Here is a 57,671-nt window from a genome sequence, read left to right on the forward strand (position 1 = left end):
CACCCCCGGGGGGGGGGGGCCCCCCCCGCCAACCCTACCGAACCTCTACCGATGCTGATTACCCGACGTCTTTCCCTCATTGCTCTCGCCGCCGCCCTGGCCGGCTGCGCCACCACCGGCGCTCCCCTGTCCACCGCCACCGTCGGCGCCTACCGCGAGACCATCGCCCTGGACGGCAAGCTGTCGGTGAACTACATCAAGGACGGCCGCCAGGAATCGCTCACTGGCAACTTCAGCTGGGAACAGCGCCCCGGCCGCATCGACGTCAGCCTGGCTTCTCCACTGGGCCAGACCCTGGCCACCATCGCCGTGACGCCGGAAGGCGCGACGCTGACCCAGGCCGACCGCGCGCCGCGCACGGCCGCCGACATCGACAGCCTGACCCAGCAGACCCTGGGCTGGACCCTGCCGGTCTCGGGCCTGCGCGACTGGCTGCAAGGCTATGCGCTGGACGCCGACGGCAAGCGCTTCGCCGCCTCGCCGGCCAACAACAGCGTGGTGACCAAGGACGGCTGGCGCCTGCGCTTCGTGTCCTGGCAGGACGAGACCAGCGCCCAGCCGCTGCCGCGCCGCATCGACGCCGAGCGCAGCGCCGCCGACGACATCCAGGACCTGGCGATCCGCATCGTCATCACTCCGGCGGGCTGATCCATGCGTTCGCTGCACCATTGCCCGGCTCCGGCCAAGCTCAACTTGTTCCTGCACGTGGTCGGCCGCCGCGCCGATGGCTACCACCTGCTGCAAAGCGTGTTCCAGCTGATCGACCGCGCCGACACCCTGCATTTCGACCTGCGTGAGGACGAGCAGATCGTCCGCACCACCGAAGTGAAAGGCGTGCCCCAGGAGCAGGACCTGATCGTGCGCGCGCTGCGCCTGCTGCAGGCCGAGTACGTACGCCGCCACGGCCGCCTGCCGCCCGGCATCGAGGTCGCGGTCGAGAAGATCCTGCCGATGGGAGGAGGGCTGGGCGGCGGTTCGTCCGACGCCGCCACCGCGCTGATGGCGGCCAACCATTTGTGGCAGGCGGGCCTGAGCCGGCAGGAGCTGATGGACCTCGGCCTGCCGCTGGGCGCCGACATTCCCTTCTTCCTGTTCGGCGAGACGGCGTTCGCGGAAGGGGTGGGCGAAGCGCTGCAGGCGGTGCCGGGCCCCGACTGCTGGTACGTGGTGATCGAGCCGGGTGTGGCGGTGCCGACGCCGGCGATTTTTTCGGCGCCCGATTTGACAAGAAATACGGAGCCCGTCATAATAGCGGACTTTTCCAGCAGCTACGCCGATTCAGGCAGTCGGTTGAGCTTCGGAAAGAATGATTTGCAGGACGTGGCCATGCGCCTGTTCCCGCCGGTAGCAGAGGCGGTTGAATGGTTGAGCGGCTACGGCGATGCCAGGATGACTGGCTCAGGGGCGTGCGTATTCTGCGCGTTCTCCAGCGAAGCCGCTGCCGACCGGGTGTTGGCGGCCATGCCAGGAAAGTGGACGGCATGGAAGGCCAAGTCGCTGAAGAGTCACCCACTGATGAAATCGCTCTTGCAAAATCAGTGAGTTATAGAATAAAATCCTGCCTGTCGACGCGTTAGACGCTACAATGTAGATCGCAGCGACAAGCAGTAAAGTTCGTGTAGGGGAATCGCCAAGCTGGTTAAGGCACCGGATTTTGATTCCGGCATACCAAGGTTCGAATCCTTGTTCCCCTGCCAAAGTTTTCTTGGTCTGTCGATGCGAATGCGTCCAGCAAGGAAATCCCGGCGGCGACATCGCCCGCCACAAGCCTAATCAGCCGGACCTTCCGGCTGATTGTTTTTCCAGTATCAACCCTTCATCTCTTGGGACTCCCATGGCTTACGAAAACCTGATGGTTTTTACCGGCAATGCCAATCCGGCACTAGCAGAAGGGGTCGCAAAAAACCTCGGCATCCCTCTCGGCAAGGCCGTGGTCTCGAAGTTCTCTGACGGCGAAGTCATGGTCGAAATCAACGAGAACGTTCGTGGCAAGGACGTGTTCGTTCTGCAGTCGACCTGCGCTCCCACCAATGACAACCTGATGGAAATCATCCTGATGGTTGACGCGCTCAAGCGCGCATCGGCGGGCCGCATCACCGCCGCCATTCCCTATTTCGGCTATGCCCGCCAGGACCGCCGTCCGCGTTCGGCGCGTGTGGCGATCTCGGCCAAAGTCGTGGCCAACATGCTGGAAGAAGCCGGCGTCGAGCGCGTCCTGATCATGGACCTGCACGCCGACCAGATCCAGGGCTTCTTCGACATCCCGGTCGACAACATCTACGCTTCCCCGATCCTGCTGGGCGACCTGCAGAAGCGCAACTACGACGACCTGCTGGTCGTGTCGCCGGACGTTGGCGGCGTGGTGCGCGCCCGTGCGCTGGCGAAGCGCCTGGGCTGCGACCTGGCGATCATCGACAAGCGCCGCCCGAAGGCGAACGTGTCGGAAGTCATGAACATCATCGGTGAAGTCGAAGGCCGCAACTGCGTGATCATGGACGACATGGTCGACACCGCAGGCACGCTGTGCAAGGCTGCCGAAGTGCTGAAAGAGCGCGGCGCCAAGAAAGTGGTCGCTTACTGCACGCACCCGGTGCTGTCGGGCCCGGCGATCGAGCGTATCTCGAACTCGCCGCTGGACGAACTGGTTGTCACCGACACCATCCCGCTGAGCGCCGCCGGCGCCGCCTGCACCAAGATCCGCCAGCTCACCAGCGCACCACTGCTGGCCGAGACCTTCAAGCGGATCGTGAAAGGCGACTCGGTGATCTCGCTGTTCGTCGACTAAGCACTACCCGCTGGATTTTCGCGGCGCGCCTGGCTCAAAAGCCGGCGCGCCGTTGACGTATAAAAGATTCACAGTATTTCTTGAGTGCGCAGTATCGGCGCTCATTTCTTGGCTGTCCCTGGTCGCGGGGATGGCCGCCACTCTGGGCAACCGGGCCGGGGAAGGTTCTCCGGCATGCGGGGCCCGTTTATTTTTGGAGTTTCACATGAAAGTAGTCGCATTCAACCGCACTCAGCAGGGGACCGGAGCGAGCCGCCGCCTGCGCAACGCTGGCCAGACCCCAGGCATCATCTACGGTGGCGCCGACGCCCCGCAACTGATCGCCCTGGACGGCAACGCGTTGTACCACGCGCTCAAGAAAGAAGCTTTCCACGGTTCGATCCTGGACCTCGAAATCGAAGGCAAGACCCAGCAAGTCCTGCTGCGCGACTTCCAGATGCACGCATACAAGCAACTGGTCCTGCACGCTGACTTCCAGCGCGTCGACGCTTCGAAGCCGATCCACACCAAGGTCACCCTGCACTTCGTCAACGCCGAGATCTCGCCGGCCGTCAAGCTGAACAGCGCTGTCATCTCGCACGTTCTGAACGAGCTGGACGTCGCCTGCCTGCCGGGCAAGCTGCCTGAGTTCATCGAAGTCGACCTGAGCAAGCTGGAAGCTGGCCAGTCGGTCCACGTGAGCGACCTGACCCTGCCGGAAGGCGTGACCGCGGTCACCCACGGCCAGGACCTGACCATCGCCACCTCGACCATCCCGCGTGGCGCGGCATCGGCTGAAGCCGCTGCTGAGTAAGCATCTTTCCCGCGCCGCGCAAGCGGCGCGCCGGAACAAAACCCGCCGCGGCTTGCCCGGCGGGTTTTTTATTGGCGGAGTTTTGTAGGGTGGGCGGCTACACCCGGTAATGGGATTGACCTGGGACTTCGACGCCGCCCACGCGTCCAACAAGCGGATGAGCAGACGCGCGGGCTGCATGAGCGTTGGTTGAACGCGTGGGCGGCGCCAACGGACGGGCCGCTCGACTCTCCGGGTGGAGCCGCCCACCCTACGAAAGGCATGTCCCCGGCTTTTTCAGCGATAAACCTGTTTTCCCCAGATTGGTAGGGTGGGCGGCTACACCCGGCAATGGAGTTGGCCCGGGACTTCGACGCCGCCCACGCGTCCAACAAGCGGATGAGCAGACGCGCGGGCTGCATGAGCGTTGCTTGAACGCGTGGGCGGCGCTAACGGACGGGCTGATCGACTCTCCGAGTGGAGCCGCCCACCCTACGAAAGGCGTGCCCCCGGCTTTTTCAGCGATAATCCTGTTTTTCCCAGAATCAAAGTAGACAGCATGTCCATCCGCCTGATCGTCGGCCTCGGCAACCCCGGCCCCGAATACGAACAAACCCGCCACAACGCCGGCTTCTGGCTGGTCGACAACCTGGCCAACTCGCTGCCGGGCTGCCGTCTGCAGCGTGAAGCGCGCTTCAACGCCATGGTCGCCAAGACCCGTATCGCCGGCAATGAAGTGTGGCTGCTCGAGCCCCTGACCTACATGAACCGCTCCGGCCAGTCGGTCGGCGCCCTGGCGCGCTTCTACAAGATCAATCCGGACGAAATCCTGGTCGTGCACGACGAGCTCGACATGCTGCCCGGCGTCGCCAAGCTCAAGAAAGGCGGTTCCTCCGGCGGCCACAACGGCCTGAAGGACATCACGTCCGCCCTCGGCACCCAGGATTACTGGCGCCTGCGCATCGGCATCGGCCACCCGCGCAGTCTCAACCTGCAGCAGGGCGTGGCCGACTTCGTGCTGCACCGCCCGCGCCGCGAAGAACAGATCTTGATCGAGGAATCGATCGACAAGAGCCTGCGTATCATCCCGCTCGCCTGCGAAGGCAAGCTCGACGTGGCAACCATGCAGCTGCACACCAACTAGCGGTCTGCGGCGGGTTTCACATCCTGGGCGTAGTAGTAGTCGCGCACCGCCGTGTAACCCGCATGGGCGCCGAAGCCGAAGGCGGCGGCCCACACGAGTACGATCGCGGACGCTGTCATGAACACCCCATTGGGGTCCGTGGTGAAAAATTTCATGGGTGACTACCGATCAAAAAATGCGCCGTCCTTGCGGCGCCTGTCGGCTCCAGTGTACGAAGCCTCTTGCGCTCGTAGCAAGCTGACGGTTCTGCTAGGAATAGCCTCAGCTTTTCTCGATCACCACCTGCGTCCGCAGGTCGCGCATGATTCTTTCCAGCGCCGGCCGCATGCGCCGGTAGTCGTCCGGCGAGCAGGTGGCCTGCGTGTGCCGGAACTGCAGGCGGCGCGTCACCAGGACCGTATTGCCGCGCCGCGCATAGCGTGAGCGGTAGGCAAAATTCCCATCCTCGACCACCAGCGGACGCGGCAGCGCCAGCACCCGCGCGCGCGGCGGCAGGCGGAACTGCAGCTCATCCTCGGCGTCGATGGCCGGGCAGACGAAGTCCTGCCGGCGCTCCGGTTCCTGGATGAAGCCGGACACCGCATCGCCCAGCCCGCCCCAGAAGTTATACGTGGTCGCCAGGCCGACCGGCCCCGGGAAGTGGGCGAAGGCCCCGCTGCTGCCCGAGAACGAGAGCGTATAGTCGTCGCTCGCGCCGTCGGTGTCGCCCGGCTCGAACACGCCCGCTCCCTGCTGCCCCAATCCCTGCAGCATGCGTTCGACGAAGCGCTCGCGCTCGGCCTGCGGGGTGGTGCGCACCACGCGCCGGTAGGGCTCGGCCGAGGCGCCGCTGCTGGTGCGCGTGGCCTTGAAGCGGCTACTGCCGTCGGCCAGGATGTCGAAGCGGGTGCTGGTGCGGCTGCGCGAGGGCTGCCAGCTGGGCGTCATGGCGAAGGCGCCGCTATTGCTCAGCAGGACAGGCTTGCCCAGCAGGGAAGGCGGCAGGAAGCCGCCCGCCACCGATTCGGCGGTCGGGTCCAGGAACAGCTGCAGGGCGGGGACGTAGACGATGGCATGGTTCAGCACGCCCAAAGTGGGCACGTCGGGCAGGCGATAGGCGTCGCCGTTGTTGACCAGCCCGGCCGTCGCCTCGATGCCGCTGGCGCGCAGCAGCGCTTCGAGCAGGGCGGCGTGGTCCTTGCAATCGCCGTAGCGGTTGATCAGGACGCTGGACGCCTCATGCGGCACTACCCCGCCCGGGCCCAGGTAGACACCGACATAGCGGATGTTCCGGCGCACCCAGTCCGACAGCGCCACGGCGCGCGCCTGCGGGTCGGCGATGCCGCGCGTGACCGAGGCGGCCAGGGCGGCGATATTGGTATTGGGGAGGGCCTTGGCGGCGGCGCGTACATGATAGGCGCGCGCGAAGGCCGCATAGTCAGGGAAGGTGGACACCGCCAGGCGTTTGCCGTAGTCCAGGTAGCTGACCGAATCGAGCTCGATGCGGGCGTTCTCGCCGTCCACGTAGCGCCACTGGTAGCGCCGCCGTCCGGGCGGGCTCGCATCCGGCAGCGGCGCGAAGCCGGCGGCGTCGGCATAGAGCGTCATCCCTGGCGGCATGTCGTAGATCAGGCGGTAGTCGCGGTGGGGGTAGAAGCGCGCCGAGGACAGGTCTTCGAACTGGCCGGGGAAGAGCGGGGTGTGGCGCCGCAGCACATAGCGCACCGCCACCCGGTCGCCCGGCTGCACGTCGGGAAACACGATGATCTTCAGGCGCGTGTCCTGGAACATCGGCGCTTCGACGCTCGCGCTTTCCTGCTGGTCGCGGATCTGGTGCGGCTGCACCGCCAGGCGGCGGCCGTCGGCCTTTTCGGTATGAGCCTCGATCGACACGACTTCGTCGAGCGACTGGTTGTAGCCGATGTAGTACTGCGCATGATCGTGCACCGCCTCGCGCGCCGCCAGGGTCTTGACCTGCTCGACCGTGAGCAGGTAGCTGCCGTCCGGCTCGACCACGAAATGCTGGACGTAGCGCTCGACGATGACCGAATGATCGGTGCCGGTGTCGCGCCCCTGGGCCGGATGGATGGGCAGGAGCAGCCATAGCAGGCACGACAGGACGACGAGGCGGAAGGGCATGGACGATCTCCGGGCACGCGACCGATCCATGTTACGTAGAGACCACAAGCGATGTTTGAGCCGGCGCAAGCATTCCCGGGTGCGGCCCGCCTTCTGCGATAATTTCGTCCATGAAGTCGCTTACCTTCCACGCCGGGCCGCTCGCGCTCGCGCACATCCGCGCGCAGGGCTTGCGCGCCCAGGACATCGCCATCGTGCCCGCCGCGGCGGGCGGTCCGAAAGGCCTGATCTTCCAGTCGCTCGATCAATGGATGTTCGGCGAATGGTTCCCCGGCGCCCCGCGCGAGCGCACCCTGATCGGCTCCTCGATCGGCGCCTGGCGCATGGCCGCCGCCTGCCAGAAGGACCCGGTCAAGGCTTTCGCGCGCCTGGGCGAGCTGTACGCCGGCCAGCGCTATACCAGCAAGAAGCCGAGCCAGCAGGAGATCGACCAGGTGGTGCAGGGCCTGCTCGGCGAATTCGTGTGTGGGCATGAGGACGACATCGTCAACCACCCGCACCACCGCCTGCACCTGCTGACCGTGCGCGGGCTGCGCTCGCTGGCCGCGCCGGCGCACCGCTATGCCGAGCTGCGCGGCTTCGCCTCGGCGGCGCTGCACAACATCGGCTCGCGCGCCTGGCTGGGCCGGCTGATGGAGCGCGTGGTGATCGGCGACCGGCGTTCCAGCGCCCCCTGGCTGCGCGAGCGCTTCGACGCCTTCACCACCCATTTCTCTACCTTGAGCCGCGAGAACCTGGCTTCCGGCCTGCTGGCCTCGGGCACTCTGCCGCTCATCATGAAGCCGGTGACCGCCATCGCCGCGCTGCCGCCCGGCCATTATTGGGACGGCGGCGTCATTGACTACCACCTGGCGCTGCCGTATGCGCGCGCCGCCGGGGAAGGGCGCAGCGACATCGTGCTCTATCCGCACTTCACGCCGCACATCGTGCCGGGCTGGCTCGACAAGGGCCTGCCGTGGCGCAGGGCCGCGCGTGGCGCGAACCGCGGCTGGCTGGACAACGTCGTGATCGTCGCTCCATCCGAGGCATTCCTGAAGACCCTCCCGCGCGGCAAGCTGCCGGACCGGAACGATTTTTCATTTTACGGCCTCGACCACGATGCGCGCATCCGCAACTGGCAGCGCGCCATCGGCGAAGGGGAAAGGCTGCGCGACGAGCTGGCGGCTTTCGCCGAACGGCCCGACTTGGCGCGCATCCAGCCGATCTGACCCGATAGGAATTGCTAACCATGACCCTTCCCGTGAACTTCGTACCTGCGCAAGCGGGACATCGCGATGCGATGGCGGCCCTGTTTCGCGAAGTATGCCGCGCCGGCGATGCGCTGCCGTTTACCGAAGACACCCCGGACAGCGCCTTCGACGCGATGTGGCTGGCGACCAGCGTGCAGGCCCATGTGGTCTTGTTCGAGGGCGAGGTCGTCGGCATGTTCAAACTCAATGCCAATCTCCCAGGGCGGGCCTCGCACGTCGGCAGCGCGACCTATCTGGTGCGGCCCGACATGCAGGGAAAAGGCATCGGCGGCGCAATGCTGCGCGAATCGATCCGGCTGGCCGGCGCCGCCGGTTTCCGTTCGATACAGTTCAATTTTGTCGTTTCGACAAACCGGCCTGCGGTCGCGCTCTACGAGAAGCATGGGTTCGTCGTAGCGGGAGCCTTGCGGGAAGCCTTTCTGCATCGGGAGCTGGGCTATGTCGACGCCTACGTCATGACGCGTCCCATTGAGCAGTCCGGTCCCTAGGGGATCGTCTGGAGAGAGGTCGATTACCGGAGTTCCCAGAACCAGACTTCGCGGGAGCTCCAGTAGCAGCCAGTCATCGAGCCGTCCAACTCGTTCCCGCAGCGCGTGTACAGGCCCCAGCGGTCTTTCGCGACGATGGCAATGTGCCCTTGTGGATTAAGGTCCCCATAAATGCTGAAAAACGAAATGATGCCTCGGCGTGGTCCGACCTTGTCTTCGGCCTCTTTGCCGCTGCCGAATTTCTCGGGCTGACCGAGCTTGCGCACTAACCAGTTGCTCAGTGTGCGCTGCCTGGTTTCGATGGCGCGGCCCTTGTATTTTCCGGCTTTGATCGGCCATGCCCCGGGATTCGGATAGCCGGCGCCGAGCAGGGCCAGGCTGAGCCGGATGGCGCACGTGTTCCGGAAATTCGGATCAGACGCGTTTTCCGGATAGCCGATCCATTGGTACAACTCATCGGGGGGCACGTTGGTGGTATCGGGGAAGTGCATCCTGAGGGTGGCGTACGGAACTTTCATGGTTTCCTCCGCTGGTTGGCAGGGCAAGGCCAGGTCTTGCGCCATACTTCAATGACCAGATCGGCCGCATTGCGCTCGAGCTGGTGGGCTGGCATCCGCTGCAGGCTGTGCGTTGCGGCGCTGATGAGCGTGTCCGGCTTTGGCTTGTGCCGGCTCCAGCACCATTCCTTGCCTTCGCTTGCATCGTGCAAAGCGTGCAAGTAGCCTTGGACAAACTCGCCGTTCAGCATGTCGCGGTATTCGGCGGCCATTGCGCTACTGGGGAAAGGGCTTTCCGGTGTCCACGCCAGCTCGGCGGGATTGACGTTACCCATGAGCTTGACGAGCCGTTCGCCCGTCATCCATGGATTGGTGGATGCCTCTTGTGCCTGGCTCGGCATTGCGCCTGCTGCCAAGATGAGAAACAGCGTAGAAGGTGAAAGGCATAGTCTCGGCATCATGGCTCCGCAGGCATGTCAGCAAGTGAGATTGTTCAGCAAGGGCATTGCGGACTCCTTGGCAGAAAGCAAGGAAACGGCCGGCATGCCTGATCTCTTGTCCCACCTCCATGATGAGCCAACCCAGGGCAGGCCTTCGGTTCCACTGCGGTATCAAGATGTCATGCTGTGGCCCGAACTGTTGTGTCGCGCGGTCGGTTTTTGGGCAATACACCCCGTCCAGAGGTACAATGTGAGGTTTGAGGGCGGCCTTGTGACCGCCTGCGTCTACAGAGAGAAAGAATTCCCATGAGCCTCAAATGCGGCATCGTCGGCTTGCCCAACGTCGGCAAGTCCACCCTGTTCAATGCGCTGACCAAGGCCGGCATCCCGGCTGAAAACTACCCGTTCTGCACCATCGAGCCGAACGTGGGCGTGGTCGAGGTGCCGGATCCGCGCATGCAGGCGCTGGCCGACATCGTCAAGCCGGAACGCATCGTGCCGGCCATCGTCGAATTCGTCGACATCGCCGGCCTGGTGGCCGGTGCGTCGAAAGGCGAGGGCCTGGGTAACCAGTTCCTGTCGCATATCCGCGAGACCGACGCCATCGTCAACGTGGTGCGCTGCTTCGAGGACGACAACGTGATCCACGTGGCCGGCAAGGTCAGCCCGATCGACGACATCGAAGTCATCCAGACCGAACTGGCACTGGCCGACCTGGGCGCCGTCGAGAAGGCGATCCACCGCGAAAACAAGAAGGCGCGCTCGGGCGACAAGGACGCGGCCAAGCTGGTCGCCATCTGCGAACGCCTGCTGCCGCACCTGAACGAAGGCCAGCCGGTGCGCACCATGGGCCTGGACGCCGACGAGATGGCCATGATCAAGCAGCTGTTCCTGATCACGGCCAAGCCGGCGATGTACGTGGCCAATGTCTCCGATACCGGCTTTACCAACAACCCGATGCTGGACCAGCTGACCGCCTTCGCGCAGAAGCAGAACGCGCCGATCGTCGCGATCAGCGCCGCCATCGAATCGGAAATCGCCGACCTCGACGACACCGACAAGGCCGCCTTCCTGTCCGACATGGGCATGGAAGAACCGGGCCTCGACCGCCTGATCCGCGCCGCCTACAAGCTGCTCGGCCTGCAGACCTATTTCACGGCGGGCGTGAAGGAAGTGCGCGCCTGGACCGTGAAAGTCGGCGCCACCGCCCCGCAGGCGGCCGGCGTGATCCACACCGACTTCGAACGCGGCTTCATCCGCGCCCAGACGATCGCCTACGAAGACTACATCGCCCTGAAGGGCGAGGCCGGCGCCAAGGAAGCGGGCAAGATGCGCGCCGAAGGCAAGGAATACATCGTCAAGGATGGGGATGTGTTGAACTTCCTGTTCAACGTCTGATGGGTGGAAGTGTTTTCCTGAAACATCAGGAAAGACACTGAAATCCAAAAAACCTCAATAAAGCCGCGCACTTACGCGGCTTTATTGTTTCTTGTTGTTGCTAGAAGTTTCGTGGGTAGCCATCTTCGTATTGAGTATGAAGGTGAGTATGTTTCTTTTTGGCATGGAGGATATGTGAGTACAATGGCGATGTGCCCATTACAAAGTGCTCACCATGCTGACTGATTCTCACTGCCGCCATGCCAAACCCAAGCTCAAGCTCTACCGTCTTAGCGATTATCGGGGCCTATGCCTTGAGGTGAAGCCCAGCGGGGTAAAGGCATGGCGCTTCCGGTTCACGTTGAACGGTAAAGCCAGCATGTTTGCCCTTGGTGACTACCCAACCGTTACTTTGGCTGAAGCACGCGAGCGTTGCGAAGCTGCACGCCAGCTTGTAAAGCAAGGCGTCAATCCTGCCCAGCAACGACAGCTGGACCGTGTCAAGCAAGCCAGCGACGCCGAAATCACCTTCGCCCTGGTGGCGCGTGAATGGCTGCAGACGAAGGACTGGGAGGACGTCACTAAGAACCGTCGACTTGACATGCTGGAGCGAGTCGTATTTCCTGCGATTGGCAAACTGCCTATCCGCGCTATTACTCCCGTCCACGTGCTCGAAATTCTTCAAAGCACAGTGAAGCGTGGCGCCCCAACCGTGGCCGCCGAAGCTCGTCGCACCATGTCGGCCGTTTTCGAGTTTGCCGTAGCTACGCTGCGCGCAGACAGTGATCCGGTCTGGCCCGTGCGCAAGGCCATTCCCTCGAACAAGACCCAGCACAAGACGGCGCTCACTACCGATCAGATCGGCAAGCTGTTGAACGACTTCAACAATCACCGCTGCACCTTTCAGATCAACTATTGTATGCAGCTGATGTGGTGGACACTTGCGCGCCCGAGCGAGGTGGCCGAAGCTGAGTGGGCGGAGATCGATTTGGACCGCGCCTTGTGGCGCATCTCAGCTGAGCGTATGAAGGCACGCAAGGAGCACCTGGTGCCTTTGCCGCAGCAAGCCGTCGAGATGCTTAGCGGCTTGAAAGCCCTTACCGGGCAGCGCAAGCATCTGTTCCCCGGTCGTGACAACCGCAACACCCCGATGTCTGTTGCATCACTGCGGCAAGCGTTAAAGGTGCTCGGCTGGGCCGGGAATTACAGCCCACACGCCACTCGTACTACAGGCAGCACCCGCCTCAACGAGATGGGATACCGGCCGGATGCCATCGAAGCCCAGCTGGCGCATTCCGACCAGAACAATGTACGACGCGCCTACAACCACGCTACCTATTTTGAAGAGCGACAGGTGATGATGCAGGACTGGGCGGATCACCTCGATAAATGGAGAGCCGCCCATGAGCAGGGCTAAGATGAGATCGCTCATACGCAAAGACATCGCGCTCGCCCCTCTGGCGGCTGTGATCGCGCGTCATTTTCCCCGGGTGGGCACGCAGGAGGGTCGCGAGATGTCCGAAGGATGCCTTGCCTTCACTCAAGCCGCAGCAGCATTGGCGGCACAGTATGCGACGCTGCGACAGCAAGCCCACGAAAGCGAATCAAGGCGGCAGCGCTATGAAGCGATCGCTCTCACAGCGCAACAACTCCGCTTTGCCTTGGAGGGGCTTACCGAGAGCGATCTGGACACGCTGGCGGCCCAGCAAGACCTTGCCCATCAAGCCTATGTGAACGAGCTGGATGAACATCGAAGCTACGACCTCGGCATCCAGCATGAGGTTTCTGGCGAGCCCTACGGCCCCAGGTCCGCGAACCACATGCAGCAGTGGCAAGACCTGCGCTGGCTGGAGCAGGGGGCTAAGCGGCTGTGCTCACCACGCAAGCGCGGGCGTCCCGAAAACATCGCCGAGCGATGGGCAGCGCGCCAGTTCGTGTTCCTGTGCCACAAGCACGGGTGGTCGCCAGTGCGCGTGGCTCACAGCGGCACGGAGAAGCAGCAGAGTGATCCACAGTCCTCTGACGCCGTGATGTGCTTGGCCGCCATCTTTGTCGCCGGGGGCGAGCACGAAGTACGTGCTAAAAGCGCCGCGCTGTCAGCCCTGAAACCACTGCGCGACAAGTTCACCTATGTCGAATGGACTGCAGGATCATTCGACCATCCGTACCTCGACCCAGAGCCGAACGAATACACGGTCAGCTTGAAGGAGCTGACAGCAGATCGCCACCACGGCATTGGACAGTTGCCCGACTTTGCGCCCGAGAACGAGTAGTTCATCGGCCAAGAATTCTGGCAGATTGGTGTCATTTAATGCCCGTGCATCATTACTCCCCGACGCGCAACATCTCTGGTGTTTTCACAATGTTTCGAGGAGTATTACATGCTGCGCGTTATGCGAATTCAGGACGTTTGCGACAAAATCGCACTCAGCCGCACCTCCCTCTGGCGGCTGTGCAAGAGCGCCGACTTCCCCCAGCCTATCCAGTTAGGCGGCCGCGTGGCCGGCTTTCTGGAGCACGAGATCGACGCCTGGTTGGAGCACCAAGCTGCTCAGCGCGGCAAGATTCAGGAGGTGAAGTAAGATGGGCCGACAAAGAACCGTCAACGACCACGGCTTCTGGCACAGCCCGCTGCTTCAGCAGTGCACGACAGAAGACAAAACCGCGCTCCTGTATCTGCTAACCAGCCCAGTGTCGAATGTGATTGGCGCCTATCCTCTAGTACCTCGCATTGCAGCCGCCGAAGTCGGCTGGTCGAAGGACCAGTGGCTGCAGGTCGTAGAGCGCTTGCGTGCGGAAGACCTCGTCTGGTTTGACCCCGAACGCATGTTCGTGTGGGTTCGCATTTGGTGGTTTCACAACTTGGCCAGTCAGACTATGGGTCCGAAGCTACGTGCCCGCACCATGGAGAACATTCGGCGGTTGCCGGAGCCCTGGCTGGCCCCGTTTTTGGCCGACTACAAAGCACGCTTGAACGAGGAGCAGCGGGAGCTGCTGAACACCTTGCTGGCCGGCGAATTCTCGGAAAATGACGCATCCGTACCTCATGGATACCGTATCGATGCCTCATCCAACTTTTCCCAGCATAACAATAACGCCAACGCTAAACCCAACTCTAACGTAACGCCAACCCTAGAAGCCCAGGCACAGGTGCCTGTGGATAAGTCGGGCATTCCGCCAGAGAGCCACGCGCAGGTAGAGGCAGCCATTGCTAATGCACAGCGCAAGGGCATTGTTAAGGCAGACACGCAGGCGATCATCACGGCGGTGGCCAAGCAGTATCAGGCTGGCCGTCCTCCCAGAGATGCTGGGGCTTATGCCTACTCGGTCGCGCAAAACTTGGTCGGAGTTAAGACCGAGCCCTCTCTACCGGCCCCGGCTTCAGCGGCAGAGCTGGAAACGTGGGCCGGCCTCTGTTTCTGCTGGCCCGCCGATAACCCGAGCAGCTTCATTCGCGTCGAAGAGGCTGGGTTTTGCGAGCAGGTTACCCTGGAGAGCGGCAAGCCCAGGCATGGATATGTACCGCTCGGCCGCAGCAAGCTGCTCGATGTCCTCCGGGAAGGACGGCTGCGTCAGGTACCGGCTGCTGTCTTTGAAGACTTGGTCAAAGGCGCGCGACCATGAACACCGATGCTGAATGCCTGAACGCGATGGCCCGTGAATGCGTCGCCATGCTGCCAGCTACGATGTCTCACGAGCCTTCTAAAGCGCGATCCCCCCGCACCGAGGCAGAGTACCAGCGCATGGCTCATGTGCTTCTGCAGCGCGCGCAGACCCTCCCCGGCGGATTGGTAGCAGCGGTGCAAGACACTGGAAGCGCGAGAACTTTCTACAAGCGGATGAGCGCCTTGAAGTTTCATTGCCGCCTCCTTGTGACCCAGCACCTTGAAGGGCTGTCCGCTGCGCAGAACTTGGATTGGGAGCGATTGGAAGAGGTGCTGTCCCGCCTGCACGAACTGCTGTGTGCCTTGATCACGTTGAAGCAACAGGGCATGACCCAGCCGAGTCGAAAGCGCCGAAGCAAGCGTCAGGCGCTGCGGGGCCTGCCATCAACCTGGCGGGAGGAATTATGTGAGCGCGGTGCGCATGGCAAGTACTCCGATGCGCTGCTGATTTCGGCGCTGACCGGCGCTCGTCCGAGCGAGGTTGTGACGGGCATTAACACCCGGCTGCAGTACGACGAAAGCCTGGGCATGGAGACGGTCTGCGTTTACGTGACGGGCTCCAAAGTCACAGCGCACCAGGGCCAGCCGCATCGCTTTGTAGCGTACGCCGTGGATGACACCCATCCGCTGGTCGCCGTGCTAGTGAAGCGCCTCAGAGCGGCGACCAATACAGAACTGCAAATTCAAATTGGCAAAGCCGTGAACTTCACGGCAGAGCTCAAGCGCCTCGGGCACTGCCTTTGGCCTGAGCACGCTCACGCGATCACTGCCACCTGTTTCCGCCACCAATGGAGCGCGGATGTAAAGGCCACCGGTGATGTCGATGCTGCCAGCCGGGGCCTCGGACATCGCAGCGCCAAAACTCGGCGCTATTACGGTATAGCACATCAGGCGCGGGATGGGCACGCGCTGCGCCCGGTGCGCATCGAAGCAGATTTGCCCGTTAAGGTGCTCAGAACCTCGGCCCAACCTGCCATGCCTACGCCCCGTGCTCAGCTGGAATGAGGCAACTCCGCCCACCATTGGGGCAATGTCGCCTGCCATTACCCCATTTTGCCCTTAGCGCTGACCTGACACGGCCCCTTTGAGGTAGCGCATATGGTAAAACATTGCATTGCGTAAACGCATGCAAATGCAGTACATTTGCGTACCATCGTTGACGAGACATGCCATGTCACGCCTGAAGGACGAAACCCTTTCAATCCGTACCTCCGCCGAGATCAAGCAACTTTTGCGCTTAGCAGCTGATCGCGAGCGCCGCTCGGTGGCATCGATGATCGAAATCTTGGTGTTGGAGTACGCGCGAGTTCACGATTTGACGGCTAGGCCCGCTGAGCAACGACCGGGAGAGGACAGCGTATGAACAAGAAAGAACTGTCAGAGCGTGACATTTGCACCAAGTTCATAACACCAGCGCTTGAGCAAGCTGGCTGGGACATTACCGCTCAGGTACGAGAAGAGTTTCCACTCACTAAGGGACGCATCATCGTTCGTGGCAAGCTGCACACGCGTGCTAAGAACAAGCGTGCGGACTACGTCTTGTTTCACAAACCCAACATGCCAATCGCAGTTATTGAGGCAAAGGACAACAAACACTCGTTAGGCGATGGCATGCAACAGGGGCTGGGCTATGCGGAAATGCTGCAGGTGCCCTTTGTGTTCAGCAGTAATGGCGACGGTTTCCTATTTCACAACAAAATTGCCAAAGACGGTGTCATAGAGCGTGAGTTGGCCCTGAATGAGTTACCTGGACCGGATGTGCTTTGGCAATGGTGGGCCGAATACCTAGGGCTAAACACCGCGCAGAGTGAACTGGTCTCACAAGACTATTACAGCGACGGCAGCAATAAAACACCGCGTTATTACCAGCTACTTGCAATCAACAAGACGATTGAAGCCATCGCTCGCGGCCAAAACCGCCTGCTGCTGGTCATGGCCACCGGCACCGGCAAGACCTACACCGCTTTCCAGATTATCTGGCGTCTCTGGAGGTCAAAAGCCAAGAAACGAATCCTATTCCTGGCTGACCGAAATATCTTGGTCGATCAGACCATGACAAACGACTTCAAGCCCTTCGGCTCGGCCATGACCAAGATCCAGAAGCGGCAAGCCAACAAGTCGTATGAAATTTATCTTTCGCTATATCAGGCCGTCACCGGCACGGAAGAAGAGCGCAACATCTATAAGCAGTTCAGCCGTGACTTCTTTGATCTGATAGTCATCGATGAATGTCATCGCGGCAGCGCAGCAGCCGACTCGGCGTGGCGTGAAATTCTTGAATATTTTTCATCGGCCACACAGATCGGACTGACGGCGACACCGAAGGAAACCAAAGAAGTCTCCAACATCGACTATTTCGGCGAGCCGATTTACACCTATTCCCTTCGGCAGGGTATCGACGACGGCTTTCTGGCGCCGTACAAGGTAGTGCGCATCGATCTGGATAAAGACCTCTTCGGCTGGCGTCCCGATAAGGGCATGCTTGATAAGCACGGCAATGAGATCGAGGACCGTATCTACAACCAGCGAGATTTTGACAGAAACCTGGTTCTGGAGAAACGCACTGAACTGGTTGCAAAAAAAATCAGCGAGTTCCTGAAGCAGACCAATCGCTTCGATAAAACCATAGTGTTTTGCGACAACATTGATCATGCAGAGCGTATGAGGCAGGCATTGGTCAATGAGAACTCAGATCTCGTTGCTCAGAACAGCAAGTACGTGATGCGTATCACCGGCGATAACGAAGAAGGCAAAGGCGAGCTCGATAACTTCATTTTCCCGGAATCCAAGTACCCTGTCATTGCTACCACCTCAAAACTCATGACCACAGGCGTGGATGCCCAAACCTGCAAACTTATCGTCTTGGACCAGCGCATCCAATCCATGACGGAGTTCAAGCAGATCATCGGTCGCGGCACCCGTATCAACGAGGATTACGACAAGTATTATTTCACCATCATCGATTTCAAGAAGGCAACCGAACTGTTTGCTGACCCCGATTTCGACGGCGACCCGGTGCAGATCTATGAACCCAAGGGCGACGAATCACCAGTGCCTCCTGACAATGGCGGCGGCTCATCAGCCCAGAATGATTTTACTTATCCGCTGGCAGATGAATTGCCATGGTCGGGGGGAGCCGAACCGCGCCTCGGCGAGGAAGGAAGCACTATCCGCCGCTATATTGTCGCCAATGTAGAAGTCAAGGTAGCGTCTGAGCGCGTGCAGTATTTCGATGCTGCTGGTCGCTTGGTTACGGAATCCTTGAAAGACTACACACGAAAGGCGCTCGCCAGAGAATTCAGTTCACTCGATGATTTCTTGCGTCGCTGGAACGATGCAGAGAAAAAGCAAGCCATCATTGACGAGTTGGCCAACGAAGGCGTGCTCTTTGATGCGCTGGCTGAAGAAATCGGCCACAAGTCCGGCAAGGAATTTGACCCTTTCGATCTGGTCTGTCACGTAGCTTGGGATCAGCCGCCGCTCACCCGAAAAGAACGCGCCGAACAGGTCAAAAAGCGCGATTACTTCACCCGCTATGGCGAACAGGCGCAGCGTGTGCTGCAGGCCTTGCTGGACAAGTATGCGGATGAAGGCGTTGGTCCCATTGAAGAAACGCAGATCCTCACCATCGCGCCATTCACAAGTTTCGGCACTCCCATGGAGATCATCCGGGCCTTTGGTGGATTGGATCGATACCAGCGTGCCATTCACGAACTCGAACAAGCGCTCTACGGCTGATCACAGCTGCGCGCATAATAATTACTTATTGGAACCCCGCCCATGTCTATCGGCACCCTAATTAAAACCATTCAAGACATCATGCGTAAGGACGTCGGCGTTGATGGCGATGCTCAGCGCATCAGCCAGATCGTTTGGCTGCTTTTCCTGAAAATTTTCGACGACAAAGAGCAGGAATGGCAGCTCATGATCCCGGGCTACAAATCGCCACTGCAAAGTCGTTTTCGTTGGAGCAACTGGGCCAAAGATGCAGAGGGCATCACAGGTGAAGAGTTGATTGACTTCGTCAATAACGAACTCTTCCCTTCGCTTAAAAAGCTGGCGACCACCGCGGGTGTAACTCCCCACGGAAAAGTAGTTGGCTCGGTGTTCGAGGATGCCTACAACTACATGAAATCCGGCACCCTGCTGCGGCAGGTCATCAACACCATTGAGAACGATGTCGATTTCAACTCCTCGACAGACCGGCACCTGTTCAACGACATCTACGAAAAGATCCTGGCTGACCTTCAATCGGCGGGCAACGCTGGCGAGTACTACACACCGCGCGCCGTCACCCAGTTCATGGTGGACATTCTCGACCCACAGTTGGGCGAGAGCGTGCTGGATCCGGCGTGCGGCACAGGTGGTTTCTTGACCTGCACCATCGAGCACCTGAAGCCTCAGGTCAAGACAGCGTCGGATCGCCTCACGCTGCAAGATAGCATCCATGGTGTGGAGAAAAAGCCACTGCCCCACATGCTAGCCATGACCAATTTGATGTTGCATGGCATCGATGTACCCAGCAATATCCGACACGATAACACCCTTCGTCGTCCGCTCAAGGATTACGGCCCGAAAGATCGTGTGGACATCATCATCACCAATCCACCCTTTGGTGGCATGGAAGAAGACGGCATAGAGAACAACTTCCCTCGCAAGTACCAGACCCGCGAAACCGCCGATCTGTTCATGGCGCTGATCATGCATCTGCTCAAGCACGACACGGGCCGCGCTGCCGTAGTGCTGCCGGATGGCTTTCTGTTCGGTGAGGGCACTAAAACCACGCTGAAACGCGAACTTCTTGAAGAGTTCAATTTGCACACCATCGTTCGCTTGCCGAAGGGAGTTTTTGCACCCTACACGAGCATCGCAACCAATGTGCTGTTCTTCGAGAAAGGAGAGCCGACTAAAGACGTTTGGTTTTTTGAACATCCTTACCCGGATGGCTATAAGAGCTATTCGCGCTCCAAGCCGCTGGATATCAAAGAATTCGATCTCGAAAAAGTGTGGTGGGGTGGCGCCGCTCGCAAGGGGCGCAAGACAACCAAAAATGCCTGGAAGGTTTCGGCTGCAGACATTGCTGCACGAAATTACAACCTGGACTGCAAGAACCCGCATGCTGTCGAGGTGAACCACCGTGATCCAATCGAGTTGATGGCGGAATATCAAGAGATCAGCCGCCAACTGGCCGAGGCGCAGCGTGCTCTGAAGACTGAGCTGATGCTCGCCCTCGGGGGAGAGTGATGGAACTGCTAGAGCAACACTTCGATACGGCCTTTGCTGCGCCCGATGGTATTCCAAAATTGCGCGAGCTGATCTTGAAGCTTGCGATGCAGGGGAAATTGGTGCCGCAACATCCAAATGGTTCACCAGCTAGCGAACTGCTCAAGTCTATTGAAGCAGAAAAGAAGCGGCTGGTAAAAGAGCGCATGATCAAAGTGCCAAAACCTCTGCCGGAGATCACTGCCGTTGAAGAGCTCTACTCTTTGCCTCAGGGGTGGCAGTGGGTTCGACTTGGCGTCATTGGTAATATTTTCAACGGCAACAGCATCAACGCATCTGAAAAAGAATCGAAATATGCTGGCGCAAAAGGGTTGCCCTACATCGCTACCAAGGATGTCGGTTACGGTTTCGACCCACTGGACTACGACAACGGTGTTTGCATTCCTCCGGATGAGGAAAAATTCAGGATCGCACACCAAGGTGCGGTGTTGATTTGTGCTGAAGGCGGTAGTGCCGGGAAAAAGTGTGGCCTGACCGATCGCAACATCTGTTTCGGCAATAAACTGTTTGCCAACGAATTATATGGGCAGATTCCGTCGCGATTCATCCTTTACGTTTATCTGTCGCCAGATTTCCGCGCGTCGTTTAGAGCCGCGATGACCGGGATCATCGGCGGCGTTTCCATTGCTAAATTTTGCGAGCTACTCATCCCGCTCCCCCCACTTGAAGAGCAACACCGCATCGTCGCCAAAATCGACGAACTGATGACTCGCTGTGACGAACTGGAAAAACTGCGCACGGCACAAAATGAAAAGCGCTTGACGGCGCATGCGTCGGCCATCCGGCAACTGCTGAATGTCGCTTCAGCCGACGAACACCTCAGTGCAAGAGCCTTTCTTGCCGAACATTTTTACGAGCTCTACGCCGTCAAAGAAAATGTGGCCGCGTTGCGCCAATCAATTCTTAATCTGGCGATAATGGGCAAGCTCTCCGAGCGGAACAGATCTTCTCCTAACGTGAGCGATCTTCTGGAAAGGGTGAAATCTGAACGGATACGTCTAAAGATTCGCAGGACGGCCACAGAGAAAATCGCATCAAGCGACCTGATCAATGTAATTCCGGATGAATGGGCGTTAGTGCCCTTGGATGCAATTTTGACCTTCGGGCCTACCAATGGATACTCGCCGAAGGCTGTTGACTATGAAACCAACGTCAAATCTTTGACATTGAGCGCAACGACATCTGGAATATTCAAAGGAGAGCATTCAAAGTTTATTGATGAAGAAATCCCGGCTGACTCCGATCTTTGGCTACAGGATGGAGACATCCTCGTGCAGCGCGGAAATACTCTTGAGTATGTCGGTGTTCCTGCAATTTATCGAGGTCAGAAAAACGCATACATATATCCAGACTTAATGATGAAATTGCGTGTTTCGGCGGAGGTGGATTGCGAATATGTGTGCTTTGCGATGAGTGCTGCGCCGAGCCGAAATTTTCTTCGCGAACGAGCGTCTGGCACCTCTGGGACAATGCCAAAAATTAATCAAAAAACATTGTGTAGCCTACCGATACCTTTACCACCACTAGAAGAGCAACGTCAAATTGTAAAAAAAATCCGTAGCTTGATGAAACACTGTGATCAGCTAGAGGCGAATATTGACTCGGCCAATTTGACGCAGTCAAAACTATTCAATGCCGTTATGGCACAAGTATAAATTTACCGTCATGCGCCTGAAATCAGTCTTCATTAGCAACTATAAGAATCTTAAAAATTTCACGCTGCCGTTCGATGGCGAGAGTTTTATCGATGTCTTTGTGGGGAAAAACGGCACAGGCAAATCAAACTTGTTCGAAGCGTTGATCGAAATATTTCGTCATCTCGCCGAATTCGATAGGAGGAAGGCAGACCTCGGGTTTAGCTACCGCTTGTTCTATGAAATTGCCGGTGTAGAAACGACCATAGAGTGGAGTTGGGGTGAGATTGACGATATTTCGCTACGGGATAAACCCAAAGACCGTGGTCTATCTATTAATGGTCGAAAGCGAAAAACTATTGGACAAACCAAAGTTCCAGACAATGTGCTCATCTATTATTCCGGTCACAACAAGACAGTGGCGGCGCTAGTAGACCAATATGAAGGAAACTTTAGGCAGCGAATTAAACGAGCAGACTTCGATGAGAGCCGCTTCTTTATTGGTGTTGGCCCTGAATACAAAGAGCTACTGTTGGCTGTACTGTTAATTCAGCCTAATGACTGCAAGGCTCGGCAGTTCATTTGTCAAAAGCTGGGAATAGCTAACGTGGCACCGGAAATCCGGATGGTTTTAAAGCGGCCCGTATATGCGGCTGATTCGCGCTTTGATATTGAGCTAAATGATGAGTCAGACCGCTACTGGAAGCCGCAAGGTATTACTAAAACCTTTCTTGATAGGCTCCACCAGTGCATCAATACGGCGACCGAAAGCCCGTTGCGATCGGAAGGGTATTTTTCTTCCGATGAGCGCTATATTCTTTACTTCGGTATCGATAAAATCCAGCTGGAGTTTACGGACTTCAGCCCTCAAGAATTATTCCGTCAGTTGGATAACTTGAAGACCTTGGGAATGCTGTCGGAAATTACGGTTTCCTTGCAGCTAGAACACGGATTCGATGCATCCGTATCACACTTTAGTGATGGTCAGTTTCAGTCTGTTTATATTTATTCCATTGCTGAGCTATTCAAGGACCGGAACTGTGTTGTGTTACTGGATGAGCCAGATTCATTTCTGCATCCAGAGTGGCAGTTTGATTTTTTAAAGCAGGTTTTTGAGATCACTGGTGTTGCTGACAAGAATTGTCATGTGCTAATGAGTAGCCATAGTGCCGCAACCTTGTGCCCTATTGAAGACCAGCAGATCAATCTCTTCAAGATCGAGAATTCTGCCGTTTCTTGCCAAAAGCGTTCAAAGAAAGATGTAATTCACGAACTTTCTGATAGTTTCATCCAATATACCGAAGACGAAAGCCGGTTGTTAATTGATAATGTCATGCGATTATCTTCCAGGCCGATTCTTTTTGTCGAAGGGCCGTCAGATGTAAGCATATTGAATACAGCTTATAAGAAGCTTTATCCGGATGAGGAAATTACAATTCTCGTCCAAGATGCTTTTGATCGAGGATTTATTAAAGTTCTATTTGCTAGAAATGAAGTCTTTTCTGCATACCCCGACAAGCAACTTTTTGCGCTTTTTGACTTTGATGATGCGTATGATGATTGGCGTGATTTAGGCGGCAAGCATCAGGTTACCGATATTGGGCTTGGGCTCGCACGGAAGCTCGACGGCAAGAATGCCTATGCCTTCCTTTTGCCGATCCCGGATAACCAGTTGCGGGAACAAGTGTGGGACAGCCAAAATCCAATCGAGAAAATCAAGCCTAACCCTCATTTTTGTATTGAGCATATTTTTTGGGGCTGCCAAGGAATGGACGACTGGTTTCGTCCTGACCCCAAAACTGGCATGATTAAATTTAAAGGCGACAAACACAAAGTTAAATTTGCGAAAGAGGTAGTCCCGACTTTGGACGCTCCCTGCTTTGAACCTTTTAGGCCAATTTTTGACTTCATCAAATCGAAGGGCGCGGCAGCTGTCGCATTACAAATACAACAATAGAGCATGGTCCCACGATAAAGGTTTCTCCAAATGAGCTATACCAAGCCCTGGAAAAGCCATGCCGATCAATTAGATCGATTGATCGGCCGGGGCATGGTCGCGACCGACCGGGCTCGCGCGCTAGATCTTCTGGAGCGCATCGGCTTCTACCGCCTCAGCGGCTACTGGTTCGCGTTCCGGGAACGCAGCGAGCCGTTGTGCCTGTTAGATGAGCATGGCCGCAAGCCGAAGAAGGTGCGTGAAGAGCGCATCGCACTCGATGCCTTTCGGGCGGGGACCACCTTCCAGAACGCAGTGGACTTGTACGTGTTCGACAAGCAGCTACGGCTGCTGGTGATGGACGCGCTGGAACGCATTGAAGTGGCGTTGCGTGTGGACGTGTCTCACATCTTGGGGCAGCTTGACCGCTTTGCCTACCTCAGGCCCGAGCTGTTCCACGACGAGTTCAGTGTCAAGCTGGATAAGGACTCAGGCGTTACGCGACACCACGAATGGCTGGGGAAGCACGCTCAGTTGATCGGCCGCTCCAGGGAGGAGTTCGTTCGGCACAACCGATCTAAGTACGGCCTGCCGCTGGCAATCTGGGTGGCCTGCGAGGTGTGGGACTTCGGCACGCTTTCGACGCTGTTCAATGGCATGCGCGAGGCGGAGCAAGACGCGATTGCCAGCCGGTACGGCGTGAGCAACGGCCGGGTGTTTGCCACATGGCTGCGTAGCCTGAACTACCTGCGCAATATATGCGCCCACCACAGCCGTCTCTGGAATCGAAACATCGTTGACCAGCCGAAGCTGCCATCATCGGCCGAGTTGGCGTGGGTCACATTTTTTGAGGCCGATACGCACGCGCGGGCACGCTGCTTCTTGCTCTTGAAGATCACCCGGCATCTGCTGGGCGTGGTCAACCCACGGTCGAGCTGGCCTGATCGGATGAAAGCGCATCTGCTGGCGTTCCCCGGTCTGTCTCACCTTGGCCTGAATCTCGCAGGCATGGGCGCCCCTGGCGACTGGGCGGCGGCGTGGTGAGCGCAGGTAAGAAAAAACCCCTCAGCAGCTTCCCCGCCGAAGCAGGGTCACCGAGAGGGGCCATGTTGAGTACGATTCTAGGCTACGAGGCATGGCCAGTCAATGTCCAGGACTGTCAGGAAGTCAGGAAGCGTGGAGCATGGGCTGAAAAACGAACAGTTTGGGAGAAGAAATGGCGATTTGGCTCATCCGTGCTGGCTCGCACGGCGAATACGAACAGAAGTTTATCCAGGAGAACCGGGTTTACGTGACCTGGGAGGATCTGGACGTGGACGTCGCCAAGCTCCTGCAGCGAGGCGAGCTGACGGCCGAAATGACGCAACGCTACCCGGAGGCCAAGCCTAAGACCGTTCTGAACTGGGTAAGCCAGGTCTGGCCGTTCGCGCATGAGATGCAGAAGGGCGATCTGGTGGTGCTGCCGCTGAAGACGCAGCCTGCGGTCTACATTGGTGAGATCACGGGCGACTACCGTGTCGAGAAGGCTGGCCCGAACCCCTTCTTCCATTGGCGATCCGTCAAGTGGATCGGCGAGGCCATCCCGCGCACGCACTTTGGCAAAGACCTGTTGTTCTCCTTCGGTGCGTTTCTGACGATCTGCCGCATCCAGCGTAACAACGCAGAGCAGCGGATCGCCGCCATGCGTGCCAATGGGTGGAAGGCGGAAACGCTGGCAGCACCTGCCAAAGCAACCACGGCAACGACGATCGACGTGGAGGCGGCAGACACCGACCTGGATGAACTGGCACGAGACCAGATCGCCGCGCTGGTGGCCGCACGCTTCAAGGGGCACGGCTTGACGCGACTGGTCGAAGGCATCCTGAAAGCACAGGGCTACACCACTTACCGCAGCCCAGAAGGCGCAGACGGTGGCGCCGACATACTGGCTGGTTCCGGCCCTCTGGGCTTTTCTGCGCCGCGTTTATGCGTGGAGGTGAAGTCCGAGGATTCGCCGATTGGACGTGAACCAGTGGACAAGCTGCTGGGCGCCATGACGAAGTTCAATGCCGACCAAGGCCTGTTCGTGGCATGGGGTGGCTTCAAGGGCAATGTGCAGAAAGAGCTGGCCTCGCAGTTCTTCCGGCTGCGCCTGTGGACGCAGAAGGAGCTGCTCGAACAACTGTTCGAGCAGTACGAGCGATTGGACGAAGATCTCAAGGCCGAACTACCGCTGAAACGGGTATGGATGGTGGCAGCGCAGGACGAGGCGCTTTGACGCGCCATCGGTCAAATGTTCGCACCTTGCGCGCCATGCTCTTCGCACTATTGGCAGCATGGTGTCGCCGCATTGATGGCACAGTCCAGAGCGCGCTGTTGCCACCGTCTTCGCACATTGAGGCCACCTTGCTTATACAGGGTTGGCACCGTTCTGCACACATTCAAGCTGGGCGCACCACGCCTGGCAGGCTGTCCCCACGGCATTCCGCACATTCTTTGAGCTGCATTCTTGAAGCTCAAAGAATGTGGCCGCTGATCGCGAAACCGCCAGGATTCGTGGGCAGCGGCAGATGGGGACAACGCGACATCGGATTGCGTCCAGCGCAGGTCTCTAGTTGAAACCCCGTTGCGGCCATGTGCCGTGTGTGCGCATTAGGGCAAAAATTTGTCGATGCGTACCGCCAGTTCAGCTGGACTCATCCCTGCCTGCATGGCTCTGCGCAGGGTTCCTTCCAGTAGTGTCCAGCCGATGGCATCCGTACCCGTGGCCACATACCCTTTGTCGCCTGGGTCTCGCAGGCGCTGCATGAAGCCGTGAGCCAACTCACCACAAGGAATCTCCTGCCCACCCTGTTCGGCCAGACCGAGCAACGCAGAACGGGTCTCATCTACCGCTTGGGTTGGAATACCCTCCAGCATAACCGGGAGAAGTATCACCCGGTCGGGCCGGACCAATGCGGTCAGATCGTCTGAGGCCATCGGCGCTGGGGTGATGGAAAGACGGACCCAGGCATCGCCCCACAGTAAAAACATGGTCTGGCTCATTCCTCGGTGCTCATTCAAGAACATGCAGCGTGGGGTCAAGGGATCTTGCAGGAGCGCGAACACCGTGCGCAGGTGCTCCCACTCGCCTTGGTTTGCCCACGTATGCACGATGTCTGCGCGAAGTTGGCCGCTTTGCACCCCAAGGTGGTACATCAGGGCTGCCACCCGGCTCGTCGAGATCACTTGAGGTTTGCCCTTCAACCAAGCAGAAAGGTTGGCTGGGCGGATGCCCGTAGACTCGAAGACGGCGGCCAGCGTCAACCCGCGCAGGCGCAGCAGAGCGCCCGCCAGTAGGGGGAGTTGCTCGTTGGTTAAAGCAGGCATGGGAGCTTTCTCGGCGATCACAATAAATCACTATAACAATTTACCGCTTTACTGACGAGACTGGATGAACGCCGTTTTTATTGTTATAGTAAATTATAGTTAAAAAGGAAGAATGCTATGACACGCACTGCCCGCCATCGCCCCCAGAGTCGCGCCGCGTACCAAGAAGCTCTGACTATCCTGAAAGCTCGGCATCCCTGGCTGGCTCGGCAAGTAGTGGAGCCTGCCCCGGGTCACTTGGCCGTGCTAGAGCACTTCGTAGAGCAATGTGAGTTGCTGATGAAGCAGGCCGACTACCGACACTTGCCGCTCTTTTGCGCCACCACGCAGCGGGACAAGCTCAGCCTGCGGGTGGAATTGGTGGGCGCGAGCATCAACCGCGACCGAGCGCTGCTGGATTTGATTGAAGCTGCCCGTCACGCGGCACAGCAGCACTGCCCGGTGTGTTCTGCCCCGGTGATTGGTGGCGATGCTAATGTGAGTCAAGGCGTGCGCTGCAAACGGCACGCGGCCACCATCGGCTTGTACACGGAGGACCTCAAGCGCAACCAGAAGCTCGCAGTCGCGCAGGGCTTGCTGTCCCCAACTGCCAAGCCCGAGAAGTCTATTCGTGACGAGCCGCTCGATTCCTCCACCGACCGCGCCGTGCATGCCATTTTGCAGGCTTTGCCCGACATGACGCCGCCCAAATCCACGCCGGAGCAGCTATCCCGGCCGGAATCCAGGGCGACACCGCAGATTGCCTTTCTTGAGGCAGCTAGCCTGCACAGCTTTGTGGAGCGCCACCGCGCCAAACCGGGAGAGAAGGCCAAGCGGGCACAGTACATCGCCGAGCGCATCCGCGCAGCCGGCCATGAGCATCGCCGACTAGGTGAGCTACCCGATGACTGGGCTAAGCTGATCGAGGACTTCCAGCGCGACTTCCCCAACTTCGCGGAATTGGCCGAGGTACTGCACGACCATTTCGCGCTGCATGCCATGGGTGACGGCCGCGTCGCTTGGTCGCCCATCCTGCTTGTCGGCCCAGCAGGTATCGGCAAGACCGAAGCTGCGCGTTGGTTGGCAGGGCGCCTCAGCCTCCCGTTCCGTGTTATCGACATGGCCAGTACGCAGTCGAGCGCACCTTTGGCCGGATCGGAATCTTACTGGTCCAACTCTGAGTCGGGTGTGGTGTTTGAACTGCTGGCCTATCAGCCACAGGCTAACCCTGTGGTGGTGCTGGATGAACTCGACAAGACCGACCAGCAGCGTCAATACGACCCGCTGGCCGCGCTCTACACCCTGTTGGAGCCGCGATGCGCCCGTGACTTCATAGACCTGTCGATCCGTGACTTCGGCATCGACGCCAGCCATGTGAACTGGATCGCCACTGCCAACAGCACCGATGGTATCCCGGCACCGCTCTTGTCTCGAATGACTGTGCTGAATGTGCAGGCTCCCACGCCCGAGCAGGTTGCGTACATTGCGCAGTCGATCTATGGCCGAATGCTGGCCGAAAATAGTTGGGGCACAGCTTTTGTGCCTAAATTGGACGAGGAGGTCGTGGCTAAGTTAATGAACCTTCCGCCCCGCCGCTTGGGAAAAGTGTTATGCCGAGCGCTTGGGCGCGCAGCAAGGGACGAGCGGGGACATGTCCTTCCCTCCGACCTTGAAATAACTAACGGCACTGCATGTCGAAGGATCGGGTTCATGAGCTGACCACCGGCGATCGGCGGTACGGGCGAAATGGCAATATCTTGGGCCAGAAGCCGGCGATAATATTCGGCGATGAGCAAGATGTGCAGCTGCACTGAGTTCTTCGCTAGGCCGCGGTAACCGCAATTCTTAATGCTCGGCAGGGCGAAGTTAGCGGCCTTGGACCCTAAGGAATGCAGAAACGGATCCATGCAGTGAGGCGTGCGACTAACTCGACGGCACAAGGTGATTGCAGCGAGGCGCCGACCTGCCTAGCGGCGGCCCAGTACGCGAGGGACGGCGCAGGCGGATCGTCGAAGCGCACTGGATCCTGTAGTCGACGTGCAGCCACGTGAAGCTAGCAACCCATTCGATCGTTGCCAGCAACGAAGTGCGACATTCATGCAGTCATGACTTAGCAGGGACGCAAAGTGGGGCAATTTTAGCGCGCATCTACCGCTTCGCTTACCTTGGCCGGACTTGTAGCTTATCAGATCGTACGCTCATCGTAATCCGTTAGACAAACACGGCGTGGAACTAGATTCCGTTCAGCTGTCAACCGGACACTGGCACGCGTGCATTCATAAGTTGTTTACTGCATTGACCTGCTAACCAATCCTCACAACTTTGTTAAACAAGGGTATGGCGGAATTATTATTTGCGTTTTGTCAACAAACGTCTTATCTTTTCCATTAATTTCCCATCGAACATAGATTTTGGTCGCGTCGAGTCGTGTTTCGGCGCTAGCCGCGTCGGCGGTGATGGGCGAAAGGCAAGAGTAAGTGCGCTTGTTGAAATAGATTTAATAATCGCCGGTGCAGCATCGCGTCGAAGTAGGGTTATTGAGCTCATGGATGAAGTCGACGTACAAGAATTAACGCAGCGAGCTTCTCGGCTGCGGTCCGAAGGCAGGTTGGAAGAGTCGCTGCTGGCGGCGCGCCGTGCGACGGCCCAGGGACCGCAAGATGCGAACGCCTGGTGGCAGCTGGCGCTCACGCTACGGCGCCTGGACGACGATGGCCGGGCGCTGCCTGCACTCGAACAGGTCACGGAACTGGCTCCATATTTCGCCGCCGGCTGGTGCGAGCTGGGTAGAGTCTACCAAGCATCGGGTGATCTCGACGAGGCGATTGCCCGCTATGAGGAGGCGCTGGCGGCTGACAACGAACACGCGCCGACCATGCGAGCACTGGCGCGCGCATTGGCGGACGACGATTCACCGTCCACGATTCAGCGCCGCCTCGGGTTGTTGCGCTCCCTGCGGGATGCCAAGGAACTGACAGACGACATGCTGTTCGACTTCGCCTACTTGCTGGCGGAGCAGGGAGAGCCAGCAGAAGCGGCGCGCATGTACGAGGAATGCACCTGCCGGCAGAGCGGCACAGCGGCCTACTTCAACCTGGGGCTGGTCTATGAAACGCTTGGACGCGACGCCGATGCGCTCGACGCTTTCGACACCGCGGCTTACCTCGGGTCCGAGAACAGTCACCTGCCCAGGCTCAGCGATGCGTTACATGCCAAGCTGAATGTATTGGCAGAAAAGATCGCGCGCGCTCCTGCGGCCTTGCTGGCACAGACCGAGTGGTATCAGCACTACATCAATCCATTCGAGCTGCTCGATGCCGGGATGCCGGAGGACCTGCGCGGTCAACCGAAGTCGCTGCAAAAGGCGCGCCAGGCAGTGCTGCGCGAAATCGAGCTGGAAGATGGGCGCCTGGCATGGATGCCTGGACTGGTGCTAGACAAGTCGACCGCGCTGTCCACCCTTGATCAACTTAGTGACGACGACGCGTGGTGTACACATCATCTCGTGTTCGAAGACAAGGCGCTGTGCGGCTTCCTGTCGCGCGGCGAACTCAATCTTTTCCTGCGCCGCGCGGATCTGGATCAGGCACCATTGATGCCGTATGCGCAGGATGAGTCGGTCTTGCGCGTGATCGGGCCCGCTTTCGCCGCCCAGTACAACCGGGTCCTCACGCGCGCCATCGAGCAAGGAAACGTCGATGTCGTCACCTGCCTCCTCAAGGGCCGCCGCTGGGTTGCGGACGGCCATGCGGAACACTGTATCGAAGGTGCCAAGCGCGCCCTCGAGCGCCTTGCCGCTCCCGTTGTCGCGCTCGACAAGGAAGCCGATGACAGGACCATTAGCCTGGAAGAGATCCAGCGCGGGCTGGCGGCTGGATCACTCGGCAGCTTCTTGCCTCATCTGCCGATCGAATTCCATGCCGTACACCATGCGGTCGGAAACGCCCTACGCGGCTTGGCGGTATCGCATTATGGGCGCGAAAGCGACGCACAGAAGGCGATGCAGATACTGGAGCTGGCCAAGGTTTGTGCCGACAAGCTGCCTGCGCTGGCGCACATGGTGAAGGCGGACGAGAATGCGCTGAACGAGTTGATCGCCAAGGAGCGCAGCAAGGAAGCATCCATCGCAGCCGGCCAGAAACGCCTGCAGATCACGCGTGCCGGCGTTAGTGACGGCACAACGCTACTGGCGCCCACAAACATCGCTGGCGTGCGTTGGGGAATGACGGTGATTAACAATTCGCCGCGGACCATGCAGCACACCATCGGTTTCCAGGCTCACCGCGGCCCAGACATCGTCGCCACCTGGACCAAAATGGGCAATCAGGACGCGCACCGCTCGGAATGGTCAAAGCTGATCGACGCAGCGTTTCACTTCTTGTTGGGCGACGTGCTGGAGTCGTTTGCCAATCAGATCGACTCTGGACGCGAGGTAAGCGTCGGTCCGGTCGAGGTGGGTAGGCATGGTTTAACGATGGACGAAAAGGGCTGGATCTTTACCAACCGCACTACGGTTCCCTGGAGCGAGCTAACTTCGCAGCTGATCAATGGCTCGCTCGTGCTGGGTAGCCGGAGCAGGCCGAAGGCGCGCGCCGAACTGCCGCTCGCGACAACCTGGAATGCAATTGTCCTGCATTTATACGCAACAAAAAAGGAAAAGTCGAACCCATGAATTCGCCCGTCTACCATGATTATCCAAAGTACCTGCTGCAGACGCTGAACCAGGTCTACGACATGGAGCGTAAGCTCACCCTGCACGGCGATAGCGCCAATGTGCTCCGCAACGTCGAACGCATTAAGGATGCGTTCGCTGGCATGGACCTGTTCTACGAGGATCCAATGGGCCAGCCGTTCAGCGAAACTCGGACCGACCTGGAAGCCTCAATCGCCGGCACCGGTGCCGACGACCTGGTGGTGACCGAGGTCATCAAACCTGTCATCCGGCAGGGCAAACAGGCTTACTCAGTCGTCGTCCAGCGCGGCATCGTTGTGGTCAAGACACGCGAACCGGCCAGTGCCGCCACCGAATTGGAGACGGACATCACCCACAACGCGGGCAACGCGGCTGATTCACTAGCAAACACCCAGAACGGAGAGCAGGCATGAGCAACACGATTAATTTCGGCATCGACCTCGGCACATCGAATTCCCTGATCGCCAAGTTCGACAAGGGTGAGGTGCAGGTGTTCAAGAATCCGAGCGGCTTCAAGGAGACGCTACCCTCCGTCGTCGGCTTTCGCAACGATCGGACGATGGTGGGCGACAAGGCCCGAGAATTTCTGGAACGCGACGCGCGCAGCGTAGTCAGCCGCTTCAAGCGCAAGATGGGCACGTCGGAAAGCTTCAACATCAAGGCGCTCGGCACCTCGCTTACGCCAACTGAATTGTCGACTATCGTCCTAAAGGAACTCAAAGCCTTCGTGCAGTCGGGTGAAGAAGTGGACGCTGCCGTGATTACGATTCCCGCGTCCTTCGACACCTTGCAAAGCAACGCAACCAAGGAAGCCGGGCGCCAGGCAGGCTTTAAGACGGTCGTGCTGCTTCAGGAGCCGATCGCTGCCAGCCTCGCCTACGCCAACAAAGAACGCAACGTCGACCTGAAAAACAGTCAATGGCTGGTCTACGACCTGGGCGGCGGAACCTTCGACGCAGCGCTGGTGCGCATCGTCGAGGGCGAGCTGACCGTTGTCGACCACGAAGGCAACAATTACCTTGGCGGCACCGATTTCGACGAGCTGCTGGTGGAAAAGCTAGTTGTGCCCGAACTGCTGCGGCGCGGTCGCTTCGACGACCTGCTCGGCTCGCTGAAGAGTCTTAGTGGCAGCCGCAATGCACTCTGGCACGTGATGCTGAGCCGGGCCGAGGAGGCAAAGGTCGAACTGTCGGCCAAGACCTCGACCGAGATCGACCTCGGGGCGACCCGAGTCGAGGACGACGACGGCAACGAGATCGATGCGATCCTCACTGTCACGCGAAGCGAATTCGAATCGGTCATCAAGGATGCGGTCGACAATTCGATTGACATGGTTAAGCGCATCCTCGCGCGTAACAAATTGCAGCCCAGCGATCTGCAGTTCGTGTTGATGGTCGGCGGCTCGACCTACATTCCGTACGTGCGCCGGCGTGTGCAGGAAGTGCTCGGCATTGCTGTCAACACCAGCATCGACCCGACCAACGCGATCGCCGTCGGGGCTGCGTTTTTTGCAGGCACCAAGGAAAAGCAGCGAGACGCAGAGGTAAAACCCGCTTCCGGTGCGTCACCCTTGAAAGTCCGCATGGCGTACAACAAGACTTCGCAGGAGTCCGAGGAGATCTTCAGCGCCAGGGTCGAGGGGGATCTCGACGGCATGCAGTATCGGATCGTCGGCACTGACGGGGCGTTCGACAGTGGTCTGAAAAAGCTCTCTAACAGGATCATGGAAGACTTGCCGCTGCGCGAAGGGGCATACAATATCTTCACCTTCAAGGTATTCGACGCGCACGGCACGCAAGTCCGGCTAGACGAGGACATCATCCAGATCGCGCAAGGGCGCTATACCGTCGCTGGCCAGATGCTTCCCGACGACCTTTGTCTGGTGCTGGACCTGACTGACGCCAACGATACCCGACTACAGACACTGTTTGGAAAAAATGTGGTGCTTCCGTCCACCACCAAGTACACCGCAGAAATCGGTAAGACCATCATCAAGGGCTCCGACGAAGCTCTGCGGATTCTGGTAGTGGAAGGCCCGCAGGAGCGCCATGCATCTACCAATAAGCCGCTGGGCACCCTGGTCATCACCGGCCGGCAGCTGACGCGCGACCTGATCAAGGGCACTGAGGTCGACATGAAGTTCACGCTGTCCGAATCGCGTGACCTCACCGTGAGCGCCTATCTCAACGGCACCGACCAGGAGTTCTCGCAAGTCTTCAATCCGAAACAGCGCGATGTGTCGACGTCAGTGCTCGCCACTGAAACGCTCAGGCTCGAGGAGCGACTGCAGGAAGAAATCGCGGACGCGGAAAAGAGCGGGCAGCGCGATGTCGCGGCCGGACTGGAGAAAACGCTTTCCAGCGTGCAGGAGCTGATGGGCCAAATTGCCGCGCTGCGCGACGACGACGTTACCGACCGGAAGTTCCAGCTCGAAGACGCCAAGCGCGAGCTGGCATGCTCGATGCACGAACTAACCGCTGGTAAGCGGCTTGAACACGCGCGCAGCGAGTACAAGAGCGTGAAGGAAAGCTGCATCGGAATCGTGCAAGAATCCGGCAACGATCGCGAACGCAATCAGATTAAGGAGATTCTTGCTCGCGAGCACACCTTCATCGCATCGAATACGCCGGAAAAGATCCAGGCAGTAAGCGAGGAGCTGCGACATATCGAATTTGGCATCTTGTCGCGCACGCCTGCTTTCCTGCTCGGTATGTTTGATCACTTGAGTACCAAGATGCCGTCAATGAATGACCAGATCCAGGCGACCCGTCTGTTCGACACCGGGCGGCGCGCTATCGCGGGCGACGATTGGAGTGAAGTGCGCGCCATTTGCGGCCGTTTGTGGGATCTGTTGCCCTCCGACCAGCAGAACACACCGCAGGCGCGCATGCTCACCGGCCTGGTGTAGCGGGACGCGCTGGTTGCCGGCCTGGCAGCCTGACCAGCAAGCTGGTCAGGCGACGCACTCTACATACAGAGGATTCCGCGTCGGGCGGCGGCGCCTGTGCCTTAAGGGCACAACGCGAGGTTAGACCGGCAAACTGCTGTTAAATATGGGCTAACTTTTTTCGATGACGTCGAACACGAACTGTAAGGCCGCCGGCATTATTCGAAGAAGATGTGGTCATAGACAGGCGTATCCATCGCCAGCTCTGCTGAACTCAATTGGTGGGAAAGCCATTCTGTCTCGGGTTTTGTAAAGACAGACCAGCGAAGTAATGTCGAGCTCCGAGGCAAAGTAACGAATCCACTTAGCATGCAATCAGATGAGTACGATATAGAGTACGTTTTTCGGGTTCCGAAAAGAATTTTGATAGAAATCAATGGATTACAAGGGTTATTCCTGTTCAACGTCTGATCCAGAATGTGTTGCAAAGGGTCCTTCGGGACCCTTTTTCATTTTTGAGCGCGCGCCATCTCATGAAGAAAACAATCCATCCACCGTCCTGTCCATGACGCTGGCTGCCATGCCCCTGGCCGCCATGGCCGCACCCGCGATCAATTGCAGCATGTGCGACGAGTGGAACCAGCCCGCCGCCCCCTTCAAGATCCACGGCAACACCTGGTACGTCGGCACCGCCGGCCTGTCCTCGGTACTCGTCACCAGTCCCGAAGGCCATGTCCTGATCGACGGCGCGCTGCCTCAGTCCGCTCCCCTGATCCGCAAGAACATCGAGGCGCTGGGCTTCCGCATGCGCGACATCAAGGTGATCCTCAATTCGCACCCGCACTTCGACCATGCCGGCGCCATCGCCGAACTGCAGCGCGCCAGCGGCGCGGTCGTGATCGCCAGTCCGCACGCGGCCCAGGTACTGCGCGACGGCACGCCGGGCAAGGACGATCCGCAATACGACCCCAAGGACCGCTACCACATCCCGAAGGTCGCCGAAGTGCGCGAGATCGCCGACGGCAAGAGCGTCGCGGTCGGTCCGCTGCGGCTGACCGTGCACTACACCCCGGGCCACACGCCGGGCGGCACCAGCTGGAGCTGGGAATCCTGCGAGCAGGGCGCCTGCGCGGTCATCGTCTACGCCGACAGCCTCACCGCAGTATCGGCCGACGGCTTTTACTACAGCGGGGACGCCACCCACCCGGACCTGATCGCAAGCTTCCGCAAGACCATCGCCCGCATCGCCGACATGCCCTGCGACGTGCTGGTCACGGCCCATCCGTCCTTCAGCGACCTGTTCGCCAAGGCGGCGAAGAAGAAGGCCGGCGCCAATCCTTTCGTCGACCCGCAGGCCTGCCGCAAGCTGGCCTCGGCCAGCAGCCGCAACTTCGAGGCGCGCATTCAGCGTGAGCTCGACGACAAGGCAAAGGCGGCCGCTGCCGGACGCTAACGCCGATTGCTGCGATACTAATGGCCTTTCCCCGCATTCGAACGCCATGGCCATCCTGACCGAACTCGTCCTCTATCCGATCAAATCCTGCGCCGGCCTGTCCGTGCCGCAGGCCACGCTGGCCCTGTCCGGCCTGGTGGCCGAGGGCGTGCACGACCGCGAGTGGATGCTGGTCACGCGAGAAGGGCAATTCCTGACCCAGCGCGAATATCCGCGCATGGCCCTGGTCACGCCGCGCGTCGAGCACCCATTCCTGGTGGTCGAGGCGCCCGGCATGCCGCCCCTGCGCCTGCCGCTGGCCCACGACACCGCTGCGCCCACGCTGCAGGTGCAGATCTGGGACCACAGCGTGGCCGCCGCCGACTGCGGCGACGCAGCCGCAGCCTGGTTTGCCGACGCCTTGCAGGCCTCCTGCCGCCTGGTGCGCTTCCGCCCGGAGGTGCACCGTCCCACCAGCACCAAGTGGACCGGCGGTACGCCCGCCGAAACCCGCTTCGCCGACGGCTATCCCTTCCTGCTGATCGGCCAGGCCTCCCTCGACGACCTGAATGCGAAAATGCTTGCCGCCGGCCGCGCGCCGCTGCCGATGAACCGCTTCCGGCCCAACCTGGTCGTGGACGGCATCGACGCCTTCGAGGAGGATTTCGTCGAAGCCTTCACCGCCGACGGCGTGTCGCTGCGCCCGGTCAAGCCCTGCGCGCGCTGCCCGATTCCGGCCATCGACCAGGCCACCGGCATTCCTGGCCCCGATCCGATGGACATCCTCCAGACCTACCGCGCCAATGCGCGCATGGAGGGCGCCGTCTGCATCGGACAGAACTGCATTGTCCAGGACGGCGCTGGTGCGGTCCTGCGCGTCGGCCAGGAACTGGACGCCAGCATCGCGTTCTAAGCGCCCCGGGCGAACCCATCCGGCCGTTGACAAGGCCATAACAGGTGTCGCAAATTCGACGACAACGCGGCCCTTTCGCGCCCCTCTGGGGGCGTTTTTCGTTTCCAAGCAAGGACAGATGGCGTAATGTTACGGGTATTGCTGAAAGGAATTCCCATGCACGAGCCGGACGCGTCGACGCGAGAACTGATGGCGGAAAACGAAAGCCTGCGCGCGCGCATGGCCTACCTGCTCGAGCAGGCGGAACGCAATCACGAGATCATGTGCCGCCACCAGGCTTTCGACCTGCAGATCGTGGGCGCCGGCAGCTTTCCCGAGCTGGTGGGCACGATCTTCCGCACCTTGCCGGTGATTTCCGAGCTCGACATCGTCACCCTGTCGCTGGTGGACGAGGATGCCGACATCTATACCGTGATGCACAAGCTGGGCGTGGATTTCGAGCAGTTCCCGCACCTGATGTTCTGCGAGCAGGCCGTGGAGCTGGGCTTCGACCTGGCGAGCGGCCGCCGCGCGCGTCCGCTGCTGGGCGCCTACGCGCCGGCCCAGCATTGCGCGATGTTCCCGCACCCGCCGGCCGGGCTGCAGAGCGTGGCCCTGGTGCCCCTGATGCGCAACACGCGCCTGATCGGCAGCCTGAACCTGGGGAGCGCCGATCCGAACCGCTTCACGCCGAACCTGGGCACCGATTTCGTCGAGCACATGGGCTCGATCATCGCGATCTGCCTGGAAAACGTGATCAGCAACGAGATGCTGAAGTACATCGGCCTGACCGATTCGCTTACCGGCGTCTACAACCGCCGCTACATGGACCGCCGCCTGCTGGAAGAGATCGCGCGCGCGCGGCGCCAGGGCTACCGGCTGTCCTGCATGTACATCGACATCGACCACTTCAAGCGGGTCAACGACACGGTCGGCCACCAGGGCGGCGACGAGGTGCTGCGCGAAGTCTCCGCACGCATCAAGGCCGAGCTGCGCATGTCCGACGCGCTGGGGCGCTTCGGCGGCGAGGAATTCGTGGTGCTCCTGATCGACGCCGACCTGGAAGCGGCCACCATGGTGGCGCAGCGCATCCGCGCCAGCGTGGCGGCGCAGCCGGTCGACCTGGGCAGCGGCGAACGGGTGGCCGTGACGGTGTCGATCGGGGTGGCGGGCTTGTCCGATTTCGACCGCGAGCATGCGATCGAAGGCATCGCCCAGGACCTGGTGGCGACGGCCGATTCGGCGCTGTACCAGGCCAAGGCGGGCGGGCGCAACAAGGTCGTTACGATTGCGTAACCCGTAAGGTTGGCGGCAAAGCCGCCAACCCTACGATCAGAGCAGGCGATTTTCAGCCCGGCTGACCGCATCCCCTTCACCTCGCAGCACCACCACGTCGCCCACGTCCAGCACCGTCTCCGGCCCGGCCTCGAGCTTCTCGCCGCCGCGGCGCAGGGTCGTCACCTCGGCCCCCACTTCATCCAGCCGCAGTTCCGCCAGCCGCTTGCCCACCGCCGCCGCGCCATCGGTCAAGGTGACGGAATGCAGGCGCACATAGGTGTGCTCCGGGTCGTCCGTGATGTCGCCGGAACCGTGGAAGTAGCCGCGCAGCGCCGCATAGCGCTCGTCGCGCGCGGCTTGCACCCGGTGCACCACGCGGCGCAGGGGCACGCCCAGCATCACCAGCGCGTGCGAGGCCAGCATCAGGCTGCTCTCCAGCGCTTCCGGCACCACCTCGGTGGCGCCCGCGCCCTTCAGGAGGTCGAGGTCGCTGTCGTCGTGGCTGCGCACGATCACCGGCAGGTTGGGCGCCAGCTCGTGCACCAGATGCAGCACCTTGAGCGCCAGGCGGGTGTCGGCGAAGGTGATCACCAGGGCGCTGGCGCGGTTGACGCCGGCCGCGATCAGGGCTTCGCGGCGCGAGGCGTCGCCGTAGGAGACGTTGGCGCCGGCGGCGCGCGCTTCCTGCACCCGTTCCGGGTCCAGGTCGAGCGCGTACCAGGGCAGCTTTTCCTCGCTCAGCAGGGTCGCCAGGCTCTGGCCGCTGCGCCCGAAGCCGGCGATGATCACGTGCTTCTGCGTCTTCATGGTGCGGGTCGCCAGCTGGGTCAGGGCCAGCGACTGCATCATCCATTCGTTGGCCGCGATCTTCATGACGATCTTGTCCATGTTGGCGATCATGAAGGGGGCCGCCAGCATCGACAGCACCATTGAGGCCAGCACCAGCTGCATCAGGAAAGGGTCGATCAGCTTCGAGTCCGAGGCCAGGTTGAGCAGCACGAAGCCGAATTCGCCGGCCTGGGCCAGCGCCAGGCCGGTACGCATCGAGACCCCGTCCGAGGAGCCGAACAGCTTGGCCAGCCCGGCGATCAGCGCGAACTTGAGCAGCACCGGCAGCACCAGCAGTGCCAGCACCAGCCACCAGTTGGCCAGCACCATCCGCAGGTCGAGCAGCATGCCGATGGTGATGAAGAACAGTCCCAGAAGGACGTCGCGGAAGGGCTTGATGTCTTCTTCCACCTGGTGCTTGTACTGGGTCTCGGAGATCAGCATGCCGGCCACAAAGGCGCCCAGCGCCAGCGACAGGCCGGCCTGCTCGGTGATCCAGGCCCCGCCCAGGGTCACCAGCAGCAGGTTGAGCATGAACAGTTCCTGCGAGCGGCGCTTGGCCACCACCGTGAACCAGCGCCGCATCAGCTTCTGGCCGAAGAACAGCAGCAGGGCCAGCACCGCGGCCGCCTTCAGGGCCGCCAGGCCGAGGGTGGCCGGCAGGTCTTCCGGGTTGCGCGCCAGCGAGGGAATCAGGATCAGCAGCGGCACCACGGCCAAATCCTGGAACAGCAGGATGCCGATGATGCGGCGCCCGTGCTCGCTCTCGAGCTCGAGGCGCTCGGTGATCATCTTGACCACGATTGCGGTCGAGGACATGGCCAGCGCCCCGCCCAGGGCAAAAGCGGCCTGCCAGCTGATGTTCAGCTGCGGCGTGAGCATGGAGATCAGCTGCCCGAACAGCATGGTGGCGACGATCGTCAATACGACTTGCGCCATGCCCAGCCCGAAAACGATGCGCCGCATCGCCTTGAGCTGGGCCAGGGAGAATTCCAGTCCAATGGAGAACATCAGGAACACGACGCCGAATTCGGCCAGCGCGTGGGTGGCGGGGCTGTCGTCGGCCAAAGCCAGGGCGTGGGGGCCGATCAGTACGCCGACGGCGAGGTAGCCGAGCATCGGCGGCAGGTGCAGCATGCGGAAGGCGACCACGCCGAGCACGGCGCAGCCCAGCAGGAGCAGGGTCAGTTCAAGTCCGGAATGCATCGGCCCTGTTCCAGTCCTGATGACGGTCGGTGTTGTTGTTTGTTATGACTGGCAAGTTTTTTGCTTTCCCAATTCGTTTATACTTCCGGTATGAGTGTAACCGATGAAAAAACAATGCTGAAAAGTTTTGACGAGAGCCAGGCGCGCCGGCTTCTGGAACTGGGCCGCGAGACCCTGGCCATCGAGGCCGACGCGATCCGCGCCCTGCATGCGCGCCTGGGCGACGACGACAGTTTCGTGCGCGCCGCCGACCTGCTGTACGCCTGCAAGGGCAGGGTAGTGGTGTCCGGCATGGGCAAATCGGGGCACATTGCCCGCAAGATCGCCGCCACCCTGGCCTCGACCGGCACCCCGGCCATGTTCGTCCACCCGGGCGAGGCCGCCCACGGCGACCTGGGCATGGTGACGCCGAACGACGTCTTCATCGCCATCTCGAACTCGGGCGAGTCGAGCGAACTGCTCGACATCCTGCCGGCCGTCAAGCGCATGGGCACCCACGTGATCGCCCTGACCGGCAGGCCGGCCTCGCGCCTGGCGCAGCTGGCCGAGGTCCACCTGAACATCGCGGTGGACAAGGAAGCCTGCCCCCTGAACCTGGCCCCGACCACCAGCACCACCGTCACCCTGGCCATGGGCGACGCGCTGGCCGTGGCCCTGCTCGACGCGCGCGGTTTTCGCGAGGAAGACTTCGCGCTGTCGCACCCGGGCGGCGCCCTGGGCCGCCGCCTGCTGACCCACGTGCGCGACGTGATGCGCAGCGGCGCGGCGATTCCCGCCGTGGCGCCCGAGGTGCCGCTGGCCAAGGCCCTGCTCGAGATCACCCAGAAGGGCATGGGCATGACCGCCGTGGTCGACGCCGACAACCGCCCGATCGGCGTGTTCACCGACGGCGACCTGCGCCGCCTGATCGAGCGCATGCACGACTTCTCGAACCTCACCATCCGCGACGTCATGCACGCCAACCCGCGCCGCGTGCACCCGGAGCAGCTGGCCGTGGACGCCGTCGCCGTGATGGAGGAATTCCGCATCAACCAGATGCTCGTGGTGGATGCGGACGACCGCCTGGTCGGCGCCCTGCACATCCACGACCTGACCCGCGCCAAGGTGATCTGATGCTGCCGCTCGCACACATGGAACGCGCCGCGCGCGTCAAGGTGATGATCTTCGACGTCGACGGCGTGCTCACCGACGGCAGCCTCACCTACGGCCCGGACGGCGAAGTCACCAAGACCTTCAACGTGCTCGACGGCCTGGGCATCCAGCTGCTGAACAAGACCGGCGTCCAGACCGCCATCATCAGCGCGCGCAATTCGCCGATCGTGGTCAAGCGCGCCGCCGACCTGGGCATCACCCACGTCTGGCAGGGCTTCCACGACAAGCGCATCGGCTTCGCTGAGCTGCTCGCGAAAACCGGCGTGACGCCGGAGGAGTGCGGCTACATCGGCGACGACGTGATCGACCTGCCGCTGTTCACGCGCGTCGGCTTCGCGGTCACCGTGCCCTCGGGCCACCCGGAAGTCCAGCACCGCGCCCACTACGTGACGCGCAACGCGGGCGGCCGCGGCGCCGTGCGCGAGGTGTGCGACCTGGTGATGCGCGCCCAGGGCACCTACGAACAGGCGCTCGCGCCTTACTTCGCCTGAGCATGCGATGGTCGGCTATCTAAACAACAAGCGCACCGCGCACCGCTGGAAGCTCCTGACGATCATGATGATCGCAGTCTTCTGCGCCTTCGGCAGCTTCTGGCTGCTGCAGGCCTTCGACGGCGACGACGCCGGCGCGCGCCTTGGCGGGCCGCCGACGGAGCCCGACTACATCGTCGAGAACTTCTCCTTCGTGCGCATGACCGAGGGTGGCCAGCCGAGTTACCTGGTGTCGGGCAAGCGCCTGACCCATATCCCCGAGGGCGACGTCTCGACCGTGGTGCAGCCGGTGCTGCGCGGCGTCGAGCCGGGCCGTCCGCCGATGACGGTCACCGCCGACCGCGCCCGCATCTACCACCAGGAACACCGCGTCGACATGCTCGGCAACGTCGACCTGCAGCGTGCACGCACCGCCAAGTCGGAAGCGCTGCGCGTGCGCACTCAGGCGCTCACCGCCTTGCCTGACGAGGAAATCCTCAAGACCGATCAGCCGATCGAGATGCAGCTGGGCGCTTCCAGCGTACGCGGCACCGGCATGGTGGCCAACAATGCGACCCAGAAGCTGCACATCGCCAGCCGCGGCCAGATCGTCTATCCGCCACGCGCGCGCCAGTAGGCCGTCCATGACAAGGCCGCCTCAACCCAGGACCACAACATGATGAAGAAACACCTCGCCGCACTTTGCCTTTCCCTGCTGTCGCTCACGGCCTTCGCCGAGCGCGCCGACTCGCTCAAGCAGGCCGTCATCAATTTCGACTCGCTCGACGTCGACGAGGTCACCCAGACCCGCATCCTGACCGGCAACGTGGTCGTCACCCGCGGCACCCTGGTGCTCAAGTCCGACCGCGCCCTGGTCAAGGAAACGCCGGAAGGCTACATGAGCGTGACCCTGACCTCGAACCCGGGCAAGGTCGCCACCTTCCGCCAGAAGCGCGACGGCGGCCCCGACCTGTGGGTCGAAGGCCAGGCCCAGCGCATCGAATACGACGAGCGCAACGAAATGGTCAAGCTGTTCTCGGACGCCGTGGTCAAGGAACTCGAGAGCAAGCGCGTGACCAACGAGATCAATGCGCCCTTCATCTCCTACGACAACCGCAAGGAAGTCGCCAGCGTGCGCAACGACGCCAGCGGCCAGAGCAAGGTCGGCGGCGGACGCGGCACCCTGATCCTGGCGCCCAAGCGCGCCGCGCCGGCGGCGGGCAAGCAATGATGGAAGCGCGCGACAGCGGCAGCACCCTGATCGTCAAGGGCCTGCAGAAAAGCTACGGCAAGCGCCTGGTGGTGCGCGACGTCTCGCTGCAGGTCGAGTGCGGCGAGGTGGTCGGCCTGCTGGGCCCGAACGGCGCCGGCAAGACCACCTCCTTCTACATGATCGTCGGCCTGGTGCCTTCCGACGCCGGCTCGATCGACATCAACGGCACCGACATCTCGAGCCTGCCGATCCACCGGCGCGCGGTGCTGGGACTGTCCTACCTGCCGCAGGAAGCCTCGGTGTTCCGCAAGCTGACCGTGGAGGAGAACATCCGCGCGGTGCTCGAGCTGCAGCGGGTCGATGGCCGGGCCCTCACCAAGGAGCAGATCAACGAGCGCCTCGACACCCTGCTGGCCGACCTGCAGATCGAGAAGCTGCGCGAAAACCCCGCCATGTCGCTGTCGGGCGGCGAGCGCCGCCGCGTGGAGATCGCGCGCGCGCTGGCCACCAACCCGCGCTTCGTGCTGCTGGACGAGCCCTTCGCGGGCGTCGACCCGATCGCCGTGATCGAGATCCAGCGCATCGTGCGCTTCCTGAAAGAGCGCAAGATCGGTGTCCTGATCACCGACCACAATGTCCGCGAAACGCTCGGTATCTGCGATCGCGCCTACATCATCAACCAGGGGGCCGTGCTGGCCTCGGGCCGGCCGGACGACATCATCGCGAACGAGTCCGTGCGCCGTGTCTACCTGGGCGAACACTTCCGCATGTAGAAGACATGAAACAATCCCTGCAACTCCGCACATCGCAGCATCTTGCACTGACTCCCCAGCTGCAGCAGTCGATCCGCCTGTTGCAGCTGTCCACGCTCGAACTGCACCAGGAGATCGAGCAGATCCTGTCCGACAACCCCTTGCTGGAAAGGCTGGACGATCCGCTCGACCGCTCGGTGCGCCTGCTGGCCGACGGTGCGATCAACAATGCGCCCGCCAACGGCGAGGCGCCGGCGCCCGCCGCCCCGGCGCAGGAAGGCGAGGCCGCGCCGGCCGCGTCCGGCGAAGCCGGCGAGGGTTTCGAGGGCGGCGACGCCGAACGCGACGCGTCGGACGCCGACTGGGGTTCCGGCGGCGGTTCCGGCGGCGGCGAGGACGAGGACGGCCGCCCGCAGCTGGAGGCGAGCGCCATCAGCCTGCGCGAGCACCTGATGGAGCAGATTCGCGTCACCGGCTGTTCCGCGCGCGACCGTGCGCTGGCCGAGCTGGTGATCGACGCGCTCGACGACAACGGCTACCTGGAAGAGCCGTTGGACGAGATCCACGCGCGCCTGCCGGAAGAGCTCGAGATCGAGATGGACGAGCTGCGCTGCGCCCTGGCGCTGGTGCAGAGCCTGGACCCGGTGGGCGTGGGCGCGCGCAGCGCGGGCGAATGCCTGGCGCTGCAGATCCGCCGCATGCCGGGCGTGCCGCTGGTGACGCGGCGCCTGGCGCTGAAAATCGTCGAAGGTTACCTGAGCTGGTTCGCCCAGCGCGAGTACAGCAAGCTCAAAAAGGCGCTGGACTGCGACGACGAAGACCTGCGCGAGGTGCAGGCCGTGGTGCGCCAGTGCAATCCGCACCCGGGCGCGGCCTTCGCGTCGAACGTGTCGGACTATGTGGTGCCGGACGTCATCGTGCGCCGCGCCAAGAACGGCTGGGCCGTGATGCTGAACCCGGACGTGATGCCGCGCCTGCGCGTGAACAGCCTCTACGCCTCGCTCATGAAGCAGGGCAAGTGCGAAGGGCAAATGAATTCGCAGTTGCAGGAAGCCAAGTGGCTGATCAAGAACATGCGCCAGCGCTTCGACACCATCCTGCGCGTGGCCGAGGCCATTGTCGAGCGCCAGAAGAACTTTTTCTCCCACGGCGCGGTTGCCATGCGGCCCCTTGTTTTACGTGAGATAGCTGATACACTAGGCCTACACGAAAGCACAATTTCTCGTGTTACAACGCAGAAGTACATGCTGACCCCGCACGGCATGTTCGAGTTGAAATACTTCTTCGGAAGCCATGTCGCCACCGAAGCGGGGGGAGAAGCCTCCTCGACGGCGATCCGCGCTCTCATTGCGCAATTGACAGGAGCAGAAGACCCTAAGAATCCATTATCCGACAGCAAGATCGCGGAGATGCTCGGGGAACAAGGCATGGTCATTGCGCGCAGGACGGTCGCCAAATACCGTGAAGCGCTCAAGATCCCTCCCGTCAGCCTCCGCAAAGCTTTGTAACAGCGTTGCCCACTCCCGCCTTGTGCCTGGGCGGCGCGCCTTTTCAAAGGAGTGTGTATGAACCTCACAATCAGTGGCCACCATCTCGAAGTGACTCCCGCTATCCGTGAATATGTTCAGAATAAGCTCGAGCGCATCATCCGGCATTTCGATCAAGTGATCGACACCCACGTCTTCCTCGCCGTCGACAACCTCACTGAAAAAGAAAAAAGGCAAAAAGCTGAAATCAATGTCCAGGTGTCCGGCAAAACCCTGCACGTGGCCAGTGTCGCGCAAGACCTGTATGCCGCAATCGACACGCTGATGGACAAGCTGGATCGACAGGTTCTGAAACACAAGCAGATGTTGAAAGACCATAACCACCAGGCGATCAAGCGCCTGCCCGACCAGGGCGAAGAAGCCGCTGCAGCCTGACAGGCAGCAGGGCACACCAGCTAAGGGCGTCTGAGGGGACGCCCTTTTTGCGTCTGGACCTTCCATGAATATCCGTCGGGTTGGCGGTTCCGCCGCGAACGCGCCCAACTCGCGGATGAGCAGCCGTAGGGTTGGCGGCTTCGCCGCCAACGCGTTCAAACATGGTCCCCGGACCGTGCGCGGCAACGAAGCCGTAACGATCGCCGCGTCGGCGGCAGAGCCGCCGCCCCTGCGCAATTTGTGTAGTGGGCCTGCGTGTTCTGTAAAATACATGTCTTTTATTTCACAGCACACGCCATGACCGACCACGTCCTGACCCGCGTCGCCAACCGTACCGGCATCATTACCCTTGATCGCCCGAAGGCCCTGAACTCCCTGTCGCTCGAGATGGTGCGCGCCCTGACCGCCATCCTGCTCGAATGGCAGGACCATGAGGGCGTCGACGCCGTGGTGATCACCAGCACCAGCGAGAAGGCCTTGTGCGCGGGCGGCGACATCCGCTTCTTCCACGACGTGGGCCACGCGACCCCGATGGGCGGCAGTGCGCTGCTGGAAGACTTCTTTACCGAGGAATACGCCCTCAACCACCTGATCCACTTCTATCCGAAGCCCTACATCGCCGTCATGGACGGCGTGGTGATGGGCGGCGGCATGGGCATCGCCCAGGGCGGCCCGGATTGCGGCCTGCGCATCGTGACCGACCGCACCAAGATGGCCATGCCCGAAGTGAACATCGGCCTGTTCCCGGACGTCGGCGGCAGCCACTTCCTGTCGCATGCGCCCGGCCAGCTGGGCAACTACCTGGGCCTGACCGGCCTGACGGTGGGCGCGGCCGATGCGCTCTACGTGGGCCTGGCGGACGTGTTCGTGCCGGGCGCCGAACTGGCCGGCCTGAACGCGCTCATCGAGAACACGCCGGGCAAGGAACTGCCGGCGGCGATCCGCGCCTTCGCGGCGCCGTTCGCGGATCAAGCTGGCGCCAGCGAGCTGCAGGCGCAGCGCGCGGCGATCGACGCGCATTTCGGCGCGGCCTCGGTGGCGGCGATCATGGCATCCCTGGCGCGCGACGAGAGCCCGTTCGCGCAAAAGGCGCTCAAGGCGATGCGCCTGCGTTCGCCCCTGATGATGTGCGTGACGCGCGAATTGCTGGTGCGCGGCGCATCGATGGACGTGGCGGACTGCCTGCGCATGGAGCGCAACCTGGTGCGCCGCAATTTCGAGCACGGCGAAGTGCTGGAAGGCGTGCGGGCGCTGGTGATCGACAAGGACAATGCGCCCAAGTGGAACCCCGCGACCCTGGAAGAAGTGACGCCGCAGATGGTGGAGCGCTTCTTCGAGCCGGCCTGGCCGGCCTGGGCGCATCCGCTGCGGCACCTGGCCTGACATGATGGCGGCTTGACCGCCAGACCCGGCGCCAGCACAATCAAGCGCGCGCCCTAGACCGAGGAGTACCGATGAAGGCATTGACCAGTCTGTTGTTCCTCCTGCTCCTGCCGACCTGCGCCGTCCAGGCCGCGCCCCAGGCCAAGCCGGACCCCGCCATGTTCCTGCCCGGCGTCGTGTCCGACGACGGCGCCTTCGGCCTGACCTTGTCCCCGGACGGGCAGCACGCGCTGTGGGTGAAGTCCGGCGGTACCCGGGCGCGGCTCGTGATCATGGAGGCGCGCAAGGTGAACGGCGCCTGGCAGGCGCCGTCGGTGGCGCCGTTCTCGGGCGTGGAGGGGGCCAACGACATCGACCCGATGTTCAGCCCGGACGGCCGCAGCCTGATCTTCCAGTCGAACCGCCCGGTGCCGGACCGGCCGGCGCGCAAGGGCTTCGATATCTACGCCGTGGAGCGCACGGCCCAGGGCTGGGGCGCGGTGCGCCACCTGGGGCACGAGATCAACACCGACGCCTCCGAGTCGTCGGCCGCGATGGCCGCCAACGGCAGCATCTACTTCATGAAGGAAGCGCCGGGCATGCAGTCCGACCTGTGGGTGTCGGAGCTGGTGGGCGGCCGCTACGGCGCGCCGCGCAACCTCGGCCTGCCGGTCAACACCAAGGCGCGCGAGTCGAATCCCTATGTCGCTCCGGACGAAAGCTACCTGATCTATTTCTCGGCGGCCGACCTGGAAACGCGCCCCGACCTGTTCATCGCCTTCCGCGAAAAGGGACGCTGGAGCACGCCGAAACGCCTGCGGGCGCCGATCAATTCGAACGATCCGGACGATGCGGAATTCACGCCTTTCGTGCATGGTTCCACCTTGTACCTGGGGCGGCAGCGGCGGACGGGGGAGCGCTTTATCGAGAATATCTACGCGTATCCGTTTGATGCGCGGGAGTATCGCTAGGCCTGGCTTTGCCGGAAGTCGTAGGCGCCAGTGGCGCGTACGACGTGCTAGAGGAGCGGGTGGTCTGGTAGTTCGTGGCTGCTCTTGCGAGCAAAGCACCTGGCATCACGCCGTCAAATTCTTCGGCTGCTCCCGATGCCGCACGATGACCCGTTCGGTCGTCCCGAAATACGCCCCCAGGCGCTCCGCCATGTACACCGAGCGGTGCTGCCCACCCGTACAGCCCACTGCCACCGTAAGGTAGCTGCGGTTATCGGTCTTGAACGAAGGCAGCCATTTCTCCACGAAGGCGCGGATGTCCTCCAGCATTTCGGCCGCGCTCGGCTGGGCGTCGAGGAAGGCGATCACCGGCGCGTCGCGGCCCGTGAGCGGACGCAGGGCCAGGTCGTAATAGGGATTCGGGATCGCCCGCACGTCGAACACGAAGTCCGCATCGAGCGGCACGCCGACCTTGAAGGCGAAGGATTCGAAGAACAGGGTCAGGGGCGCATGCGCGAGCTCGGCCAGTTCCTTGATCCAGGCGCGCAGCTTGTTGGCCGACAGTTCCGAGGTGTCGATCACGTGGCCCAGGTTCTCGATCGCCGAAAGGCGCTCGCGTTCCTCGGCGATGCATTCGATCAGGGTGCGGCGCGAGGCCGGGTTCTCGCCGGGGCGCAGCTCGTGCGACAGCGGGTGGCTGCGCCGGGTTTCCGAGAAACGCGCCACCAGCGAATGGGTGCTCGAGGTCAGGAACATCACCTTGACCGAGTGGCCTTCCTCGCGCAGGCGGCGCACGCTGACGGGCAGCTCCACCAGCGACTCGGCGCTGCGGGCGTCGACCGCGACCGCGATCTTGCCGGTGCCGGATTCATTGACCGTCGACACGAGGGCCGGCAGCAGCGCGGGCGGCAGGTTATCGACGCAGTAGTAACCCGCGTCTTCGAGGACATTGAGGGCAACCGATTTGCCCGAGCCGGAAATGCCGGTGATGAGGACGATGTGCATGCGGCGATGATACCAAAAACCGCGGCGGCTTTACGCCTGGACGGAACGCTTAGTCCGAGCTCATGGCCTGGCGCTGGCGTTCCATGAATTCCTGCAGCGTGTCGATGCCGCGCAGCTGCAGGATGGTGTTGCGCACGGCGGCCTCGAGCAGCACCGCGATGTTGCGGCCGGCCGCCACGGGAATCACGACCTTGCGGATCGGCAGGCCCAGCACGTCCTCGGTGGGGAAGTGGAAGGGCAGGCGCTCCACCTCTTCGTCGAGCGCGCCGCGCTTGACCAGGTGGACGATCAGCTTGAGGCGCATCTTGCGCCGCACCGCGGTCTCGCCGAAGATCGCCTTGATGTCCAGCAGGCCCAGGCCGCGCACTTCCAGCAGGTTCTGCAGCAGCGGCGGGCAGCGGCCCTCGATCATGTTGGGCGCGATGCGCGAGAATTCCACCGCGTCGTCGGCCACCAGGCCGTGCGAACGCGAGATCAGTTCCAGGCCCAGCTCGCTCTTGCCCAGGCCAGAATCGCCGGTGATCAGGACGCCCACGCCGAGCACGTCCATGAACACGCCGTGCATGATCACGCGCTGGGCCAGCTTCTTGGACAGGTAGACGCGCAGGAAGTCGATCACCTGGGCCGCCGGCAGCGGTGTCGAGAACAGGGGGATGTTCTGCTCGTCGCAGATGGCGAGGATGTCGGGCGGGGTTTCCAGGCCCTGCGCGATGATCAGGGCCGGCGGGCCGCCGCCGATCAGTTCGCCGATCACGTGGCTGCGCGAACTCGATTTGAGGCGGTGGTAGTAATTCAGTTCCTGGTGCCCGAAGACCTGGATGCGGCCCGGGTGAATCAGGTTCAAGTGGCCGACCTGGTCGGCCGCCGACGCCGCGTCGCCCGCGATCTGGCGCTCGCCGCCGGGGAAGCCCGCGAACCAGCCAAGCTGGAGGCTGTCGCGATTGTCGTCGTACAGCCTTTGGATGGTCAGCGGTGATTGCAGCATGGGCATTGTCGAAGGCACGGCGGGATTGCCATGCAGAACAGTGTAACTTAGCCCAGGGCTTGCAGGCTAGGTTGCCAGTTGATGATGCGCTCGTGGACCGATTTGGGATCCATGTCGGTGGCCAGGGCGTTGCGCACCGCTTCGTCGGAGAACAGCTCGGCGATCTCGGACAGGATTTCCAGGTGCTGCTGGGTGACGTGGTCCGGGATCAGGAGGAAGAACAGCAGGCTGACCGGCTGGCCGTCGGGCGACTCGAAAGGAATCGGCTCCTTCAGGCGCACGAAGGCGGCGAGCGGGGCCTTGAGGCTCTTGCTGCCCTTGATGCGGCCGTGCGGAACGGCGACGCCGTGGCCCAGGCCGGTCGAACCGAGACGCTCGCGGGCGAACAGGTTGTCCGACACGGTCGAACGCGCGATGCCGCAGTTGTTCTCGAAGATCAGGCCGGCCTGCTCGAAAGCACGCTTCTTGCTCGACACTTCGAGGTCGAGCTGCACGTTCTCGAGCGAAAGGATTTTGCTAAGATTGGTCATGACATATGGTGCGGTGCACAAGTGGAGTGCTTGCGAGCACGAATTATAGGCCTGTTTCACAGCCGTGACATGCGATTTCGCGTCCGCTCGAAGGCCTTGCCGAAAGCCGCATTCCTACTCGACGAAAGTGGGGGCCGCCTGCCGAATTCTCCAGTGATTTAGGACGCAATTTCCTTAATGAAATTAGACTGCCGGGCCAGCGAACGTACGCCCGTCCTGTGTTCCGCCAATTTTTGAACATGTGCTGCTCAAAAAACGGGCAATGAGAAAAAGATCACGTTTTTCGGTCCGGACTGTGTGATGCCGGCCACGGCTGTGGCCTAAATCGTACATCCGTCCGGACCGATGCGCCTTACTGACGAGCGGTGCGCAGGTTTGGCGGTTTGCCGGTGCTGAAATTCGCGCGCCAGGGATTGATGTCGAGGCCGCCGCGGCGGGTGTAGCGGGCGTACACGGCCAGCTTGGTCGGCTTGCACTGGCGCAGGACGTCCATGAAGATGCGTTCGACACATTGCTCGTGGAACTCGTTGTGCTCGCGGAAGCCGATCAGGTATTTCAGCAGGCCTTCCTGCTCGATCTGCGGACCGGCGTAATGGATCTGCACGGTGCCCCAGTCCGGCTGGCCGGTGACCAGGCAGTTCGACTTGAGCAGGTGCGACACCAGGGTCTCCTCGACCGGGGCTTCGGCGTGATTGGCGGTGAGCAGGTGGGGCGCCGGCACGTAGGCGTCGATCTCGATGTCGAGGCGGTCGAGCAGGGTGCCCTCGAACTCGCCCATCCTGAGGCTGCCGAAGGCGTCCGGCGTGGTGAGCGCCACGTGGACCGGCGCGCCGAAGGCGTTCGACAGGTCTTCGCGCAGCAGCGCCAGCAAGGCGTCGGTATTCGCCAGGCGGGTCTGGTTGAAGGAATTCAGGTAGAGCTTGAAGGACTTCGACTCGACGATATTGGGCGAATCGGCCGGCGCGCTGAAGGTGGCGATCGCCACCTGCGGCTTGCCGCGCATGTTCAGCCACGACAGCTCGTAGGCGTTCCAGATATCGACCCCGAAGAAGGGAAGCGTACCCGACAGCCCGAGCTCCTCGCGCTTTTGCTGGCGCGGAATCGGGAACAGCAGTTCGGGCGCGTACTGGCTCTGGTAGGCGGCGGTTTTGCCAAGTGGCGATTGATCAGGAGTATTCATAGGTAGGGTGGACGGGTTCCCCGTCCACGCGTTCAACAATCGGTAGCGGACGCGCGGATCACGCCGTCCGCTGTTGGTCGCTTACGACCCCAGGAACAACTTATACACCGGATTGGCGCTCTCGTCCCAATACCGGTAGCCCAGCGTCGCCAGGAAGCGCGTGAACTCGTCCATCTCCGCCTTCGGCACCTGCAGCCCGACCAGGATGCGCCCCACGTCGCCGCCCTGGTTCCGGTAGTGGAACAGCGAGATGTTCCAGTTCGGCGCCATGCTTTCCAGGAAGCGCATCAGCGCGCCGGGCCGCTCGGGGAATTCGAAACGATACAGCAGTTCATCCTGCGCCAGCGCGCTCTTTCCCCCTACCAGGTGGCGGATGTGCAGCTTGGCCAGTTCGTCGTAGGTCAGGTCGAGGGTGCGGAAGCCGTGTTCCTCGAAGGTGCGCGCCAGCAGGTGCGATTCGCTGCGGCTGGCGATCTGCGCGCCCACGAACACATGGGCTTCGCTTTCGTCGCTGATGCGGTAGTTGAACTCGGTGACGTTGCGCGGGCCGACCAGCGCGCAGAAGCGCCGGAAGCTGCCGCGCTGCTCGGGAATCGTCACCGCGAACACGGCTTCGCGCGATTCACCCAGTTCCGCGCGTTCGGCAACGAAGCGCAGGCGGTCGAAGTTCATGTTGGCGCCGCAGGCCACCGCCACCAGGGTTTCGTTCTTCACCGGCTCGCGGTGCATCTGCGAGCGTTCGACATAGGCCTTGGCGCCGGCCACGGCCAGCGCGCCGGCCGGCTCGAGGATGCTGCGGGTGTCCTGGAACACGTCCTGGATCGCGGCGCAGATGGCGTCGGTATCGACCAGGATGATCTCGTCCACCACCTGCTGCGCCACGCGGAAGGTTTCCTCGCCCACCAGGCGCACGGCGGTGCCGTCCGAGAACAGGCCGACGTCGGGCAGGGTGATGCGTTCGCCGGCCTTGAGGCTGCGCGCCATCGCGTCCGAGTCCAGGGTCTGCACGCCGATCACCTTGATGTCCGGGCGCACCGCCTTGATGTAGGCGCCCACGCCCGCGACCAGGCCGCCGCCGCCGATGGCCACGAACACCGCGTGGATCGGGCCGGAATGCTGGCGCAGGATCTCCATGCCGATCGTGCCCTGGCCGGCAATCACGTCCGGATCGTCGAAGGGGTGGACGAAAGTCAGGCGCTGTTCCTTTTCGAGCAGCAGGGCGTGGTTGTAGGCGTCGGTGTAGGAATCGCCATGCAGCACCACCTCGACGCTGGCGCCGCCGCGCGCCTTGACGGCGTCGATCTTCACCTGCGGCGTGGTGGTCGGCATCACGATCAGCGCACGGCAGCCCAGGCGGCAGGCCGACAGGGCCACGCCTTGCGCGTGGTTGCCGGCCGACGCGCAGATCACGCCGCGCTTGAGCTGCTCGGGCGAGAGGTTAGCCATCTTGTTGTAGGCGCCGCGCAGCTTGAAGCTGAACACACTCTGCATGTCCTCGCGCTTGAAGTAAATGCGGTTGCCCATGCGCTGGGACAGCGTGGGCGCCAGTTCCAGCGGCGTTTCCTCGGCCACGTCGTAGACGCGGGCGGTCAGGATTTTCTTCAGGTAGTCGGTAGTCATGGTCGGATAGCGGTAATGGTGGCCATTGCTGGCGGTCCGGGACGACGCGAACTGGTTTGCCGGGAGGATGACCGTGGCGCGCAGTGCAAGGTAATGCAATACGAGGGCTGGATGACAGGCTCGTCGTATCGTGTCGTGACGATAAGTGAGGGTCATTATAATGGACGCTCGACACTACCGCTCCAGCCGACCATCGATGATCGAAAACGCCGTCCTCTGGCTCCTGAACGTGCTTGCCGCGCCGACCGTGGGGCTGACGTCCGTATTCCTCATCAGCTTCGTGTCGGCAACCCTATTGCCGCTGGGCTCGGAACCGGCGGTGTTCGCGGTGGTGAAGGCGAACCCGGCGATGTTCTGGCCGGCGATCCTGGTAGCCACGGTCGGCAACACCCTGGGCGGGGCGGTCGACTACTTCCTCGGCTATCGCGCCAAGGTGGCCTTCGCCCGCGAACGCCAGAGCCGCTGGTTCGGCTGGCTCAAGAAATACGGCGCCAAGACCATGCTGCTGTCCTGGGTGCCGGGCGTGGGCGATCCGCTATGCACCCTGGCCGGCTGGCTGCATTTGCCGTTCTGGCCGAGCGTGATGTACATGGCGATCGGCAAGTTCATGCGCTATGTGACGATGACGGCGGTGCTGCTGTATATCCCGAACGGGTTCTGGAAGACGGTGGGGGATTTCTTCGAGCGGCTGATTGGCTGATCGGCTAACGCGCACCGTTAGCCGTGAGTCGTCATTCCCGCGTAGGCGGGAACCCAAGTTTGCTCGCGCAGCCACGCAGACAACTTGGACCCCCGCCTTCACGGGGACGACGAGCGAACGGTATGGGATATGCCATTTCGCTCACCCCTCCATACCTTCGATGCAAACAGCCGACTCTGTCTAAATAAAATTTGTATAGACAGCGCCGAAGCAGTATTTCATTCCAATCCAGCCTTTGGCATTTTGCCCACGTCCCCAGCGTGGTGCAGCGCAATAAGCTAGAATGAATATCCTTCGGGCCAGTCCGACGTCGATTTGTCATCCCAATGAACGCCCCCGCACACATCCATACCCTGCTTGCCGATAACGCTCCCGCGCGCCTGCGCGAGATCCCCTACAACTACACCTCGTTCTCCGATCGCGAAATCGTGATCCGCCTGCTGGGTGAGTCGTCGTGGCGGCTGCTCGACGAGCTGCGCGGCGCGCGCCAGACCGGCCGTTCGGCGCGCATGCTGTACGAGGTGCTGGGCGACATCTGGGTGGTGCGCCGCAATCCCTACCTGCAGGACGACATGCTGGACAACCCGAAGCGCCGGGCCAAGCTGATCGAGGCGCTGCACCACCGCCTGGGCGAAGTCGACAAGCGCCGCCTGAGCATCGACGCGGAAGAGGGCGGCGACAGCGCAGCGCGCAGCGCCGCCGTCGAACAGCTGCTGGCCGCGGCGCGCAAGGCGGTCGACGACTTCGCGCGCGAATTCCGCGACATGTACGACCTGCGCAAGCGCGCCCAGCGCGTGCTCGGCGCCTACACCGACAAGCGCAACATCCGCTTCGACGGCATGCACCGCACCTCGCACGTCACCGACGCCACCGACTGGCGCGTGGAATACCCCTTCCTGGTCCTGCTGCCGGACAGCGAGGAAGAAATGGCCGGCCTGGTCAAGGGCTGCATCGAGCTGGGCCTGACCATCATCCCGCGCGGCGGCGGCACCGGCTACACCGGCGGCGCGATTCCGCTCACGCCGATGTCGGCCGTGATCAACACCGAAAAACTGATCGGACTGGGCGAGGTCGAGATGACGCGCCTGCCGGGCGTGGACCGCGACTACGCGACCATCCACACCGGCGCCGGCGTGGTCACCCAGCGCGTGTCGCAGGCCGCCGAGAAGGCCGGCTTCGTGTTCGCGGTCGACCCGACCTCGGCCCACGCGTCCTGCATCGGCGGCAACATCGCCATGAACGCGGGCGGCAAGAAGGCCGTCCTGTGGGGCACGGCGCTCGACAACCTGGCGTCCTGGCGCATGGTCGACCCGAACGGCGACTGGCTCGAAGTCACGCGCATGGACCACAACCTGTCCAAGATCCACGATGCGCCGGTCGCCACCTTCAAGCTCGAATGGACCCATCCGAGCACGAAAGGCGCGGCCAAGGGCGAACCCTTCCGCACCGAGACCTTGACCATCGAAGGCCGCCGCTTCCGCAAGGAAGGCCTGGGCAAGGACGTGACGGATAAATTCCTGGCCGGCCTGCCGGGCATCCAGAAGGAGGGCACCGACGGCCTGATCACCTCGAGCCGCTGGATCCTGCACAAGATGCCGAAGTTCACGCGCACCGTGGCGCTGGAATTCTTCGGCCAGGCGCGCGACGCGATCCCGTCGATCGTCGAGATCAAGGATTACCTGGACAGCCTGCCGAAGAACGGCGACCCGGCCTTTTCTACCTTGCGCCTGGCGGGCCTGGAGCACCTGGACGAGCGCTACCTGCGCGCGGTCGGCTACGCCACCAAGTCCAAGCGCGGCACCCTGCCGAAGATGGCGCTGTTCGGCGACATCGTCGGCGACGACGAGAACGCGGTGGCCCTGGCCGCCTCGGAAGTGGTGCGCATCGCGAACACCCGCGTGGGCGAAGGCTTCGTCGCCGTCAGCCCGGAGGCGCGCAAGAAGTTCTGGCTCGACCGCGCCCGCACCGCGGCCATCGCGCGCCACACCAACGCCTTCAAGATCAACGAAGACGTGGTGATTCCGCTGAATCGCATGGGCGAGTACACCGACGGCATCGAACGCATCAACGTCGAGCTGTCGATCAAGAACAAGCTGCAGCTGAGCGAACAACTGCACGCCTACCTGAGCAACGAGCACCTGCCGATCGAGAAGAGCGACGACGCCACTGGCGACACCGTCGACCGCGCCGAGATCCTGGGCGACCGCCCGCAGCAGGCGCAAGCCCTGGTGCAGCTGGTCGGCAAGCGCTGGACCTTCATCCTGGCCAATTTGGACGCTCGCCTGGCGGACGTGCGCGAGCAGCTCGCCTCGCTCGGCCTGGATCATTTGTCCGCGACCCTGGAGCAGCGCCTGGCCATCCAGCCGGACGCCACCCTGTTCGACGTGGTCCAGGACCACAGCGTGCGCGTGTCGTGGAAGGCGGAGCTGCGCGCGCCGCTGCGCCAGATCTTCAACGGCGCGGCCTATAAATGCATCCTCGACGAATGCACCGCGATCCACAAGCGCGTGCTGCGCTCGCGCGTCTTCGTCGCCCTGCACATGCACGCGGGCGACGGCAATGTGCACACCAACCTGCCGGTCAACTCGGACGACTACGCGATGCTGCAGGACGCGCACAAGGCCGTCGAGCGCATCATGAAGCTGGCCCGTTCGCTGGACGGCGTGATCTCGGGCGAGCACGGCATCGGCATCACCAAGCTCGAGTTCCTGACCGACGAAGAGATCGGCGAGTTCCGCGACTACAAGCTGCGCATCGACCCGGAAGGGCGCTTCAACAAGGGCAAGCTGCTCAACCTGGAAGGCGCCCATGCCGACCTGCGCAACGCCTATACGCCGTCCTTCGGCCTGATGGGCCACGAATCGCTCATCATGCAGCAGAGCGACATCGGCGAGATCGCCAACAGCATCAAGGACTGCCTGCGCTGCGGCAAATGCAAGCCGGTGTGCACCACCCACGTGCCGCAATCGAATTTGCTGTACTCGCCGCGCGACAAGATCCTCGCCACCTCGGCCCTGATCGAGGCCTTCCTGTACGAAGAGCAGACCCGCCGCGGCGTCTCGATCCGCCACTGGGAAGAGTTCGAGGACGTCTCCGACCACTGCACCGTGTGTCACAAGTGCGTGACGCCGTGCCCGGTCAACATCGATTTCGGCGACGTCTCGATGAACATGCGTAACCTGCTGCGCAAGATGGACAAGCGCAGCTTCAAGCCGGCCAACCGCGCCGCCATGTTCTTCCTGAACGCGACCGATCCGACCACCATCAACGCCACCCGCAAGGCCATGGTGGACCTGGGCTACAAGGCCCAGCGCATGGGCGCGGGCCTGTTGAAGAGCCTGGCGAAGGAGCAGACCAAGGCGCCGGCGCCGACCACCGGCAAGTCGCCCATCCGCGAGCAGGTGATCCACTTCGTGAACAAGAAGTTGCCGGGCAACCTGCCGAAGAAGACGGCGCGCGGCCTGCTCGACATCGAGGACGACAAGATCATCCCGATCATCCGCAATCCAAAGGCGACGACGGCCGACACCGAAGCCGTGTTCTACTTCCCGGGCTGCGGCTCCGAGCGCCTGTTCTCGCAGGTCGGCCTGGCGACCCAGGCGATGCTGTGGGAAGTGGGCGTGCAGACCGTGCTGCCGCCGGGCTACCTGTGCTGCGGCTATCCCCAGCGCGGCGCCGGCCAGTACGACAAGGCCGACAAGATGATGACGGACAACCGCGTGCTGTTCCACCGCATGGCCAACACGCTGAACTACCTCGACATCAAGACCGTGCTCGTGTCCTGCGGCACCTGCTACGACCAGTTGGCGACCTACGAGTTCGAGAAGATCTTCCCGGGCTGCCGCATCATGGACATCCATGAATACCTGCTGGAGAAAGGCGTCAAGCTGGAAGGCGT

49 protein-coding genes and 1 tRNA gene (1 of these 50 running past the window's edge) are annotated in these 57,671 nt (G+C 61.5%); 39 read left to right on the forward strand and 11 right to left on the reverse strand.

Annotation, left to right across the window (positions count from 1 at the left end; translation table 11 throughout):
• Positions 1-51 precede the first annotated feature (51 nt).
• The 6 genes from lolB to pth all read left to right on the forward strand — a co-directional run bounded on the left by lolB (position 52) and on the right by pth (position 4,701).
• Positions 52-648, forward strand: a complete 597-nt coding sequence (gene lolB, locus KBW98_RS12245; RefSeq protein WP_211520425.1) for a lipoprotein insertase outer membrane protein LolB — start codon at positions 52-54, stop codon at positions 646-648.
• A gap of 3 nt (positions 649-651) precedes the next feature.
• The gene (gene ispE, locus KBW98_RS12250) at positions 652-1,542 is read left to right on the forward strand and encodes a 4-(cytidine 5'-diphospho)-2-C-methyl-D-erythritol kinase (protein WP_211520426.1); all 891 of its coding nucleotides are present in this window, start codon (positions 652-654) and stop codon (positions 1,540-1,542) included.
• A gap of 78 nt (positions 1,543-1,620) precedes the next feature.
• Positions 1,621-1,697: transfer RNA gene (locus tag KBW98_RS12255), tRNA-Gln, on the forward strand.
• A 137-nt stretch (positions 1,698-1,834) separates the two neighbouring features.
• The gene (locus KBW98_RS12260; protein ID WP_211520427.1) at positions 1,835-2,785 is read left to right on the forward strand and encodes a ribose-phosphate pyrophosphokinase; all 951 of its coding nucleotides are present in this window, start codon (positions 1,835-1,837) and stop codon (positions 2,783-2,785) included.
• Positions 2,786-2,990: 205 nt separating this feature from the next.
• The gene (locus KBW98_RS12265) at positions 2,991-3,578 is read left to right on the forward strand and encodes a 50S ribosomal protein L25/general stress protein Ctc (protein ID WP_211520428.1); all 588 of its coding nucleotides are present in this window, start codon (positions 2,991-2,993) and stop codon (positions 3,576-3,578) included.
• Positions 3,579-4,116: 538 nt separating this feature from the next.
• Entirely contained in the window at positions 4,117-4,701 is a 585-nt protein-coding gene (gene pth, locus KBW98_RS12270) for an aminoacyl-tRNA hydrolase (protein ID WP_211520429.1), read from the forward strand.
• Here pth and KBW98_RS24085 read toward each other — a convergent pair.
• The gene (locus tag KBW98_RS24085) at positions 4,698-4,820 is read right to left on the reverse strand and encodes a hypothetical protein (protein ID WP_267876135.1); all 123 of its coding nucleotides are present in this window, start codon (positions 4,818-4,820) and stop codon (positions 4,698-4,700) included. The genes pth and KBW98_RS24085 overlap by 4 nt on opposite strands.
• Positions 4,821-4,962: 142 nt before the next feature.
• Positions 4,963-6,819 carry a DUF3857 and transglutaminase domain-containing protein gene (locus KBW98_RS12275; RefSeq protein WP_211520430.1) on the reverse strand — a complete coding sequence of 619 codons (1,857 nt, stop codon included), beginning with the start codon at positions 6,817-6,819 and terminating at the stop codon, positions 4,963-4,965.
• A gap of 110 nt (positions 6,820-6,929) precedes the next feature.
• On the opposite strand from KBW98_RS12275, the gene KBW98_RS12280 reads away from it, so the two are divergent.
• Both KBW98_RS12280 and KBW98_RS12285 read left to right on the forward strand, forming a co-directional pair.
• Positions 6,930-8,027: a patatin-like phospholipase family protein gene (locus KBW98_RS12280; RefSeq protein WP_211520431.1), complete on the forward strand. Its 1,098-nt coding sequence runs from the start codon at positions 6,930-6,932 to the stop codon at positions 8,025-8,027.
• Between the two features lie 20 nt (positions 8,028-8,047).
• Positions 8,048-8,557 carry a GNAT family N-acetyltransferase gene (locus KBW98_RS12285; protein ID WP_211520432.1) on the forward strand — a complete coding sequence of 170 codons (510 nt, stop codon included), beginning with the start codon at positions 8,048-8,050 and terminating at the stop codon, positions 8,555-8,557.
• Positions 8,558-8,580: 23 nt separating this feature from the next.
• Here the strand turns inward: KBW98_RS12285 and KBW98_RS12290 are convergent, their stop codons facing one another.
• Both KBW98_RS12290 and KBW98_RS12295 read right to left on the reverse strand, forming a co-directional pair.
• Entirely contained in the window at positions 8,581-9,075 is a 495-nt protein-coding gene (locus KBW98_RS12290; RefSeq protein ID WP_211520433.1) for a T6SS effector amidase Tae4 family protein, read from the reverse strand.
• Complete coding sequence (locus tag KBW98_RS12295; protein WP_211520434.1) at positions 9,072-9,455, reverse strand: Rap1a/Tai family immunity protein; 384 nt, start codon at positions 9,453-9,455, stop codon at positions 9,072-9,074. The genes KBW98_RS12290 and KBW98_RS12295 overlap by 4 nt, the downstream gene beginning before the upstream one ends.
• Positions 9,456-9,800: 345 nt before the next feature.
• Here KBW98_RS12295 and ychF point away from each other — a divergent pair, with 345 nt between their 5' ends.
• The 13 genes from ychF to KBW98_RS12360 all read left to right on the forward strand — a co-directional run bounded on the left by ychF (position 9,801) and on the right by KBW98_RS12360 (position 25,646).
• On the forward strand, positions 9,801-10,892 hold the full coding sequence (ychF, locus tag KBW98_RS12300; RefSeq protein WP_211520435.1) for a redox-regulated ATPase YchF: 1,092 nt from the start codon (positions 9,801-9,803) through the stop codon (positions 10,890-10,892).
• Between the two features lie 214 nt (positions 10,893-11,106).
• A complete protein-coding gene (locus KBW98_RS12305; RefSeq protein ID WP_211520436.1) occupies positions 11,107-12,288 on the forward strand; it encodes an integrase arm-type DNA-binding domain-containing protein in 1,182 nt (393 codons plus the stop codon).
• The gene (locus KBW98_RS12310) at positions 12,275-13,144 is read left to right on the forward strand and encodes a hypothetical protein (protein WP_211520437.1); all 870 of its coding nucleotides are present in this window, start codon (positions 12,275-12,277) and stop codon (positions 13,142-13,144) included. The genes KBW98_RS12305 and KBW98_RS12310 overlap by 14 nt, the downstream gene beginning before the upstream one ends.
• A gap of 108 nt (positions 13,145-13,252) precedes the next feature.
• Positions 13,253-13,453 carry an AlpA family transcriptional regulator gene (locus KBW98_RS12315; protein ID WP_229429150.1) on the forward strand — a complete coding sequence of 67 codons (201 nt, stop codon included), beginning with the start codon at positions 13,253-13,255 and terminating at the stop codon, positions 13,451-13,453.
• A gap of 1 nt (position 13,454) precedes the next feature.
• The gene (locus KBW98_RS12320) at positions 13,455-14,495 is read left to right on the forward strand and encodes a hypothetical protein (protein ID WP_211520438.1); all 1,041 of its coding nucleotides are present in this window, start codon (positions 13,455-13,457) and stop codon (positions 14,493-14,495) included.
• Positions 14,492-15,541 (forward strand): hypothetical protein, encoded by a 1,050-nt coding sequence (locus tag KBW98_RS12325; protein WP_211520439.1) that lies wholly within the window; start codon positions 14,492-14,494, stop codon positions 15,539-15,541. Before KBW98_RS12320 ends, KBW98_RS12325 begins: the two co-directional genes overlap by 4 nt.
• Positions 15,542-15,707: 166 nt before the next feature.
• A complete protein-coding gene (locus KBW98_RS12330; protein WP_211520440.1) occupies positions 15,708-15,899 on the forward strand; it encodes a hypothetical protein in 192 nt (63 codons plus the stop codon).
• Entirely contained in the window at positions 15,896-18,274 is a 2,379-nt protein-coding gene (gene hsdR / locus KBW98_RS12335; protein WP_211520441.1) for an EcoAI/FtnUII family type I restriction enzme subunit R, read from the forward strand. The genes KBW98_RS12330 and hsdR overlap by 4 nt, the downstream gene beginning before the upstream one ends.
• A 42-nt stretch (positions 18,275-18,316) precedes the next feature.
• Entirely contained in the window at positions 18,317-19,780 is a 1,464-nt protein-coding gene (locus KBW98_RS12340) for a class I SAM-dependent DNA methyltransferase (RefSeq protein WP_211520442.1), read from the forward strand.
• Positions 19,780-21,474: a restriction endonuclease subunit S gene (locus KBW98_RS12345; protein ID WP_211520443.1), complete on the forward strand. Its 1,695-nt coding sequence runs from the start codon at positions 19,780-19,782 to the stop codon at positions 21,472-21,474. Before KBW98_RS12340 ends, KBW98_RS12345 begins: the two co-directional genes overlap by 1 nt.
• Before the next feature lie 10 nt (positions 21,475-21,484).
• The gene (locus KBW98_RS12350) at positions 21,485-23,410 is read left to right on the forward strand and encodes an ATP-dependent endonuclease (protein WP_211520444.1); all 1,926 of its coding nucleotides are present in this window, start codon (positions 21,485-21,487) and stop codon (positions 23,408-23,410) included.
• 30 nt (positions 23,411-23,440) lie between these two features.
• Positions 23,441-24,433 carry an Abi family protein gene (locus tag KBW98_RS12355; RefSeq protein WP_211520445.1) on the forward strand — a complete coding sequence of 331 codons (993 nt, stop codon included), beginning with the start codon at positions 23,441-23,443 and terminating at the stop codon, positions 24,431-24,433.
• A gap of 172 nt (positions 24,434-24,605) precedes the next feature.
• Positions 24,606-25,646, forward strand: coding sequence for a restriction endonuclease (locus tag KBW98_RS12360; protein ID WP_211520446.1), 1,041 nt, complete (start codon positions 24,606-24,608; stop codon positions 25,644-25,646).
• 374 nt (positions 25,647-26,020) lie between these two features.
• Here the strand turns inward: KBW98_RS12360 and KBW98_RS12365 are convergent, their stop codons facing one another.
• A complete protein-coding gene (locus KBW98_RS12365) occupies positions 26,021-26,737 on the reverse strand; it encodes a helix-turn-helix transcriptional regulator (protein ID WP_211520447.1) in 717 nt (238 codons plus the stop codon).
• Between the two features lie 279 nt (positions 26,738-27,016).
• On the opposite strand from KBW98_RS12365, the gene KBW98_RS12370 reads away from it, so the two are divergent.
• The 7 genes from KBW98_RS12370 (at position 27,017) to KBW98_RS12400 (ending at position 37,916) form a co-directional block, all read left to right on the forward strand.
• Complete coding sequence (locus KBW98_RS12370) at positions 27,017-28,435, forward strand: AAA family ATPase (protein WP_229429151.1); 1,419 nt, start codon at positions 27,017-27,019, stop codon at positions 28,433-28,435.
• Between the two features lie 826 nt (positions 28,436-29,261).
• Positions 29,262-31,388, forward strand: coding sequence for a tetratricopeptide repeat protein (locus KBW98_RS12375; protein WP_211520449.1), 2,127 nt, complete (start codon positions 29,262-29,264; stop codon positions 31,386-31,388).
• Positions 31,385-31,822 (forward strand): hypothetical protein, encoded by a 438-nt coding sequence (locus KBW98_RS12380; RefSeq protein WP_211520450.1) that lies wholly within the window; start codon positions 31,385-31,387, stop codon positions 31,820-31,822. Before KBW98_RS12375 ends, KBW98_RS12380 begins: the two co-directional genes overlap by 4 nt.
• The gene (locus tag KBW98_RS12385; protein WP_211520451.1) at positions 31,819-34,317 is read left to right on the forward strand and encodes an Hsp70 family protein; all 2,499 of its coding nucleotides are present in this window, start codon (positions 31,819-31,821) and stop codon (positions 34,315-34,317) included. Before KBW98_RS12380 ends, KBW98_RS12385 begins: the two co-directional genes overlap by 4 nt.
• Before the next feature lie 544 nt (positions 34,318-34,861).
• The gene (gene bla, locus KBW98_RS12390) at positions 34,862-35,749 is read left to right on the forward strand and encodes a subclass B3 metallo-beta-lactamase (RefSeq protein WP_211520452.1); all 888 of its coding nucleotides are present in this window, start codon (positions 34,862-34,864) and stop codon (positions 35,747-35,749) included.
• 46 nt (positions 35,750-35,795) lie between these two features.
• On the forward strand, positions 35,796-36,641 hold the full coding sequence (locus tag KBW98_RS12395) for an MOSC domain-containing protein (RefSeq protein WP_211520453.1): 846 nt from the start codon (positions 35,796-35,798) through the stop codon (positions 36,639-36,641).
• A 156-nt stretch (positions 36,642-36,797) separates the two neighbouring features.
• Positions 36,798-37,916, forward strand: a complete 1,119-nt coding sequence (locus KBW98_RS12400; protein WP_211520454.1) for a diguanylate cyclase — start codon at positions 36,798-36,800, stop codon at positions 37,914-37,916.
• A 36-nt stretch (positions 37,917-37,952) separates the two neighbouring features.
• On the opposite strand, the gene KBW98_RS12405 is transcribed toward KBW98_RS12400, so the two are convergent.
• Positions 37,953-39,932, reverse strand: a complete 1,980-nt coding sequence (locus tag KBW98_RS12405) for a monovalent cation:proton antiporter-2 (CPA2) family protein (protein ID WP_211520455.1) — start codon at positions 39,930-39,932, stop codon at positions 37,953-37,955.
• Between the two features lie 90 nt (positions 39,933-40,022).
• On the opposite strand from KBW98_RS12405, the gene KBW98_RS12410 reads away from it, so the two are divergent.
• The 9 genes from KBW98_RS12410 (at position 40,023) to KBW98_RS12450 (ending at position 47,774) form a co-directional block, all read left to right on the forward strand.
• Complete coding sequence (locus KBW98_RS12410; RefSeq protein ID WP_373888935.1) at positions 40,023-41,045, forward strand: SIS domain-containing protein; 1,023 nt, start codon at positions 40,023-40,025, stop codon at positions 41,043-41,045.
• The gene (locus KBW98_RS12415; protein ID WP_211520457.1) at positions 41,045-41,575 is read left to right on the forward strand and encodes an HAD family hydrolase; all 531 of its coding nucleotides are present in this window, start codon (positions 41,045-41,047) and stop codon (positions 41,573-41,575) included. The genes KBW98_RS12410 and KBW98_RS12415 overlap by 1 nt, the downstream gene beginning before the upstream one ends.
• A 7-nt stretch (positions 41,576-41,582) precedes the next feature.
• On the forward strand, positions 41,583-42,191 hold the full coding sequence (gene lptC / locus KBW98_RS12420; protein ID WP_211520458.1) for an LPS export ABC transporter periplasmic protein LptC: 609 nt from the start codon (positions 41,583-41,585) through the stop codon (positions 42,189-42,191).
• 39 nt (positions 42,192-42,230) lie between these two features.
• On the forward strand, positions 42,231-42,785 hold the full coding sequence (lptA, locus tag KBW98_RS12425) for a lipopolysaccharide transport periplasmic protein LptA (RefSeq protein ID WP_307727596.1): 555 nt from the start codon (positions 42,231-42,233) through the stop codon (positions 42,783-42,785).
• Positions 42,785-43,540: an LPS export ABC transporter ATP-binding protein gene (gene lptB / locus KBW98_RS12430; protein WP_211520476.1), complete on the forward strand. Its 756-nt coding sequence runs from the start codon at positions 42,785-42,787 to the stop codon at positions 43,538-43,540. The genes lptA and lptB overlap by 1 nt, the downstream gene beginning before the upstream one ends.
• 5 nt (positions 43,541-43,545) lie before the next feature.
• Positions 43,546-45,027 (forward strand): RNA polymerase factor sigma-54, encoded by a 1,482-nt coding sequence (locus KBW98_RS12435; protein WP_211520459.1) that lies wholly within the window; start codon positions 43,546-43,548, stop codon positions 45,025-45,027.
• Positions 45,028-45,084: 57 nt separating this feature from the next.
• Complete coding sequence (gene hpf, locus KBW98_RS12440) at positions 45,085-45,441, forward strand: ribosome hibernation-promoting factor, HPF/YfiA family (RefSeq protein ID WP_211520460.1); 357 nt, start codon at positions 45,085-45,087, stop codon at positions 45,439-45,441.
• A 297-nt stretch (positions 45,442-45,738) separates the two neighbouring features.
• Positions 45,739-46,824, forward strand: a complete 1,086-nt coding sequence (locus KBW98_RS12445; RefSeq protein ID WP_211520461.1) for an enoyl-CoA hydratase/isomerase family protein — start codon at positions 45,739-45,741, stop codon at positions 46,822-46,824.
• 71 nt (positions 46,825-46,895) lie between these two features.
• Entirely contained in the window at positions 46,896-47,774 is an 879-nt protein-coding gene (locus KBW98_RS12450; RefSeq protein WP_211520462.1) for a PD40 domain-containing protein, read from the forward strand.
• A 105-nt stretch (positions 47,775-47,879) separates the two neighbouring features.
• On the opposite strand, the gene rapZ is transcribed toward KBW98_RS12450, so the two are convergent.
• The 5 genes from rapZ to ilvA all read right to left on the reverse strand — a co-directional run bounded on the left by rapZ (position 47,880) and on the right by ilvA (position 53,073).
• A complete protein-coding gene (rapZ, locus tag KBW98_RS12455; protein WP_211520463.1) occupies positions 47,880-48,758 on the reverse strand; it encodes an RNase adapter RapZ in 879 nt (292 codons plus the stop codon).
• A gap of 49 nt (positions 48,759-48,807) precedes the next feature.
• The gene (gene hprK, locus KBW98_RS12460) at positions 48,808-49,743 is read right to left on the reverse strand and encodes an HPr(Ser) kinase/phosphatase (RefSeq protein WP_211520464.1); all 936 of its coding nucleotides are present in this window, start codon (positions 49,741-49,743) and stop codon (positions 48,808-48,810) included.
• Between the two features lie 47 nt (positions 49,744-49,790).
• Positions 49,791-50,273, reverse strand: a complete 483-nt coding sequence (locus KBW98_RS12465; protein WP_211520465.1) for a PTS sugar transporter subunit IIA — start codon at positions 50,271-50,273, stop codon at positions 49,791-49,793.
• 352 nt (positions 50,274-50,625) lie between these two features.
• Positions 50,626-51,453, reverse strand: coding sequence for an NADPH-dependent 7-cyano-7-deazaguanine reductase QueF (gene queF, locus KBW98_RS12470; RefSeq protein ID WP_211520466.1), 828 nt, complete (start codon positions 51,451-51,453; stop codon positions 50,626-50,628).
• Positions 51,454-51,534: 81 nt separating this feature from the next.
• Positions 51,535-53,073 carry a threonine ammonia-lyase, biosynthetic gene (ilvA, locus tag KBW98_RS12475; protein ID WP_211520477.1) on the reverse strand — a complete coding sequence of 513 codons (1,539 nt, stop codon included), beginning with the start codon at positions 53,071-53,073 and terminating at the stop codon, positions 51,535-51,537.
• A 196-nt stretch (positions 53,074-53,269) separates the two neighbouring features.
• Here ilvA and KBW98_RS12480 point away from each other — a divergent pair, with 196 nt between their 5' ends.
• Positions 53,270-53,773 carry a YqaA family protein gene (locus KBW98_RS12480; RefSeq protein ID WP_211520467.1) on the forward strand — a complete coding sequence of 168 codons (504 nt, stop codon included), beginning with the start codon at positions 53,270-53,272 and terminating at the stop codon, positions 53,771-53,773.
• A gap of 326 nt (positions 53,774-54,099) precedes the next feature.
• A protein-coding gene (locus KBW98_RS12485) for an FAD/FMN-binding oxidoreductase (protein ID WP_211520468.1) crosses the window boundary here: on the forward strand, positions 54,100-57,671 show its 5' portion. The gene runs 430 nt beyond the window's last position; only the first 3,572 of its 4,002 coding nucleotides appear in the window; its start codon is at positions 54,100-54,102; the stop codon falls past the right edge of the window.

Source organism: Massilia sp. ST3, from assembly GCF_018119405.1.
In the GTDB taxonomy this organism is placed as follows: Bacteria; Pseudomonadota; Gammaproteobacteria; order Burkholderiales; family Burkholderiaceae_D; genus Telluria.

Bases quoted from the DNA above. Each gene is read 5' to 3' on its own strand.
- lolB (WP_211520425.1), top strand. From the start codon at position 52: ATGCTGATTACCCGACGTCTTTCCCTCATTGCTCTCGCCGCCGCCCTG.
- ispE (WP_211520426.1), top strand. From the start codon at position 652: ATGCGTTCGCTGCACCATTGCCCGGCTCCGGCCAAGCTCAACTTGTTC.
- KBW98_RS12260 (WP_211520427.1), top strand. From the start codon at position 1,835: ATGGCTTACGAAAACCTGATGGTTTTTACCGGCAATGCCAATCCGGCA.
- KBW98_RS12265 (WP_211520428.1), top strand. From the start codon at position 2,991: ATGAAAGTAGTCGCATTCAACCGCACTCAGCAGGGGACCGGAGCGAGC.
- pth (WP_211520429.1), top strand. From the start codon at position 4,117: ATGTCCATCCGCCTGATCGTCGGCCTCGGCAACCCCGGCCCCGAATAC.
- KBW98_RS24085 (WP_267876135.1), bottom strand. From the start codon at position 4,820: ATGACAGCGTCCGCGATCGTACTCGTGTGGGCCGCCGCCTTCGGCTTC.
- KBW98_RS12275 (WP_211520430.1), bottom strand. From the start codon at position 6,819: ATGCCCTTCCGCCTCGTCGTCCTGTCGTGCCTGCTATGGCTGCTCCTG.
- KBW98_RS12280 (WP_211520431.1), top strand. From the start codon at position 6,930: ATGAAGTCGCTTACCTTCCACGCCGGGCCGCTCGCGCTCGCGCACATC.
- KBW98_RS12285 (WP_211520432.1), top strand. From the start codon at position 8,048: ATGACCCTTCCCGTGAACTTCGTACCTGCGCAAGCGGGACATCGCGAT.
- KBW98_RS12290 (WP_211520433.1), bottom strand. From the start codon at position 9,075: ATGAAAGTTCCGTACGCCACCCTCAGGATGCACTTCCCCGATACCACC.
- KBW98_RS12295 (WP_211520434.1), bottom strand. From the start codon at position 9,455: ATGCCGAGCCAGGCACAAGAGGCATCCACCAATCCATGGATGACGGGC.
- ychF (WP_211520435.1), top strand. From the start codon at position 9,801: ATGAGCCTCAAATGCGGCATCGTCGGCTTGCCCAACGTCGGCAAGTCC.
- KBW98_RS12305 (WP_211520436.1), top strand. From the start codon at position 11,107: ATGCTGACTGATTCTCACTGCCGCCATGCCAAACCCAAGCTCAAGCTC.
- KBW98_RS12310 (WP_211520437.1), top strand. From the start codon at position 12,275: ATGAGCAGGGCTAAGATGAGATCGCTCATACGCAAAGACATCGCGCTC.
- KBW98_RS12315 (WP_229429150.1), top strand. From the start codon at position 13,253: ATGCTGCGCGTTATGCGAATTCAGGACGTTTGCGACAAAATCGCACTC.
- KBW98_RS12320 (WP_211520438.1), top strand. From the start codon at position 13,455: ATGGGCCGACAAAGAACCGTCAACGACCACGGCTTCTGGCACAGCCCG.
- KBW98_RS12325 (WP_211520439.1), top strand. From the start codon at position 14,492: ATGAACACCGATGCTGAATGCCTGAACGCGATGGCCCGTGAATGCGTC.
- KBW98_RS12330 (WP_211520440.1), top strand. From the start codon at position 15,708: ATGTCACGCCTGAAGGACGAAACCCTTTCAATCCGTACCTCCGCCGAG.
- hsdR (WP_211520441.1), top strand. From the start codon at position 15,896: ATGAACAAGAAAGAACTGTCAGAGCGTGACATTTGCACCAAGTTCATA.
- KBW98_RS12340 (WP_211520442.1), top strand. From the start codon at position 18,317: ATGTCTATCGGCACCCTAATTAAAACCATTCAAGACATCATGCGTAAG.
- KBW98_RS12345 (WP_211520443.1), top strand. From the start codon at position 19,780: ATGGAACTGCTAGAGCAACACTTCGATACGGCCTTTGCTGCGCCCGAT.
- KBW98_RS12350 (WP_211520444.1), top strand. From the start codon at position 21,485: ATGCGCCTGAAATCAGTCTTCATTAGCAACTATAAGAATCTTAAAAAT.
- KBW98_RS12355 (WP_211520445.1), top strand. From the start codon at position 23,441: ATGAGCTATACCAAGCCCTGGAAAAGCCATGCCGATCAATTAGATCGA.
- KBW98_RS12360 (WP_211520446.1), top strand. From the start codon at position 24,606: ATGGCGATTTGGCTCATCCGTGCTGGCTCGCACGGCGAATACGAACAG.
- KBW98_RS12365 (WP_211520447.1), bottom strand. From the start codon at position 26,737: ATGCCTGCTTTAACCAACGAGCAACTCCCCCTACTGGCGGGCGCTCTG.
- KBW98_RS12370 (WP_229429151.1), top strand. From the start codon at position 27,017: ATGAAGCAGGCCGACTACCGACACTTGCCGCTCTTTTGCGCCACCACG.
- KBW98_RS12375 (WP_211520449.1), top strand. From the start codon at position 29,262: ATGGATGAAGTCGACGTACAAGAATTAACGCAGCGAGCTTCTCGGCTG.
- KBW98_RS12380 (WP_211520450.1), top strand. From the start codon at position 31,385: ATGAATTCGCCCGTCTACCATGATTATCCAAAGTACCTGCTGCAGACG.
- KBW98_RS12385 (WP_211520451.1), top strand. From the start codon at position 31,819: ATGAGCAACACGATTAATTTCGGCATCGACCTCGGCACATCGAATTCC.
- bla (WP_211520452.1), top strand. From the start codon at position 34,862: ATGACGCTGGCTGCCATGCCCCTGGCCGCCATGGCCGCACCCGCGATC.
- KBW98_RS12395 (WP_211520453.1), top strand. From the start codon at position 35,796: ATGGCCATCCTGACCGAACTCGTCCTCTATCCGATCAAATCCTGCGCC.
- KBW98_RS12400 (WP_211520454.1), top strand. From the start codon at position 36,798: ATGCACGAGCCGGACGCGTCGACGCGAGAACTGATGGCGGAAAACGAA.
- KBW98_RS12405 (WP_211520455.1), bottom strand. From the start codon at position 39,932: ATGCATTCCGGACTTGAACTGACCCTGCTCCTGCTGGGCTGCGCCGTG.
- KBW98_RS12410 (WP_373888935.1), top strand. From the start codon at position 40,023: ATGAGTGTAACCGATGAAAAAACAATGCTGAAAAGTTTTGACGAGAGC.
- KBW98_RS12415 (WP_211520457.1), top strand. From the start codon at position 41,045: ATGCTGCCGCTCGCACACATGGAACGCGCCGCGCGCGTCAAGGTGATG.
- lptC (WP_211520458.1), top strand. From the start codon at position 41,583: ATGGTCGGCTATCTAAACAACAAGCGCACCGCGCACCGCTGGAAGCTC.
- lptA (WP_307727596.1), top strand. From the start codon at position 42,231: ATGATGAAGAAACACCTCGCCGCACTTTGCCTTTCCCTGCTGTCGCTC.
- lptB (WP_211520476.1), top strand. From the start codon at position 42,785: ATGGAAGCGCGCGACAGCGGCAGCACCCTGATCGTCAAGGGCCTGCAG.
- KBW98_RS12435 (WP_211520459.1), top strand. From the start codon at position 43,546: ATGAAACAATCCCTGCAACTCCGCACATCGCAGCATCTTGCACTGACT.
- hpf (WP_211520460.1), top strand. From the start codon at position 45,085: ATGAACCTCACAATCAGTGGCCACCATCTCGAAGTGACTCCCGCTATC.
- KBW98_RS12445 (WP_211520461.1), top strand. From the start codon at position 45,739: ATGACCGACCACGTCCTGACCCGCGTCGCCAACCGTACCGGCATCATT.
- KBW98_RS12450 (WP_211520462.1), top strand. From the start codon at position 46,896: ATGAAGGCATTGACCAGTCTGTTGTTCCTCCTGCTCCTGCCGACCTGC.
- rapZ (WP_211520463.1), bottom strand. From the start codon at position 48,758: ATGCACATCGTCCTCATCACCGGCATTTCCGGCTCGGGCAAATCGGTT.
- hprK (WP_211520464.1), bottom strand. From the start codon at position 49,743: ATGCTGCAATCACCGCTGACCATCCAAAGGCTGTACGACGACAATCGC.
- KBW98_RS12465 (WP_211520465.1), bottom strand. From the start codon at position 50,273: ATGACCAATCTTAGCAAAATCCTTTCGCTCGAGAACGTGCAGCTCGAC.
- queF (WP_211520466.1), bottom strand. From the start codon at position 51,453: ATGAATACTCCTGATCAATCGCCACTTGGCAAAACCGCCGCCTACCAG.
- ilvA (WP_211520477.1), bottom strand. From the start codon at position 53,073: ATGACTACCGACTACCTGAAGAAAATCCTGACCGCCCGCGTCTACGAC.
- KBW98_RS12480 (WP_211520467.1), top strand. From the start codon at position 53,270: ATGATCGAAAACGCCGTCCTCTGGCTCCTGAACGTGCTTGCCGCGCCG.